The following is a 57,671-nucleotide window of genomic DNA, read 5'->3' on the forward strand; positions in this document are numbered from 1 at the left end:
TTTACGTCACCCCGTCGCATCAGTTTCCGCTGGGCATGGCCATGAGTCAGGCGCGCCGCGAGGCCCTGCTCGCCCGTGCCCACGAGCTCGGCGCGATCATCATCGAAGACGATTACGACAGTGAATTCCGCTACGAAGGCCGGCCTACGGATTCGCTGTACAACCTCGATCAGCGCGGCATCGTCGCCTACGTCGGCACCTTCTCGAAAACCTTGCTGCCGGAGTTGCGCCTTGGCTACGCGATCCTGCCGCCGTCGATCATCGAGGCGGTGATTCGCGCCAAACAGCTGACCGATCTGCACGCCTCGACTCTGCCGCAATGGGCGCTGGCCAAGTTCATCGCCGAGGGTTGCCTGCTCAAGCACATCCGCCGCTGCCACACGATCTACGCGCAACGCCGCGAGCGGATCCTGGCGCGGATGGCGACTGACCTTGCACCGTGGCTGCAAGCCGTGCCGGCCAGCGCCGGGTTTCACATGGCGGTGTTCTGCAAGGTGCCTATCAATTTGCCGTTGGTCATCGAGCTGGCAAAAAAGGTCGAGGTCGGCCTGTATGCGATCAGTGGTTTCTACTACCAGCAGCCGGCGAAAGAAGGCCTTTACTTCGGTTTCGGCGCCATCGAAACCCTCGACATCGACATTGCCCTCGATCGCCTGCGCGACATCCTCGAACAGCTGTCATGAGCCGTTGGTATAAGGCTTTTACCGCCGATTGGTTATTGGTGATTCACGGCGGCAGGCCTATTCTGCACAGGCGTTATCCCTCAGTGAGCAGGATTCGTCCGGCCTGATTCAGGAGTGTGAGCAATGTCCAACGAAGTGATCAACACGGTTGAAGTGAAGGCTGTTGCGGGCCGCTCGGAAGAGCTTGGCAAGCAATTGCAGAAGATCGTCGACACCCTGCGCGAAACTCCGGGCTGCGATTCCTACCTGGTCGACCGCTGCCCCGAGGACAGCCACCGCTGGACGGTCAGCGCGCGCTGGCAGTCGGAAGCGGCAATGCAGGCGCATTTCAACCGGCCCGAGGCGCAGGGGTTTATCGACCTGATCGATAGCCGCCTGGCCAATAGCGTCGATTTCAACAGCTTTCCTATCGTCTAAAAGCAAGATCAAAAGATCGCAGCCTTCGGCAGCTCCTACTCTGGAATGCGTTCCCCTGTAGGAGCTGCCGAAGGCTGCGATCTTTGCTTTTGAACCAGAATTGGTCACCTGATCTTCGCGAATATTGGCCGTTTGAACCGGCCACATTGCGGCCTACTGTGAGCACACCCCCACCATCACAGGTAACCCGCCATGAAAGCCCTGCACCTCGTCGCCGCAGCCCTCGTCTTCAGCCTTTCCGCATCGGCGATGGCTCACGACCCATCCGAAAAAATCACCGTCCTGCAGGAACAACTGCTGAAAAACGCCCCCGGCAAGAAAGCCATGATGATCGAAGTCGACTACCAGCCCGGGCAATCCTCGATCGCCCATAAGCACGAAGGCACGGCGATGGCTTACGTGCTCGACGGCGAAGTGATTTCCCAAGTCAAAGGCGAACAGGCGATCACTTACAAAAAGGGCCAGTTCTGGTACGAGCCGGCCGGTTCCGAGCATCTGGTGTCGAAAAACGCCAGCTCGACCAAGCCTGCCAGGTTGCTGGTGTTCATGGTGCTGGCCCCGGATGAGCAGGTGCTGATCCCGCTGGAAAACTGATGGCTGCGTGACCAGCCATAAACGAAAGGCGCGAATCGAGCATTTGCGCCTTTTTTATTGCCTTGGGGCATTACCTGCAAACGCTTAAAGCCAATAAAACTAACCCCGCATAGGTTATTCAGGCAACGGTCAGGCCGGCAGGTTTAACCTGAATACCCGCCGAACCATCGGCCCGTGCACACTCATCGACAGACCTTGTTTCACGGGAGAAACACCATGAAACCTGCGCTTCCCGCCCTGCTGGCGATCTCCGTTTTGCTGCTCTCTGCCTGCTCTGTTCCCACTGCTCCGCAAGCCGTGTCATCCCTCGACACGCTGCTGCCGCACCCGACCGGTCGCAGCAGTGCTACTCAGGTCAAGAGCGGTCCCGGCGTCTCGCTGGGGGTGATTTACAGCCCCGGCACCCTGGCCAATCGCCAATACCTGCGCGAGTATCAGGCCAAGGCCGGTACCGGTTTTGGTCAGAGCCTGCTGGTGCAGCCGATCCACGATGCCTACGTCGCCAGCTCCAGCCCGGATCGCGCGGTGCAGTGGGTCAACGCTTCGCTGCAACGCCAGTTCGGCTCGGTGACGGTGTACCCAGACATGCAAAGCCTGCGCGCGGTCAGGCCGGATGTGGTGGCGATCGTCGATACCCACAGCCAGTTGATCACCTCGCGCAGCTCGGATATCCGCGCGGATGTCAGTGCCGATTTTTACGATGCGCAATTGAACTACATCGGCACAGCGAAGGGCTCGCAGGCGCGGGAACTGACGCCGGTGTGGGCGGACTTCAAGCGCTCGGAAGAGATCGTCGCGGATATCAATCAGCAGGAGGAATTGCAGCTGGCGGCGTTGCGCGAGTTTGACCGTTCGCTGAGTAATCTGGTTGTGCGGCCGGGGGAGAAAGTGTCGATGCTTGAGGGTAAACCAGCTCAAAAGTTGTATTGAATGTAAGTGCCTCTTCGCGAGCAGGCTCGCTCCCACATTTGGAATGCGATCAACTGTGGGAGCGAGCCTGCTCGCGAAGGCGCCAGACCAGTCACCACAAAACCCTCAGGCATAAAAAAGCCCCGGCATCTCTCGACATCGGGGCTTCTTCATTCAGCCACTACTTACGCCAGTTCAAGCTCGGCATTCGCAGTCACCGCAGGCACGATTGCTTGCCCGCTCAACGCCAGATCCAGCAGTTCACGGTTGGCCACCGCGTACATGGCGTAGTCCGTACCGCTCGCAGCACGGATTTCCACCAGCATGGCGCGCCAGCGTTCGATCATGCTTTCGTGCTGGGCCATCCACAGCGCCAGGCGTGCTTCCACGTCCTGAGAGCCGTCGCCCTGTTGCAGGACGGAGATGGTAATGGCCCGCTGCTGCCAGTCGACATCATCACGGAACGCTTCACGGGCCAGAGCCTGCCAGTTGTTTTCAACCGGCAGAGCGCTGATCTGTTGCAGGTACCAGGTGATGTCCAGTGCAGAGCCGACGGCGAAGTAAGCCTTGGCCACTTCGGCCGGGTTCTGCCCGGTGACGTCGGCGGCTTCGATGATCGGCAGCAGCGTGTACAGGTGCGAAGTACCCGCCACCATACGCGCCAGCAATTCCGGCACACCGGCTTCGACGTACGCCTGATAGCGCGACTGCCAGTTCTCGCGGATTTCGCCGCTGAGCAGTTCGTCGAGTTTCAGGCCCAGTTCTTTCAGGTGCGGACCGAAATGCGCGACGTCACGGGCAGCGTTCTGCTCGTTGCGGCGGGCACGCAGGAACCAGCGCGTGGCACGACGGCCCAGACGCATCAGCTCGTCCATCAGTTCCAGTTGCACGTCAGCGGAAACCTGATAGTCCAGCGCTTCGATCTGACGGAACCAGTGCGGGAGGTGGAAGATGTCGCGCACGATCACGTAAGCGCCAGCCACGTTTGCCGGGCTCATGCCGGTCGACTCTTTGAGTCGCTGCACGAAAGTGATGCCCATGTGGTTGACCAGATCGTTGGCGATCTGGGTGCTGACGATCTCGCGCTTCAGACGGTGGCGACGCATGGCTTCGGAGAACTTGCTGACCAGGGTCGGCGGGAACGCCGTTTCCATGTCGCGGGTCAGGTAGTCGTCGTCCGGCACCAGCGAACCGAGCAGCTGTTCTTTGAGGTCGATCTTGCTGTAGGAAATCAGCACCGACAGCTCAGGACGGGTCAGGCCGTGGCCCTCAGCGACGCGCTCGGTCAGTTGCTCTTCGGTCGGCAGGAACTCGATGGCACGGTCCAGCTTGCCACGGCCTTCCAGATCGCTCATCAGACGCTTGTACTCAGCGATGCGCGCGTAGGCACGGCGCGCCGCCAGGGACAGGGCCTGAGTCTGCTTGTAGTTGTTGCCCAGCACCAGATTGCCGACTTCGTCGGTCATGCTCGCGAGCAACTGGTTGCGTTGCTTGTCGGTCATGTCACCGGCCTGAACCACTTCGTTCAGCAGGATCTTGATGTTCACTTCGTGGTCGGAGCAGTCCACGCCACCGGCGTTGTCGATGAAGTCGGTGTTGGAACCGCCGCCATTGAGACCGAATTCCACACGACCCAGTTGGGTCATGCCGAGGTTACCGCCCTCGCCCACGACTTTGCAGCGCAGCTCGTTGCCGTTGACGCGCAGTGCATCGTTGGCCTTGTCGCCGACATCGGCGTGGCTTTCGGTGCTGGCCTTGACGTAGGTGCCGATACCGCCGTTCCACAACAGATCCACCGGCGCCTTGAGCAAGGCATTGAGCAGTTCGGTCGGGGTCAGCTTGTCAGCCTGGATGTCAAAGCGTTCTTTCATCTGCGGCGAGATCGCGATGCTCTTCGCGCTGCGCGAGAAGATACCGCCACCTTCGGACATGATGCTGGTGTCGTAGTCGGTCCAGGCCGAACGCGGCAGGTCAAACAGACGCTGACGCTCGACGAAACTGGTCGCCGGGTTCGGATTCGGGTCGATGAAGATGTGCATGTGGTTGAACGCAGCGACCAGTTGCAGCTTGTCGGACATCAACAGGCCGTTACCGAACACGTCGCCGGCCATGTCGCCGACACCAACCACGGTGATGCTGTCTTCCTGAACATTGATGCCGCGTTCGCGGAAGTGGCGCTGTACGCCGACCCACGCGCCCTTGGCGGTGATGCCCATTTTCTTGTGGTCGTAACCGGCCGAACCACCGGAGGCGAACGCGTCACCCAGCCAGAAGCCGTAGTCGATGGCGATGCCGTTGGCGATGTCGGAGAAGGTCGCAGTGCCCTTGTCCGCAGCGACCACCAGGTACGGGTCATCGTCGTCATGACGCACGACATTGACCGGCGGCACCAAGGCGCCGTCCTTCAGGTTGTCGGTGATGTCCAACAGACCGGAAATGAAGATGCGGTAGCAGGCGATGCCCTCGGCCGCGATCTCGTCACGGCTGCCGCCCAGTGGCAGGCGACGCGGCAGGAAGCCGCCCTTCGCACCCACCGGCACGATGACCGAGTTTTTCACTTGCTGGGCTTTTACCAGGCCGAGCACTTCGGTACGGAAGTCTTCTTCACGGTCAGACCAGCGCAGGCCACCACGAGCAACGTTGCCGAAGCGCAGGTGCACGCCTTCGACGCGTGGCGAGTAGACGAAAATTTCAAACTTCGGCACTGGCTTGGGCAGCTCAGGGATCGCATGCGGGTTGAACTTGAAGCTGAAGTACGACTTGTTCTGGCCGTTGGCGTCAGTCTGATAGAAGTTGGTGCGCAGGGTGGCTTTGATCAGGTCGAGGTAACGACGCAGGATGCGGTCTTCGTTGAGCACCTGAACATCGTCCAGTGCAGTCAGAATCGCTTGTTCCAGACGCAGTTGCTTGTCTTCCAGATCGTCGCTGCCGAGCTTGCGCGCCAGGTAGAAACGGGTCTTGAACAACCGGGTCAGCTCGCGAGCGATGTCGGTGTGGTTGTTCAGGGTGCTGGCGATGTAACCCAGGTCGAAGCCCAGACGAATCTGCTTCAGGTAACGGGCGTAGGCACGCAGCAGCGCGACGTCGCGCCATGGCAGACCGGCGGTCAGCACCAGACGGTTGAACGCATCGTTCTCGGCATCGCCACGCACGATGTGCACGAACGCGTCCTGCAGGGTGTCGTTGAGTTGCTGGATGTCGAGGTCCAGACCTTCAGCGGCGGTGAAGGCGAAATCGTGAATCCAGAATTCGCGGCCGTTGGTGTGGCGCAGACGGTACGGGAATTCACCCAGTACGCGCAGACCGAGGTTTTCCAGAATCGGCAAGACGTCGGACAGCGCCAGCGGCGTGTCGGCGTGATACAGCTTGCAATGCAGCTCGCGCTGGCCGGAGACCTGACCGAGCGGCTGATAGAAGCTCATCACCAGCGGATTTTTTTCGTTGAGGCTCAGCAGGTGCTGCATGTCGACCACGGCCGAATGCGCAGCGAAACGCTCGCGGTAGCCGGCCGGGAAGCCTTTCGGGAAGTCGGCCAGCACGTTGGTGCCGTGGGCTTCGCCGAAGCTCTCGACGGTCAGTGCGGCGTAATCGTCCTGCCAGCTGCGGCACGCTTGTACGACTTCTTTTTCCAGCAGCAGCGGGTCGATGTCGAGGCGGTTCTTCGGATCGACGCGCAGAATCAGCTGCACACGGGCCAGCACGGATTCCGAGAAGAAGGTCCAGAACTCGCAGTCGGACGCCTTCAGGCGCTCCATCAGCACTTGCTGGATCTTCTGGCGGACTTCGGTGGAATAAATGTCGCGCGGCACGTAGGCCAGGCAGTAGCAGAAACGCCCGTACGGGTCTTTGCGCAGGAACACGCGGATCTTGTTGCGTTCCTGGATCTGCACGATCGACATCACGGTGGTGAACAGTTCGTCGACCGGGGTCTGGAACAGGTCATCACGCGGCAGCACTTCGAGGACCTGTGCCAGTTCCTTGCCCAGGTGAGCCTTGGACTGGAAGCCGGAGCGGCGCTCGATTTCTTCGACCTTGCGGCGGATGAACGGGATGACCCGCACGCTCTCGCCGTACACCGAGGAGGTGTACAGGCCCATGAAGCGGTGTTCCTTGATGACTTTGCCGTCGGCGTCGATTTCGCGGATCGACACGTAGTCCGGGTAAGCCGGACGGTGCACACGGCTCGGGTGCGCAGCCTTGGCGAACGACAGCAGGGTCGGTTCGCGCAGATAGGACACGGCGTAGTCTTCGATGCGCAGGTCTTCGTAGGTCAGGCCGGTGCGCAGCAGTTTGGTCAGGCCGAGGAAGGAGTTCCGGTCGTACTCGATGTGGCCGCCATCGGCCTGATCGGTGACCACGAACTCTTCGTAGCCAAGGAAGGTGAAGTGGTTGCCCACCAGCCATTCCAGGAAACTCTTGATTTCGTTCTTTTCGTCGGCATCGACCGGATAGGCGCTGTTGTCGAGCTGGGTGAGGATGTCCTGCACCTTGGCTTTCATCGGCTCGAAGTCAGCAACGGCGACGCGCACTTCACCGAGCACCTGCTCAAGCTCTTTGCTCAGCACGTTCAGCTCGGCCGCGTTGGCGCAACGGTCGATTTCCAGGTACATCAGCGATTCGTGCAGGACGCCTTCGCCGGTGCTGCCTTTTGGCAGGATTTCCAGCAATTCGCCCTTGCTGCCACGACGCACGCTGAGCACGGTGGTCTGCAGGGTATGAATGCTGTAGCCGCGACGGTTCAGCTCGGTACGCACCGAGTCGACCAGAAATGGCAGGTCGTGGTGCAGCACTTCGACCGCGGTATGGGTCGACTGCCAGCCGTGGCGTTCGTAATCGGGGTTGTAGACACGCACTTGCGGTTGCGCGTGATCGAAGCGCTCAAGCAGGCGCCACGCAGAGAGAGTACAGCCAGCGAGGTCGGAGAGACGACGTTGAGTCAGCTCGTCCAGGGAAATGATGCCGAAGAATTGTTCAGCGAACAGCGCCACTTGTGGCAGTGCCTGTTCACTGATGTGCTGCGCCAGTGCCGCTTGCAGTTGGTGCTGGAAGTCGGCTTTGCTGGCTGCGGTGAAGAACGCCATCTGTGGTACTCCGCTTAAGCTTGTTATTGATGGAAAGCGTCGCGTGCAACACCCCTTTCGGGGCTGGTGTCGCCCTGTTCCTGATTCTCGGGCAGAGGAAACAGGGAGACAGGTGGGTGAAGCTGGACGGGACACTCAGGTCACATTCACCTTCCATGAATGAGCATCTGCAAAAGCGACTGCCAGCGCTGCCGGCAATGCCTTTACGGGTGCTCATCCGTTGCGCAGCTTAATGGGTGCGACAATGTGTCTGCTTGCGGTGCTGCGACATATTCGGTCATTGGCACGTAAATGCAGGGTTTCGCCTGCTTCAACACTAGCAGGCGTGCGCCGAGATGCAGGTTCGAAACCCCGGTTTCACGGGACTTTCGTGCCAGGTCGGTCGCCGAGGACATTACATATCCGGAAACGAAAACGCCCAAGGCCCTTTAATCGACCCTGAGCGTGGCATCCGGTTCAGCGCCAGCGGTTGACGCGGATCAGTCCGGTAACTCTTCGAAGGCTCTGAATTTACTCACTGTGGCGCAGTCGTAGCACATCGTCTGCAGGATCTGCTTGTCCATGCTGGCGTCAATGTTGCTCGAATCGCATTCGCGGCAGAACAGGCGCAGATTGCCCAGCAAGTCGCTGTCGAACGCTACGGCGCTGAAGAATTGCGGAACCAGTTCGTCGCGCCAGTACATGCCCGGCGACTTTGAGAATCCGGCGCCGCTGTCCTTCAGCACTACGTCGTAAAGCAGTCGCTGCAAGGCTGTCTGCGGCACCCGCGCATCACGATGGCCGTTCTTGCGCCAGTTACGGACGAGCGCGTCCTGCGCCGTGCCCAGCATGTTGCGCGGAATGGTGTTGGAGGCGTGACTGCGCCCTTTGGAATTGCCGGTGGCATAAAAGTGCGCGGCGTTTCGTACCGCCAAGCGGGCGAAGTAATACAACTGACTCACCGAGAAGTCCTGCAACAACTGCCCGACCACCTCATCGGCACGGGCTTCGGCCGTGAAGGCGAAATCCACCTCACTGGCCAGCACACGAATGTATTGAAGCGACTCTTCGCGGGCGAGACTGAAGACCAGGGAATAGATTTCGCTCTTCCAGGCAGCCTTCACGCTGCCCGACAATTCCTGATACAGCGCCAGATACAGATTCTCTCGGGTACAGCGCGCCGCGCCATCCAGCGTGGCGTTGGGCAGCCAGCGCACGGCGCTGTACTCGCGAATACTGCAGCCCTCGCTGCGATCGAAGGCGTTGATATCGGATTCGGTGGAAACCGCCAGCACCCCGGCTTCGTGCAGGCTTTTGAGCAACTCTTCACGGGCCTCGAACGTCAGGGCAAGCAGCTCCTCTCGGGATGGCGCGTTCAACGGCGCAATCCATTCAACGTTTGCGCCGTAGCCATCATCGAGCAAGGCGAGCAACGTCAACTTCTGCACAAAGCCCAGATTGGCGTAAGGCACTGCAGGGAGTTGCGCGCCATATCTGGCCTGCAACTCCAGACGGTCCCGCGCTGCCCGGGCGGCCAGTTGCTGCTGGCGAACCTTGAAACATTCTGTGCAGTTGCACGCTGTGTGGCGGCCATTGGCGCCGGGGACACTGTGCTGGTGCTCACAGCGGACGCATTTGAATGCACTGCGCAACGAAAGCGGAGTTCCCCTGGCGTAGCGGCGCATCCACATCGGCAGTTCACAGTAAGGACAGGCGAGGTCTGTGCTGACGATCGGTGGCAGAACCTTGAGCAGACTGCGCACCGTGGAAGGAATCTGGAATTGCGCCATCAGCTGCGAAGTTTTCTCACCTTCCAGATAGCGCTTGTAGATCTCCTCGATCTGTTCATCAGACAGGTGGCGAATTTCTTCGGCGCGTTCGAAATATTGGGTCATGGCAAAGGTCCTTTTTTGGGGTTTTGGTAACGCACTCCGTTGCGCAAGAGCGGCGAAACTAACGGCAAAAAGGTGGACATCACAAGCGAAAAATCGCAATTTCGGGTGGATTTTGTGAATCCGGTAATTGCCTTACGCTGGCGTCGGATTTTCCCTTCTTGCTACTCGGAACCGAGCGACGGAAATGTCCTGCTTTGCCACTTTTTACCGATGCAGGCAGCGCGAACGAGCAGAGACTGGCAAAATCGCGCCTTCGAACAGATTCACCGCCGCCACTGCCCAGGATTTCCCCCATGCAAATGACCACCGCCCTACTGATCGTCAACCCGTGCGACGACGAAGAAGACAACATGGCCATGCTCTGCTGCCACAGCGACAAGGGCGAGATGTTCCTGATGAGCCGTTATCCGGATGAGGATGAGCTGGAGATCACGCTGGATGGCGAGCCTTCAACGCTGGAGGGGGTGAAGGTCACGCTGACGTCGAAACTGCTGAAGATCGAGATTGCTGCGGCGGATGCCGATGCGTTGAATGGGGATGATGTGCTGGAGATCAGTTTCAATCCGGACATGGTGGATATGGATGAGGTTGTTGAGACTTTGAAGAATATTCTCGATGGGACAGGAACTTTTGTAATTAATCTGGAATAACCAGTTCGGCTCGCATGACAAGATAAATGACGACGGCATTTGATCGCCCCTTATGCCATCGTCATTAATTCCACGCTGATCGATACCTCTACAAGCTCTAAACACCTGAAAACCATAATTCGCGCTAATTTTCCGCATAGAACGCCGCTGTGTTTAACAGCACGAAGCTCGATCCTACTACTCCTCAAGAAGTGCCCTACGCAATCATCGGAAGCCGTCTGATTGCGGGCCCACCCCTCCCTTGTTATTACTCGTTGCGCTTGCAAAAAAACATGCAAGCTCGGCGCACAAAAAAGTGCCGACAACGTGATATTCAATGGAGTCATATGTAATGGGTAGAAAACGTTCTGAAATAAACACCTTCGAGGATTTGCCTTATGGCTCGGGCCACTTTGAAGGTTTCCTGGCGACGGAACTGGACTTCTTCGCCTCACTGACCCGCTGACTCGGCCTCCCGATCAGCCAATCCTGAAAATGCCGAAAGTCGATCTTTCGGCATTCAAGCCTACGAGGCTCACCATGTCAGAGCGTGAGATTTCATCCAGCGAAGCGTTTGTCCGAATAAACAATGTTATCCAGACACTGGGTTTGAAAGCGCGAGTGCGCTATGTCGATGACGGTAATCTGGTCGCTACTGCCGAACTCTATAACGAATACGACACGCTGATTGAATCAGGCGCAGGCAAAGGTCCCGACGCGCTTGTAGGTGCACTTGCTGAAAGCCTTGAGCACTACGCGATGTTTCACGCCGAGCCGCCATTTTGCACAACGCTTGGTTGCAGTGACATCGCTTCGCAGAACGGGGTCGAGTCGGACGGCATTTTCACAAGTCTGCGAAAAAACATCGAGCCTCTACAGTGTCTGCAGCTTGCAGCACTCGACGGCTGCGCCGGGCTTTTTGTGCCATACGCCCTGCTGTATCCGGTCAAAGATGAACGTAAAACAACGAGTCAACCGACGCGCTTTTTAAATCGCTACGCCTCTAACTCAGGAACTGCTTTCGGCTGCACGAAATCAGAAGCACTGCTGCACGGTACCCTGGAACTGATTGAGCGACACCTGTTGTCCCGGTTTTTCATGGCCGTCTGCAGACTGATACCTGCGATCGATCTCTACTCACCGTCGGCGCCCCTGCTTGCGCAAGCCCTGTTCAACAACTCATACGCGCTACGGGCTGCCGAAGCTTTGCAGATCATCATTATCAAAGACGAGTCAGAAGTTTATCTGGCGGTTGCATTCCCACGAACCGGCCCCGGCGACCGACATATATCCGCAATCGGCTCCGGCTGTTCTTTGGACATATTTATCGCCATCCAAAGAGCGGTAACGGAGCAATTCCAATCAAACGCCTTATACGACGCCAACGATGAAATCGCGGACCGAAAGGTACTTGATGTGCTTTGTCAATCCGAGAAACTGAAACAGCTGATAGACTTTGCACCCGTTAAAAACTTGAAACTCAATACCCTGGCGCCGCCAAAAAGCCTGCTTGCACTCTCTGTTCATGAACAACTTGCCTTGCTCCGAAAAAACCTGAGCGGTATGAACAAAGTCCTATTTTTCAGAACAGTCATGGAGTACCCGGGGACCAACGTAGTTACCCAGACTTATATCCCGGGTCTCGACCGATTCAACATAATCAGAAATGGCCAACCCGTAGCTCCTCAGCACATTTTGCTCGGCACCAGGAGCACGCCAACGGCGTGATCCAAAACGACCACAGGCCCATACTCATGCAGACATTTATAAGAACAGCCTGCGAGAAACATCGACTCCTGCTGGTGATGACAATAGGCGCGACCATCACCCTGAAAATCCTGGCCCTGGCCCCTCCTTTGTTATTGGGCAAGATCGTCGATTCACTAAACGATGCCGATCACACAACGCTGCGTACGCTGCTTTTTTTCACCGCAGCTTTTACGCTGGCCGGTTGCATTCAGTCGATGACCACCCCCTGCAAACGCTGCTGCTCTCAAAGCTCGTCCAGCGAATTGTCATGGATGCTTCCATCAATTGGATGGCGCGGTTGACGGGCAAGGATTTTTCCCAGTTTGGCACGTGGCGAGTAGGACACTTCATCAAGTCGGTCGAGCGCGGAATCACTGCCCACGAACAGTTGCTGATGTTCTTCGTCACTACGGGTTTTCCCCTGTGCCTGGAATTTCTTATTGTGGCCGGCGCATTCTGGTATATGGGCGGAGCCTGGGTTTTCTGCGCGCTAGCTGGCCTCGGTGGCTGTTATCTCTATGCAACTCACCGGATCATTCGATGGCGCAGAAAACACATCGATGCTGTTAATGACCAGGAGGATGAGCTGAGTGCAACCTTGGTCAATACTTTGAGGGCTGGTAAATCGATAAAACTGGAACGCGCCGAACGCACGGCCCTGCAACCCTTGAACCGAGCGTTTGAGCGCTACGCCAATGCTGCGGTGACCGTAGCAGGCTCGGGCGGACTGTTGAGTGCGGCGAAGATTTTGTTTATCAGCCTGTCCACCGGCGGTTTGTTGGCTTGGGGAGTCATGGATCAGACGTCCGGACAAGCAAGTATCAGCGTCGGTCAGTTGGTGGCCATTTCCTCTATTGCTGGTACGTTCCTGTTGAATGTATCGGCGCTGACCGAAGGCTATCGGGTGCTGGATCAATTTTCGGCTGATCAACGGCGACTCAAAGAATTACTTGCAACTGCTGACTTCGATAACGATCGCCGCAATGACTCTGATGCGTTGCATAACCTATCAACATTACGGCTCGAGCCCTGCGAGATCACCCATAACGGTGTTGCGCAGCTATCGATTGCCAGCCAGATCAGCTTCCGACAGGGCCAATCCGTTGCGATCATCGGGCCCAGCGGCGCTGGCAAATCGACGTTACTCGAAGCGCTGGCAGGACTGGATTTTTCGGTGCGGCCCCGGCTGTTCATCGACGAGCTGTGCATAGATCGCTTAAATGCTCGCGTTCATCTGGAAACGGTGCGTTACAGCCCCCAGTCTCCGCAGTTCCTGGAAGGAAGTTTTGAACAGTCCGTACTTTTCGGTGTTGAGCAGTCGAAAACATTGAACGAGGCAATTCAATGCCTCCAGCTTGATGAAATCATTGGCCGAGGTCACATCGCTGAAAACGCCACCAATATCTCCGGAGGTGAAGCGAAGCGGCTTTCGTTGCTGCGACTTCTGAATCGACCGGGCAAATTCAATCTGTTTGATGAGCCGAGTGCTTCGATTGAACCGAAACTCGCTACACCAGTGTGGGATTTGCTATTCAAGACATTCGCTGGACAGGGCCTTATATGTGTCACCCATGATGTTGAACATCTCCATCGTTTTGACCGCGTGCTCGTCATGCAGCAAGGCGCCATCGTTGATGAAGGCAAATGGTTCGAACTGCTTGAGCGCCCCGCCATCAAGGTCATATTGCATAGCTTGCACACGCAGACCTGAATCGCAAAAACGTCCAGAAACGGCCCCACGCAGTGCAAACGAGGGCCGATACTGACAAATCGCGCAAATGCCGTTAGTCGCCGCCCCCCACGATGGATTAAAGTAACGCCCCCAGCCCCGGCGTTATCCGAACGCCCCGGCCACCCCCTTTCCAGGAACAGTCACCGATGGAACATCGTGAAGCGCTGCTGGCGCTGCGAACCTTTCTTTCAACGCAGATTCTCGGCCAGGAAAAACTCATCGAGCGCTTGCTCATCGCCCTGCTCGCCGACGGCCATATGCTGGTCGAGGGCGCTCCCGGTCTGGCCAAGACCAAAGCGATCAAAGAACTCGCCGAGGGCATCGAAGCCCAGTTCCATCGTATTCAGTTCACCCCCGACCTGCTGCCGGCTGACATCACCGGCACCGAAATCTACCGTCCGGAAACCGGCAGTTTCGTCTTCCAGCAAGGGCCGATCTTTCACAACCTTGTGCTGGCGGACGAAATCAACCGCGCGCCGGCCAAGGTACAATCGGCCTTGCTCGAAGCGATGGCCGAGCGTCAGGTCAGCGTGGGGCGCAGCACTTATGAGCTGTCGCCGCTGTTTCTGGTGATGGCCACGCAGAACCCGATCGAACAGGAAGGCACCTATCCGTTGCCGGAAGCCCAGCTCGACCGTTTCCTCATGCACGTCAAGATCGGCTTCCCCGACGCCGCTGTCGAACGGCGCATCCTGCAACAGGCCCGTGGCGAGGCGCTGAACGGCGAGACCAAACCCGAGCGCCGGGTCAGCCAGCAGGCGATCTTCGCCGCGCGCAAGGAAATCCTCGGTTTGTACATGGCCGACGCCGTGGAGGAATATCTGGTGCAACTGGTCATGGCCACGCGCAACCCGGCCAAGTTCGATCCGGAAATGGCCGAATGGATCGCTTACGGTGCCAGTCCGCGCGGTTCGATTGCCCTCGATCGCTGCGCCCGCGCCCACGCCTGGCTGGCCGGTCGCGACTTCGTCAGCCCGGAAGACATTCAGGCCGTGCTGTTCGACGTGTTGCGCCATCGCATCATTCTGTCGTTCGAAGCCGAAGCCGCTGGCATCGATCAGGACCGCGTGGTGCAGCGGATTCTCGACGTCGTCGCCGTCGCTTGACCCCCATGAACGCCGCCCTGCCCTCCGAACCCGGTATCCGCATCAGCCTCGCCGAGCTGATCGAGATGCGTCACCGCGTGCGCGAGGTACAGTTGTTTTCCACGCCGAGCCAGCGCAGCCCGCTGATCGGCCTGCATCACTCGAAATTCCGTGGCCGTGGCGTCGACTTCGATCAGGTGCGGGTCTATCAGGCTGGCGACGACGTGCGCACCATCGACTGGCGCGTCACCGCGCGCACGCAGGAACCGCACACCAAGCTATTCCACGAAGAGCGCGAGCGACCGATTTTCATCATGGTCGAGCAAAGCACGCGGCTGTTTTTCGGCTCGGGGCTGATGTTCAAGTCAGTGCTGGCGGCGCAGGTTGCAGCGTTGATCGGCTGGGCCGCGCTGGGGCACAACGATCGCGTCGGCGGGCTGGTGTTCGGCGACAACGAGCACTACGAAATCAAGCCGCGGCGCAGCAAGCAGAGCCTGCTGCAATTGCTCAACCGTCTGGTCAAGGTCAATCAGTCGCTGCACAGCGAGCGCGAGCCGGATCGCGATGCCTTCGGCGTGGCCCTGCGCCGCGCGCGGGAAGTGCTGCGTCCGGGCAGTCTGGCCATCGTCATTTGCGACGAACGCGCGTTGTCCGACAGCGCCGAGCAGCAGTTGAGTTTGCTGGCGCGGCATTGCGATCTGCTGATGTTGCCGCTGTCCGATCCGCTGGATCATGCCCTGCCCGCCGCCGGCCTGCTGCGCTTCGCCGAACGTGGCGCACAACTGGAGATCGACACGCTGAACTTCGACCTGCGCCAAACCTACCGCGCTCAGGCCGAAGCGCGCATCGCTCGCTGGGAGCTGCTCGCGCAAAAGCTGCGGGTGTTGCTGATGCCGCTGAGCACGCAGAGCGAAATGGTCGAGCAGATGCGCGAGTTCCTGAACCCGCAGCGTCCGGGGAAAGGTCGATGAACGGCCTCGAACAACTGCAACCGCTGATCTCGCCGCCGCCGATTGCCTTCTGGCCGCCGGCGCCGGGCTGGTGGCTGCTGCTTCTGCTGTTGCCGCTGCTGGGTTTTGCCGTGTGGAAGTTGCGACGTTTCATTCCGATCAAGAAACGCCCGCTGGTGCGCGCCGAGCAACCGCTGGACCCGGTGCGCATCGCCGCGCTCGCCGAACTGGCGCAAATGCCCAAACCCTACGACGGTGCACCCGCCGGCGCCTGGCTGCAACAACTCAACGGCCTGCTCAAACGCCTGTGCCGCAACCACTATCCGTACAGCCAGAGCCACACCCTCAACGGGCGCAAATGGCTGGCCTTCCTCGATAACCGCTGCCCCGCTGCCGGCCTGACGCGCTGGATGGTGCTGGTTGAAGGCGCGTACAAACCGGAATGCAAACTCGACGACAAAGCCATCGCCGGCCTGACCCAAGCGGTCGACACGTGGATTCGCAAACATGTTTGAGTTCGCCTGGCCGTGGATCTTCGTGCTGTTGCCGCTGCCGTGGCTGATGCGTCTGGTCCTGCCGGTGGCCGACAGCGGCGAGCCGGCGCTGAAAGTCAGTTTCCTCGCCGACCTCGAAGGCCTCGCCCGCCGCCGCGCGCGTGCGAACTTGCCGGCGTGGCGGCAGCAGGCGCCGTTTATCTTGCTGTGGCTGATCCTGCTGATCGCCGCCGCCCGCCCGCAATGGCTCGGCGAGCCGCTGCCAATTGCCGCCAGTGGCCGTGATCTGCTGGTGGCGGTGGACGTGTCCGGTTCGATGGATTTTCCCGACATGCAGTGGCAGGACGAAGAAGTCAGTCGCCTGTCGCTGGTGCAGCACTTGCTCGGCGATTTCCTTGAAAGCCGCGACGGCGACCGCGTCGGTTTGATCCTGTTTGGCAGTCAGGCCTACCTGCAAGCACCACTGACCTTTGACCGGCGCACCGTTCGCATCTGGCTCGACGAAGCGCGGATCGGTATCGCTGGCAAAAACACCGCGATCGGCGATGCCATCGGTCTGGCCCTGAAACGCCTGCGTCTGCGCCCGGCGCAAAGTCGCGTGCTGATTCTGGTCACCGACGGCGCCAACAACGGCGGCGAAATCAATCCGCTGACCGCCGCAAAACTGGCCGCCAGCGAAGGCGTCAGAATCTATCCGATCGGCATCGGCGCCAATCCCGAGGACAGCGGCTCGACCGGCCTGCTCGGGGTCAATCCGAGCCTCGATCTGGATGAGCCGGCACTCAAGGCCATCGCCGAAATCACCGGCGGCCAGTACTTCCGCGCCCATGACGGCAAAGAGCTGCAAGCGATCAAGGACACCCTCGATCAGCTCGAACCGGTGACTCAGCAACCGACTCAGGCACGCCCAGCGCAAGCCTTGTATCACTGGCCGCTGGCGTTGGCGCTGTGGTTGAGCCTGTTGCTGGTCGTCCGCGAACTGTGGCCGGACAATCCGCTGCAACGCCTGTTTACCAAACACCTGTATTTACAAAGTCCGCTGCCGGACTGGCGTGAGCGCTTGCAGCGTTTGCGCCTGCGGAGGCGCCGATGATCGCGCTCTGGCCGCACTGGTTCCGCCCTTGGTGGCTGTTGCTGTTGCCGCTGCTCGGCTGGCTGCTCTGGCAACTCTGGCACCGACAGAAACGCGCCGGTCGCTGGCAGATGATTCTGCCGCCGGCATTTCACGCTGCGCTGCTCAGTGGCGGCAGCGGTCGCCAGAGCAAACTGCCGTGGATCGCCCTTGGTGTGGCGTGGTTGCTGACCATCCTGGCCTTGCTCGGGCCGAGCTGGGAGCGCGTCGAACAGACCAGCCAGAAACCCGCTGACCCGCTGGTGGTGGTGCTCGAACTGACCCCGGAGATGCTCGCCACCGACTCTCCACCGACGCGTCTCGAACAGGCGCGGCGCAAGCTGTTCGACCTGTTGCAGGCGCGCAGCGATGCGCAGACGGCCATCGTCGTTTATGCCGGCAGCGCGCACACGCTGGTGCCGCTGTCGGATGATCTGGCCACCAGTCGCAACCTGCTCGACGCGCTCAAGCCATCGCTGATGCCGGAAGCCGGCCACCGCGCCGATCTGGCCGTGGACAAGGCGCTGGCGTTGCTCAAGCAAGGTGCGCTGGGACAGGGACGGATTCTGCTGATCGGTTCGTCGCTCAATGAAGAGGAACGGCGCGGCATTCGCCGTGCTCTGAATGGCGAATCGACGCAGCTACTGATGCTCGGCATCGGCACCGCCGAAGGTGCGCCGATTGCCCAGGAGGACGGCAGTTTCCTCAAGGACGAGCAAGGCGCGATCCGCGTGCCGCAACTCGACAGTCCCGGCCTGGCGACTTTCCTCAACAGCGTGGGCGGTGAGTATCACCCTGCGCGTCTCGACGAGGCCGATCTTGGCGCACTTGGCCTGCTCAACGGCCCGCGCAGCCTGCGCGACGACGGCCAGACCGTGCGCCTCGACACGTGGGCCGATCAGGGTTACTGGCTGCTGCTGCCGCTGCTGTTGCTCGCCGCCTGTGCCGGGCGCCGTGGCTGGCTGTTCTGCCTGCCGCTGCTGTGGTGCCTGCCGCAACCGAGCTACGCTTTCGACTTCGAAGACTTGTGGCTGCGCCCCGACCAGCAGGGTTTGCACCTGCTCAAGCAGAAGCGCCCGGCCGAAGCCGCGCAGCATTTTGACGATCATCAATGGCAAGGGGTGGCGTTGTACGAGGCCGGCGACTACAGTGGCGCCGCTCAGCGCTTCGCCGAGGGCAGCGATGCCCGCGCCCACTACAATCGTGGCAACGCTTTGGCGAAAAGCGGTGAGCTGGAAGCAGCAATCGACGCCTACGAACAGGCGCTGGAACTGCAACCGGATCTGCGTCCGGCGCAGACCAACAAGGCGCTGGTGGAAAACCTGCTGAAGCAGAAAAACGCCCCGCCGCCGCCCGAACCGGACAACCAGCCCAACGAACAAAGTCTGCCCGGCGATGAGCCTTCGCCCACCACCGCGCCCCCTCCGGCGGTGAGCAGCGAAACCCAGAGCGAGGCGCAACCAGCCGAGTCGGCCAGCGAACCGCCGCCGACCGCCCCGCCACTGCCAGGCCCCAATGAAATCCCCGGCAGCAACGAGGAAGAGGAAACCGACACGGTGCCGACCCTGCGCCCGAGCGAGAACAACATCGAAGGCGAGCAGCGTCAGGCGCTCGAACAATGGCTGGGCAAGATCCCGGACGACCCGGGCGAACTACTCAGGCGCAAATTCTGGTACGAACAGCAACAACATCAGGATCAGGAAAACAACCGATGACCCGCTTCACCGCTCTCTTGCTGCCCCTGCTGATCTGCACGGCAACCGCTCAGGCGGCCGAGCTGACCGCCAGCGTGGATCGCAGTCGCCTGAACTCCGGCGAGACGGTCGAGCTCACCCTCGAAACTGACGACGTCACCCAGTTCGGCAAGCCCGATCTGTCGGCGCTGGAAGCGCTGTTCGAAGTGCGCGGCACGCGCCAGGTCAACCAGCTCAACACCCTTAACGGCGACAATCGCGCGACCACACGCTGGATCATCACCCTGCTGCCAAAAGAAAATGGCAGCGTAGTGATTCCGCCGCTGCAACTGGGCGAAGCACAGAGCCAGCCGATCACCGTGCAGGTGATCGCCAGCGACAACCGCGAAGACAACAACAGCCTCGATCCGGTGTTCATCGAAGCCAGCCTCGACCAGACCAGCGTCTACGTGCAGGCCCAGGCCATCCTGACTTTGCGCATTTATCACTCAGTTTCGCTGTACGACGACAGCAGCCTGAGCCCGCTGCAAATCGCCGATGCGCGCATCGAACAACTTGGCGACACGCGCACCTACGAGAAAGACATCAACGGTCTGCGCCACGGCGTGATCGAGATGCGCTACGCGATCTATCCGCAACACAGCGGTCTGCTGACGATCGCCCCGCAGACGTTCAGCGCCACGCTGGTCGATACCGCGCCATCGGCAGATGCCTCGGGGCCGAAGCCCGGCAAACTGATGCGCGTCAGCTCGGCGTCGATTCCGCTGACGGTCAAACCGAAACCGCTGACCTACCCGGTCGATGCACCATGGCTGCCGGCGCGCAACCTCAGCCTCAGCGAAAGCTGGAGCCCGGAACCGGATCACACTCAGGTCGGCGATTCCCTCACCCGCAGCCTGACCCTGAAAGTCGAAGGCCTCGCCAGCTCGCAACTGCCGGCCCTGCCCGCCACCGACGTCAACGGCCTGCGCCGCTACCCCGACCAACCGGTGCTGAGCAACCAGAGCAGCGACCGCGGCATCATCGGCAGCCGCGAAGAACGCGAAGCACTGGTGCCAAGCCGCAGCGGCGCGATCGACCTGCCAACCGTCGACGTGGTCTGGTGGAACACCTTCGAAGACCACCTCGAACACACCAGCCTGCCCGCGCGCACCCTGCAAGTGGCGAACAACCCCAGCCTGCAAATCGACACCCCGGCCGGCACCCTGCAACCGAGCACGCCCGACAACGACACCCTGTGGTGGTGGAAACTCAGCACCCTGATCCTCGCCTGCACCACCCTGCTCGGCTTCGGCCTCTGGTGGCGCGCCCGCTGGCAACCGGCAATCCACCGCGCCGCCCAGACCGGCCCGAGCCCACGCACCCTGCTCGACGACATCAAACGCGCCAGCCAAGCCAACGACCCCCACGCCACCCGCCAGGCACTGGACGCCTGGGCGCGGCAGCAGCCGGAGACACTGGCAGACATGGCCGCGCGGTTTGTGCCGTTGTCGGACGCGTTGGATGGGCTGAACGGCGCGCTGTACAGCGAGACCGGGCAGCATTGGCAGGGTGAGGATTTGTGGCGGGCGATTCGAACGATTCCAGCCGCCGAGCGTGTGCAGGATCCGGTGGGTGAGAGTGGGTTGCCGCCGCTTTATCCGAAGTAAAAGCAAAAGATCGCAGCGTTCGGCAGGCCCTACGGATTGTGTAGGGGGCTGCCGAAGGCTGCGATCTTTTGGTCTGAAAAGTCTGGAATCAATATGCGAATTTCGTTGTGACTTGTTCGCCTTCTCGATAGGAGAGGACAAATGACTTCCATGGCTCGCCACGCTTGACTGCGTTTTCCTGAAGCTGGTCGACCAAACGAAGGATAATCGCCCCGTTAATATCAGTTTCAGCGTTCCAGTCCTCGACGCCATCTTTCTCAACGCACAGCTCCGTCTCGATGTAGCCCTCCCCCAACTCCACGCCATAACGGAACGCGTCATAGCCATGGACGATGCCGGCTTCGACCACCTGAAAGATCTCTTGGACGATCTTTATGTCTTCGGTAATCACTGTAAAACCTCCAGATTGCGACTGAAGCTGAGTTCCTCTGAGATGTCCAATCCATAAGCTATTTGTTTCCCGCGCCTCTCCTCATGCGCCACCAACTTCTACATAGACAGCCTCAACGATGGCGTCGTTTCCCCCGAAATCAGGCACATAAAACCTTAAACCCACGCCAGTGACACTGAAGCCTGAATTATTGAAAACCAGAACCTCTCCTCGCTTGGCCAAAAACTGTCGAACCACAAGCGCATTCTCACCGACCAGTTTCTGGTTGTCCCAAACAAGCTCACTCCATTTCAAAAACTCAACGCCAAAGACCCGGTAGCGCTCATCAAAGTAAACGTGCACGCCTAAATCATCGTAAGCGTCGGTCGGTACTGTCGAATCTTCGGCTTTGTAAAACGCCTCAAACCGACCACCAAGCGCCTTCCTTGATTCTTCTCGGGACATGCCAGCGTGAATCAACCCGAGATCACCGCGACTTAAAAAACTAAATACCATTGTCATTTTTTCCGGGATCTCCTGAACCAAGAAAGATGCGCGAGTCCTTCCAAGATGGTCAGGCTTGACGCCCGCGCCCCTTACTAAAGACCCGATGTCGTCGCATTCTGCACCTATGGATAACTCACTGGTGGTAGCCCTGATAATCAAATCCTTCTGGAATATCCGGCCAGACTGGCTTGCGCAGCAGTGCATCCAAATCGTCGAAAATATCCCTGAAAAAATTGGCGAGATCCATGAAGTCCACACGTGAATTCATCAGCGCAACTTTCAACATGACATCGTCTGCATTTTCCTTGGCGGATGCCGCTCTGGACATATTGTAGAAAGCGTTTGCTAGCCTTTCCGCTAACTCGTCTTCCCAGTTCAGCTTGTAATCAGCTTCCCAACTGTCACCATCAAAATCACCGGCTTTATCTTTAACCAACTGGATGATCAGTTTCTTTACTGACTCGAAATCATTCATCTTTCAACTTTCTCTTGATCGGATAACTTTTAGCTGCGCTAGACAAATGGAACGCTTCTACTTATCAGATATAGCTCCTACTTAAGAGAACATCTACTTCAGCGTTACTTTCAGGATGGCGCTGTAGGTATTTATCACAAACTAGCCGAAGGTATTCCATGCAAACCTCTTCACTGACAACAATTGTGTCTGCATCGCTAGAGGGATACCCATAAGAAAACTCCACTCCTTCGAAATGACCCTCTTCAAATGAGCTATTTACATCAGGGAAGTTACAGTATGCTCCATCAACACTGAACCCCCAACGCTTAACAATATAGCCGGCTGCCTCGATGAAACGGCCATCATCATAAATCCTGTCAAAATACCCTTTGACAATCCAATAAGGGTCTGACTGGCGGTATGGCTGACCGAACAACTCCTTCATAACAACCTCACTTCATTGCCGGATCAGACACTGTCATTTCTTGAGTCTTCTGAACCGGAAACAATGTCCAACTCGTCCCACAGCATCGACAAGCCTATGCTTTCCATATAAGTCCCAAAGTCCAGAAAAGGCGCAACGCCGATCGCCTCAACTGAAAACCAGGTAGCGTCGCACTCTGGGCACATGAATAACTCTTTCCCAGTGGCCTTGACATGGGCACAGACAATGTAATCCTGCTGACATCTTGGGCAGATGATCATCTCTGGCTCCTGTTAGAGCACGATGCCGTTGAATGAATTTTCGCGGCGCAGATTGATATATAAAGTGGTGATCAAGTCGTCGTCATCGTCAACGTAAAACCCCATCCCCAACTCACCGACTTCAAATCCGTCATCGTCAATGACGGGGTCAATACCATGGCGACGAAACAAAGCCAACACGTCCGTGGATGTTTCGCCTACCAGCTTGTGCCCGCTCCAGGACACCGTGCTTCTTTCGAAAAACTCTACCCCTTTAACTATATCTCGCTCGTCGTAGTAGACATGAAGATCGAGCTGAATATAAGCATCGGTAGCATTCAAGGAGTCAGTTGTTTTCCAGAACACTTCGAAACCGGGCCCAAGAATCTCGCGCACTTGACCCCTGGACAACTTTCCATTCAAAGGGCCGACCGCTCCGTACTCCGCAATTGAAAAGTCCATTTGAAGCCTCTTGCTGGTGAACAATCCAGCTCCCACTCTTTCCCCGAAAGCATGTGGGCGCGCCCTATCATACTTCCTTGATATAGGAAGAAAAGTTTCCGCCACCTTGATCAATATGTAGTCGTTCGCATTTATTGCAGCGATAAACAGCAGTAGCACTCGCACCTATCTGCTGATAGAACTCTTCCTCAGACAACCAACGATCTGCCAAGGCAGCACCCAGCTCATCTATCTTTCGCTCGGCAACCATTGAAAACTCTAACTCGGACGTACCATGAGACAAATTGATTATCTGACCGCACACACAAGAAAATTTAGGCATTGTATTGGTGGCTCAACTCAAGAAATGTAAAAAGCTCGCCCACGGTCTTGAGGTGGGTACATTAAGAAAAAATCTTTTATCAGCGAGCGTTGGGAAGGGGTCAATCATTGTTTCACCTGATAAAACGTAACCACCGGGCCGTAATTCTCATCCGAGTTCGACACCTCGACAGTGAATAACGTGTCCGGGAATTTTTCCTTCAACACCATTCGCCAGGCAAACCCGATCATCTCGCACAGCTGAAGAAATATTCTGGGCGATACACCATTTCCGTATTGGCCAAAAACTTCATAAATCTTCACATAATTCATAAGCCGCTCAACCTCCGCCATGTCGCCAGCGACCAGGTTCACGCAGCGCGCGAACGTCTCGTTTGAAAAATTTCGCTCCAGGAACACGCCTCCCTCAGACACGATGAACGTCGGGAAGAGCAACGTGGAAAACATCAATATCTGTTCCGGGTGGCATTGGTCGTTGATATACGAATGAATATCCAGGCCTTCCTGATTTGCCCATTGCTGCTTCCACGCGTCATAGGGTTCAGTGTCGATGACGAAGGGTAAAGAGTTGATCAGATGCATTGCATGGGCTCCAGACACGATTTTCCGCCGCGGGGGACCTTGGGGGGACAGACCTCTGTTTATCAGAACTTGTTTTGTCCCTGGTTCTGCTCCATTACCCGCACGATCCAGCGAGATACTGGGATTGGCAACGACGATGCCATCGGACTGCGCTCATAGTGGCTGCAAGACCATGATGTTTGCCAGCAGGAACGTCTGTCCGCGCTTGGGCATGCCAATGAACTGATGAGTTCGCCCACAGGGGCAGGAGACTGGTGCGCGAGAAATACGTACGACGAACGTCCATGTAGAAGATCCTGTAACGGGCAATAATCGATCTGATCAGGTGCCATGCTCGGCCGGACAGCGGCGCGGATAAGCGCAAAGAGTCGCTGGCGTCTCTACAATGGCGCATCAGCCGGCATGATATTAGGTGGCCACTATTTTGGCGTCAATCAATGGATGGGTTGAACAATCGGTTTCGATGAGCGGTACAGCCCGTATCCTCGGGCAATGCGCCTGTTAAAGGCTCTGTTTGCCCTGCGTCGGTTGGCGACCGCGGATACGCATTTCGAGCTACTCACGATTCATCCGAAGTAACCTCTGTAAGATTTCAGACGATCCCTTGTAGGTTTCATCCCGAGTGTTCGATTCCTACGCAAAACACAGAAAGATCTGACTGCTGTCGTTTTCCAGATACACGCACATTTCTCTGTCACAAACAGACACAGGGAAATGTGCTCAATGATGCACCCCGCCAACCTCGCGGCAGCTGCCGCCTCGAAAGCGCCCATTGGTGCGCCAGCCGCCTGCCCCTTGCGCAACACTCACGTGCAACTGCTGCCCCTCGCGTACGGCTTGGTGGAAAAATCCTTCGACCCCAGCACCGAACTCACGCTGCCGTACACCCTGACCACGCGCCCCATGGGCATCCGCCGCCTGCGCGACGGTTGGCTGTACATCGTCGACAGTCTCAACGGTGAGCTGTACGAATATCGCGTGCTGGAAGGTGTCATCAGCGCATTGCTGCATCGCGGCAAAAGCGTCAGCGAGGATCAGCGCAGCGCCATCGAAGAACGTCCGGCGTTGATCTTCTCGCGCAAAAGCACCCTCTACGTGACCTTCGCCGACGTGCAGTTGAGCGCGGCGAAATGCCGACAGGTGCTGGACAGCGCGGAGGAGCGCGAGCACTTCATGCAGGCGGTCGATCTTGGCCCGGTGCATTGTCTGATCGGCGGCGAGCATCTGCTCACCGTGGCCCAGGCGAAACAGTGGCTGGCGGAAGTGGCCTGCACAGCGAAACCGCTGGCCGAGGCCGACGCCACGCGGATGCCGACGGTGCAGGTCAGCGATGCGCCGGAGCATGAGCGTGAACCCTATCTGTGGGAAAACCCACGACGTTTTCGCGAGGCGCATATCGGCGAATTTCTTGGTCGGGTGCGCGGACCTTATCAGGACGACACGCTGTTTCTGCTGGTCAACGACGACCTTGGGGTGATGCGCGATCTGGCCGATTATCAGGACCTGGTAGTCGGCTGGATCGAGCAGTGGAGCAACACCGACAACAACGAGCGCGACTATCTGCTGGCCAGTTACATCGAGTCGCTGAGCCAGCTCGGCGCTCAGGATTTCGACACCCTGGCCAAGGCCAGCGACGATCCGCGCGCCCAGGCATTGTTTGCTGAACTGGAGCAATTGCCCGAGCCGGATCGGGAAAATACCCGGCAGGCGCTGCTCGAGTATTTGAACAAGGGGGGTGAGGTCCAGCCAGTTGCAGTCGAAGCCACGCCTGAGTTGCAACAGCTTCGCGAAAAGGCACTGGACGAGTCATTGGCGCTGAACCGCTTCGACGGCGTTGCCCCGGATTTCACCGCGCACGCTCGCGTCACCGCCGAGGCGGATCGACGCTTTTATACCCGCGAATATTTTCTCGAAGTAGCCCCCGCCGAATTCGTCGAGCGTCATCTGAGCACACTGGTCGAGCTCGGCAAGGACCAGAGCCGGCGCATGAAAGACGTGCTCGACGGCCCGTTGCTCAGCGGCAAACGCGGCATCAATGACCTGATCGACCGCCCGGCCATGGACGAGGTGCTCAACAGTCATCGCGACAACCTCGGACGCTGGAATCGCCTGCTCGAACGCATCACCGCCGACCGCGCGCAATTGCTGTGCGCCGGGCGTTTCCATCGCTCGGCGTGGTATTTCGACGGCCAACTGCAGATCGATCAGGCGCTCGCCAGCGAATACGCCTGCCTCAAGGACATCGGCCGTAGCGATGCGGCCAACGAACAAATGCTCGATTACCTCGAACAACACCCGCAACTGACCCGCCCGTTGTTCTACACCTTGCCGCTGCGCTTGCAGACTGAACAGGCCGGGCAATATTCAACGCTGTTCAACGCCGGCATGGCGATGTTCAACAACCTGCCGGACTGGTTGGCCAAATTGCAGAGCATCGAGCAGCCGCAGCTGCCGGCCCTCGACGATCTGCCCGCGCACAGCCGCGTTCTTGCCGATGCGGTGCAAGACACCTACAGCCCGGCGCTGAACCTGGGCCTGAGCCGGGCACTGGAAGGTTTTGATCTTGCCGACGAGAAAATCCCCGACCTCGACGAACTGTTCCAGCGCCTGCCCAAAGCCCTGCGCCTGCGCGTCTTCGACGCCGCGCGAACCAGCGGCGTGACCTTCACCGTATCCACCCCGGCGGAACAAGCGGCGCTGCAAGCCACGATCAAGGAAGTGCTGCGCGAACGGGACTACCTGAAAACCCTCAACCGCGAACGCAACCAGCTCACCCACAACAAAAACCGCCAGGGCCACAAAACTGCCCGGGCGGTGGAATTGCAGCAGGAAATCGTCCGCGTGCGCACGCAACTGGCCTTGTTCGAAGGCCGCCTCGCGGCGGCGTTGAGCCCGATTGATGAACTGCCGGATCGCTCGGCACGGCTGTACGGCGCCACCCCGGCGAAAGCGGGATTGACGGTGGTGTTTCCGCCGGCGCAGCAGGGGGAATTGCGTGGGTTGTTGGAGAACATTCGCGCGGGAGTGGCGGGGGTTTCGAAGGCGAGTCTGGTGCGGACGGAGGGGATGGGGTTGTTGGTGGTGTTGGTGCAGGTGGTGAATTTGGTGGGGGTTTATCGGGAGCTGCGCAGGCAGGCTGTAAATGAAAGAGTGTGGACCTCGTTGATGAATTCAGTCGTTGCAACGGGAGCGGCGGGATTTAGTGCCGCACAAAGTCTTGCTGATACGGCGTTAAAAGTTCGCTGCGCTTCTCTAGTGGCAAGCGTTCAGCTCCATGCCTTACAGACCGTGCACGTGCAGATGGGGAAATTGCATGTGGGATTGGGTTTTTTTACATATTTGTCAGGGTTGGCTTCTTCTACGAACAGTATTGTCACGCAGCGCAAAAACTGGGAACAGGCGGTTCGCAGTGGAAATCATTCGGCGCAAAGCGCAGCTGCATTGGCGACGATGGGAGCTGGTGGCATGACATCAGTTAGTGGCTATGGTTTGACCAACACTGTCCACTCCACATTCAAGGTATTGAAGGCGTCAAGTAATGCCGCTCGTAGAGCTGCTTGGGCCGCTGCTGGCACACGTTTATCCACCGTCTTTTTCCGCTTCAATCTCGCTGGAGCACTTTTTACTGTTCTAGAGCTGGGGGGTAGCTTGCTGTACAGCCGCTACAACATCAGTGCTCACGATAAATGGTTGAAAATCACACCGTGGAGTAGGGATAGCGAGATGCGTGGCGACCACTTACTTGATGACTATCAAAGTTATCTGGCTTTTTTAATTCACGCACCTTACGCGCAGCTTGGCCCAAATCTGTACGACTCTTGGCTGAAGGATCTGTTATTCAAAGCCAAACCCAGCGATATTCACTTAGCATTGCCGACCCTAACGCTGAATGATCTGCTGCGTCCGTTTGGCGGCAACCCAACCTCCCGTTTAGGTATCGGCGCGCACCGCATTTCAATTCCGCTGCACAGTCGAGGAGCACCACGAGAGCAGCGAGATGTCATTAGTGACGAGATTTTAAGCAGCCTGCGCATCGTGAAGTCCAGCCCAGAAGGACTGATACTTTGTCTCCAGTATCCAGCGGGCCTCGGGTCGGAATTTGTTCCCGCGAAAGAAACGCTGGAATTGGCTGTGTGCGTTCAGACATTGAATAAAAAAGGTGAATGGGCATCTCGAACTCGCGTCATTCACCTCGACCCGCGTGGTGAGGGTCATTTTGGGGTTGTTACTCCCCAACAGGTCAAAGAAAAACCTCCAGTTTTGCTGGTTGAGGCTCACCTGTTAGAAAGAGCTGACCATGCTGAATAATCACGATGATCCATTAGCAACTCGCCCGCTTCGACAGCCTAGAAAGACCGGTGACATTGAGGCGTTTCCGAGCGGAAAAATTACCTATCTCGCGCCCTTGCCATTACCAACATCAATGCCAGCTTACGGTCCGCATATTGGTGAACTGAATGACGTTTATATGGATTTCGGTTTAGGGCCACTGGAGGTTTTTTCTTGGCAAGTCATTTTAGGCGGACCATTCAGCGGCACATTAATGATCGCGTTTCTATATCCACTGATGGGAGGGTTTATAGGACTTCTGTTAGGTGATAGCTGGGAGTTCATTAAAGAAGTCATTGAGGGTATTTTTTTTGCCATTTACAAATTGGCTTTCTCAACGGGTTTAATTGCCTTGTTTATTGGCCTAGGCGTCTGGCACCACGTCCACAAAACCCGCGCCACCCTCATCCCAACCCGCTTCAACCGTCAACGCCGCGAAGTCTGTTTCATGCCCCAAGGCGCCACCGAGCCGGTCTTTGTCCCGTGGGAGTCGCTCAGCGCCTGGATCATCGAAGCCAAAGGCGCCACCCAGTTTGGCATCCACCGCCAATACGGCATGGGCATCGGGTTTCACCACGGCGAATCCCCCACCAGCCTCGAATTCCAATGCGCCGGCCTGCAGCTCGCGATCAGCCATTGGGAGGCGATTCGCGGTTACATGGAGTACGAGGTCAACGACCTCAAATCGATTCAGGACCTGCAAGACCTTCAAGGCCCGGACGACCCACCCCACGAAGGCCTGCACACTTTTCGTAACGCCCGCGCTCGGATGCATCAGCAGATCCGTGAAGGCCGGCGCTCGCGGCTTTCGGGGTTCTTCTGGTACCTGTATCACGTCATGACCTTATGGACGATTCCCAATCGCCTGGTTGAATGGGAAGTGCGTCGGCTGGAAAGAATCGGCAAGCAGGCGCTGCCGGAAGTCATGCGTGCCTGGTCCGAGCCGCTGCCGAAAGAGCAATGGGCCAAGCCCAGTGAAGAGTTGTTGCGGCTGAGCGAACAAGTGCGGCGGATGCACAAGCGCCAGCCGCATCGACCGATTACGCAGATTTTCGCTGAGGTTTGCAGGCGAGCTGAGTGCTGATGTTGAGCAGTTTTGTGGCCAGAGGGTGGGAGGTTTTTTGCCTGTTTGAGCGCCTTCGCGAGCAGGCTCGCTCCCACAGAGGACCGCGTTGGACGCGGATGTTTCGGTTGATCTTGGACAAAGTGGGAGACCCTCGGGGTGGCGGCCATTTCTCAGTGGTTGCTACCGGGTCGGCCAAGGAAAACCCGATGGTTCTGCTGGTTGAAAATCAATACCTCGGAAGGGCTGACCATGCTGAATAATCACAATGAGCCTCTTGTTGATGCGCAATGTGAGGTGATCAGAAAAGCGGGCGATGTAGAGCCGTTTCCAAGCGGAAAGATCACCTATCTCGCACCGTTGCCACTGCCCACACCGATGCCCCCTTATGGCCCACATATCGGTGAGTTCAATGATGTTTACATGGAATTCGGGATAGGACCGCCGCAAGTGTTCATGTGGCAGGTAACAGTAGGGTTGCCCTTTAGTGCAACCTTCATGATCACGTGCCTTTTTCCCGCAATTGCTGGTTTTATGTTTTTTCTGGCAGGTTCGGGGTGGAATGACATATGCGGCGCCATCGAAGGAGTTTTCGATGCTTTGATTGGTACGGGCTCTTTGACCATTTTTTGTTCTTTGTGTATTAACCTGGGCGTCTGGCAGCACGTCCACAAAAAACGCCTCTCCCTCATCCCAACCCGCTTCAACCGTCAACGCCGCGAAGTCTGCTTCATGCCCCGGGGCGCGACCGAACCGGTCTTCGTCCCGTGGGAATCGCTCAGCGCCTGGATTATCGAAGCCCAAGGTGCCAGCCAGTTCGGCGTCCATCACCAATACGGCATGGGCATCGGTTTTGATCACGGCGAAACCCTAACCAGCCTCGAATTCCAATGCGCCGGCCTGGAGCTCGCGATCAGCCACTGGGAAGCGATTCGCGGTTACATGGAGTACGAAGTCAACGACCTCAAATCGATCCAGGAACTGCAAGACCTGCAAGGCCCGGACGACCCGCCCCACGAAGGCCTGCACACTTTCCGCAATGCCCGCGCGCGGATGCATCAACAGATACGTGAAGGCTGCCGCTCACGGCTTTCGGGATTCTTCTGGTACCTGTATCACGTCATGACCCTATGGACGATTCCCAACCGTCTGCTCGAATGGGAAATTCGTCGGCTGGAAAGAATCGGCAAGCAGGCGGTGCCGGAAGTCATGCGCGAATGGTCCGAGCCATTGCCGAAAGAGCAATGGGCCAAGCCGAGCGAAGAGTTGTTGCGGATGAGCGAGCTGGTGCGGCAGATGCACAAGCGCCACCCGCATCGGCCGATTACCGAAATATTCGCCGCTGTCGGTGCAAGCAGACACACGACAAGGCAAGGGGCGTGATTTGCCAGTAAACTCCCCTCCTCTCGCCGCCCTTTGTTCCTCGCGGCCACCCTCTTGATCAAAATGCGGAGTCCACCTTGCGTCTGTTCCACACCTCCGACTGGCACCTTGGGCAAAACCTGCACGGCCAGGAGCGCGATTTCGAGCACGCGTGTTTTCTCGAATGGCTGCTGCGCCAGTTGCACTTGGCGCAGCCGGATGTGCTGCTGATTGCCGGCGATATCTTCGATACGGTCAATCCGCCGGTCAAAGCTCAGGAACGCCTTTACGACTTCATCGTCAGCGCTCACGAACAGCAGCCGTTGCTGACCATCGTGATGATCGCCGGCAACCATGATTCCGGCTCGCGGATCGAACTGCCGGCGCCGTTGATGCGGCGTTTGCGTACTCACGCGTTGGGTCGGGTGCTGTGGCTGGATGACGGGCAGCTCGACGCCGAACGTTTGTTGCTGCCGCTGCCGAATGCGCAGGGAGAAATCGCCGCGTGGTGTCTGGCGCTGCCGTTCTTGCGCCCGGCGGAAGTCACTGGCGCGCATCTGGGTGACAACTATCTGCGCGGCATCGGTCAGGTGCATGAATGGCTGATCGCGGCGGCGAATGCCAAGCGTCAGGCCGGGCAGGCGTTGATCGCTATCAGCCACGCGCACATGGCCGGGGGCTCGGTGTCGGAGGATTCCGAGCGTAGCCTGATCATCGGCAATGCCGAAGCGCTGCCCGCCAGCCTGTTCGGCGAAAGCATCAGTTACGTCGCCCTCGGCCATTTGCACAAGCCGCAGAAGGTCAACGGCGAGGAGCGCATCCGCTACAGCGGCTCGCCGATTCCGCTGTCGTTCTCCGAAATCGGTTATCAGCATCAGATTCTCGATGTGGTCCTCGACGGTGAAACTCTGGTCAGCGTCGAGCCGAAACTGATCCCGCGCTCGGTCAATCTGCAGCGCATCGGCCCGGCGCCGCTGGCCGAGATTCTGCTGCAACTGGCCGACCTGCCGAACATCGATCTGCTCGCCGAAACCCAGCGCCAGCCCTGGCTCGAAGTGCGCGTGCGCCTGGATGAGCCGCAGCCGGATCTGCGCCATCAAGTGGAAACCGCACTGCAAGGCAAAGCCGTGCGTCTGGTGCGCATCGCTGCTGAATACGCCGGCAATCGCGGCGTCGATGGCAGCGATGACGGCAGCACGTTGATCGAACTCGACCAGCTCACCCCGCAGGAATTGTTCAGCCGCGCCTGGCTCGACAATTACGGCAGCGAGGTCGACGACCAGACGCTCAAGGACTTCGCCGAACTGCTGCAGGACGTGCAACTGGAGGGCGAGCAGCCATGAAAATTCTCGCCATTCGTTTGAAGAACCTGGCCTCGCTGGCCGGTCCGTTCGAGATCGATTTCACCGCCGAACCGCTGGCCAGCGCCGGGCTGTTTGCGATCACCGGCCCCACAGGCGCCGGCAAAAGCACGCTGCTTGATGCGTTGTGTCTGGCGCTGTTCGGCGCCGTGCCGCGCCTGAACAACACCGGTCGCGATGCGAAAGTCCCCGACGCTGACGGTGAAATCGCCACTGGTGACCCGCGCACCTTGCTGCGGCGTGGCACGGGTGAAGGCTATGCCGAAGTGGATTTTGTCGGCGTCGATGGCCGCCGCTATCGCGCGCGCTGGGAAGCCAATCGTGCTCGCGAGAAGGCTGGCGGCAAACTCCAGGCCAGTCGGCAGAGCCTGCGCGACATCGATCAGGATCAACTGCTCGCCAGCCAGAAAGGCGAATACAAAACCCAGCTGGAAGCCGCGCTGGGCCTTAACTTTGAACAGTTCACCCGCGCGGTGCTGCTGGCGCAGAGCGAGTTCAGCGCGTTCCTCAAGGCTGACGACAACGACCGCAGTGAACTGCTGGAAAAACTCACCGACACCGCGCTGTACACCCGTCTCGGCCGCCGCGCCTTCGACAAGACCAAAGAAGCCCGCGAAGCGCACAAGCTGCTGCAGGATCAGGCTACCGGTGTGACGCCTTTGGCGCCGGAAGCTCGCGCCGAACTCGACGAGCGTTTCAACACCGCGCAGCAACAGATGAAGGCGCAACAGGCGCAGCTCAAACAGCTTGAGCAACAACACGGTTGGCTGAAGGACTTGCGTCTGTTGCAAGAGGCGCAAAAGGCCGCCAGCGAACAACTGCAAGCCGCGCAACAGCAATGGCAGGCACTGGCCGGCGAGCGGGTAAAACTAACGCGTCTGGAACAGCTTGGCCCGCAACGCCATCTGTTCGCGCGCAAGGCCGAGCTTGATGCGCTGCTGACGCCACTGGCGACGCAGATTGCCGCGCACACCCAACAACACGCCGCGTTGGGCGAACGCCAGACGCAACTGGCGCAAAACCTCGACGCAGCAAAAGTCGCCCTGAGCGAAGCGCAACAGCGCCAGAGCGAAAACGCACCGTTGCTGCGTCAGGCATTCGAAGAGCAAAGCACCCTCGCCCGTCTGATCAAGGACACTGCCAGCAGCGCCGAAGCCCGACAAACCGCCGAGCAAGCGTTCAAGGATGGCCAGAGCGCGATTCAGGCCTTGCAGGAAAAACAGGCTGAGGTCGCCGAGCGTTTGCAACGCATCGCCACCGAGCTTGAGCAGAGTGCGCATCTGGCGCCGTTGAGCGATGCCTGGAGCGCCTATCGCGACCGTCTGCAACAGCTGATGCTGATCGGCAACCGCTTGAACAAAGGCCAGAGCGAACTGGCGTCCCTCGAACAGAACGCCGCGCGCAGTGCTGAGCAACTGGCCTCGCACAAGCAACAACTGGAAGTGCTGTTCAAAGAGGCTGGCGCCGAGCCCGATGCGGTGGCCGAACAGATCGGCCTGCTCGGCACCTTGCTGCAGGACAACCGCAAACAGCTGCGCGCAATCGAAGACCTGTCGCGCTTGTGGGCGACTCAGCAGGATCTCGACAAGCGCAGCGGCGAGTTGCAACAACGTCAGCTCGACGCGCAGCAGCAACGTGAACGTCTGACCCAGGACGGTGTGAAAACCAAGGCCGAACTGACCGTCGCCGAGCAGACCCTCAGCGTCACTCGCGAGCTGCTTGAACGTCAGAGGCTGGCGCGCAGTGCCAGTGTCGAAGAGTTGCGCGCGCAGTTGCAGGACGATCAGCCCTGCCCGGTCTGCGGCAGCAACGAGCATCCCTATCACCAGCCCGAAGCGCTGTTGCAAAGCCTTGGCCGTCACGATGAAAGCGAACAGGCCAACGCCCAGCAAGTGGTCGATCAGCTCAAGGAAAAACTGATCGAACTGCGCGGCGAAGTCGGTGGCGTGATCGCACAACAGAAAGAATTGCTCCAGCAACAGGAACAACTGGCGGCGCAGCAACAAGCCCTGGCGCCGAGCCTCGACGCGCATCCGCTGGCCGCGCAACTGTTCAATCAGGGCGCCGACAAACGCGACGCCTGGCTCAGCCGCCAGACCGAGCAGTTGAACCAGAGCATCACTCAGGACGAACAACGCCAAAGTGCGCTGCTCACCTTGCAACAGGACGCTGCGCGCTTATCGCAGCAATTGCGTCAGGCTGAAGTGGCGCATCAGCAAGCGGCGCAACAGCTGAGCCATCAGCAGCATGAACTCAACAGTGATCGTCAGCGCCTTGAGGATGAACTCAGCGCGTTCGGCCCGCTGCTGCCCGCCGACACACTTGAGGCCTTGCGCCTGGAGCCGGCGGCAACGTTCATGCAGCTGGACCGGCAGATCGCCGAGCGTTTGACCCAGCTCGAACAGCAAAAGGAAGAGCTGAGCGAACAGCAGCAACGCCAGCAGACGTTGGAGAAAGAACAGGATCGCCAACAGCTGCGCACTCAGCAGCTGCACAGTGCCGAACAGCAATTCACGGCGTTGACCGAGCAGCAGCAAAGCTGTCAGGAAAAACTCGCGCAGTTACTTGGCGAGCACAGCAGCGCCGAGCATTGGCAGCAGCAGTTGGAACACGCCGTGGAACAGGCGCGCAGCGCCGAAACCAGCACCGCTGAAGAGCTGCAAAGCGTGCGCACGCAACTGGTGCAGATCGCCGCTGAGCTCAAGGCCCAACAGGAACGCCTGCAAGCACTGCAAGCTGAAGACCTGGCACTCACCGGCAAGATCGCTGATTGGCGCGCCAGCCATCCGGAACTGGATGACGGCGGCCTCGAAGACTTGCTGCGCTTCGACGACGCGCAAGTCGCCGAACTGCGCCAGACCCTTCAGCACAACGAAAAAGCCATCGAACAGGCCCAGGTCTTGTTGCAAGAGCGCGATCAGCGCCTGCTCGATCACCAGGCCCGGCAGGACGGCAATCTTGACGCGGAACAGCTGGACAGCGCCCTCGCCGAGCTGCAAAACCAGTTCGCCGTCAGCGAGCAGCAGTGCGCCGAACTGCGCGCCGAACAGGCGGAAGACCAGCGCCGACAGAACGCCAATCAGACGTTGGCCCTGCAGATCGCTGACGCCTACGCCGAGTATCAACGCTGGGCGCGACTCAGTGCCTTGATCGGCTCGGCCACCGGCGACACCTTCCGCAAGATCGCCCAGGCCTACAACCTCGACCTGCTGGTGCATCACGCCAACGCGCAGCTGCGCCAACTGGTCAAACGCTATCGCCTCAAACGTGGCGGCAGCATGCTCGGCCTGCTGGTGATGGACACGGAAATGGGCGACGAACTGCGCTCGGTGCATTCGTTGTCGGGCGGCGAGACGTTCCTCGTCTCGCTCGCCCTTGCGCTGGGTCTGGCTTCGATGGCGTCGAGCACGCTGAAAATCGAATCGCTGTTTATCGATGAAGGCTTTGGCAGCCTAGATCCGGAATCCTTGCAACTGGCCATGGACGCGCTCGATGGCTTGCAGGCGCAGGGACGCAAGGTGGCGGTGATTTCCCATGTGCAGGAAATGCACGAACGGATCCCGGTGCAGATTCAGGTGCGGCGTCAGGGCAATGGTTTGAGTACGCTGGAGGTGAAATGAACACGCTGTATTCCTTCCGCCGCTGCCCTTACGCCATGCGTGCGCGAATGGCGCTGCGTTATGCGGGTGTGCCGGTGGAGATCGTTGAGGTCAGCCTGAAGGACAAGCCGGCGGAAATGCTCGCGCTCTCGCCCAAGGGCACCGTGCCGGTGCTGAATGCCGATGGTGTGGTGATTGATGAAAGTCTGCAGATCATGCGCTGGGCGTTGGCGCAGAATGATCCGGATGATTGGTTGCTCGCCGGCGACTCGTTCGCAGCGCTGTGGATGGAAAAACTGATTGAGGGTAATGATCAGATTTTCAAATCGGCATTGAATCGCTACAAGTACGCCGAGCGTTACCCCGAGCAGCCGATGGAAGCTTATCGAGCTGAAGGTGCGTTGTTTCTGCAGAAACTGGATGAGCTGCTTGAAGGACGTGACTACTTGTTGGCCGATCATCCGAGCCTCGCCGACATCGCCCTGCTGCCTTTCATTCGCCAGTTCGCTCATGTTGATCGGAAGTGGTTCGCGCACACGCCTTATGTTCGCTTGCAGGCCTGGTTGCAGCGCTTGCTCGAATCCGAGCTGTTCATCTCGATCATGAAAAAATAACCCTTTGTCCCTTTGATCGTTCCCACGCTCCGCGTGGGAATGCAGCCGGGGACGCTCTGCGTCCCAGTGGAACGCGGAGCGTCCCTTGAGGCACTCCCACGCAGAGCGTGGGAACGATCTTCGTCAGGCCAGGGCGTTGCACATGCCCAGCGCCATGCAATCCACTTCAAACGGCCCGAGAAAATCCACCGCGACCTTGACCGGTGGATTGCCGGCCATCAGCCCCAGCGTGTTGGCGCGTTCAATGTTGTGCGCGATGTTGTGGTTGGCCTCTATGGCTCGGGCCAAGCCGCCCACCGAGCCCTGGCCAAATCCCAACAGTGAGGCGCCGTTGGTCATCAGCGCGAGGCTGGCGATGACCCAGAGTCTGTAGCCTTTCATGCGCCGCCGACTCCTGCGAGTTCGGCCCTGTCGACCATCGCGCTTTGCGAGCGCAGTTCGAACTGGATGCCGGGGTGGGCGACGTCGATCGGGACGTCGAAGCTGTGTTCCATCTGTGCGCCGATGCTGACGAACAGCACCACGGCCAGGTACAGACCGATGGCCAGGTAGGCGCCGCGTTTGGCGGAAGTGAGGATTGCGCTGGCCATGGTGTTCTCCGTGGGCAAAGGTTTCGATGGCCACAGAATCAATCAAAAAATCCGAAGCAACCACTCAGGGTTTGCAATGGTGAATATCAGCTTCGTTGATTATTTAGCGGCTCTATTTGCCCGCGAGAGAAAAACTATGGGAGTAAAACGAGCGCACGCGTAGGAGCTGCCGAAGGCTGCGATCTCTTGTTTGATCGTTCCCACGCAGAGCATGGGAACGATCAAGATCGCAGCCTTCGGCAGCTCCTACAAGGAGACGGGAATTTCAGGCTTGGGTTTTGTGATCCAGCGCGGCGTAGAAGTTGGCGCTTTGTTGCAGGTATTTCTGGGTGTAGCTCTGGGTGTGGGATTTTTTGCTGGCGATTTCGACGTTGGCACCGGCTGGCAATACCACGGTGGCAGAAATGGCGGAAGCGGCGATGACGGAGAAGAGATTGAAATTCATGGCGGTAACCCTCGTGTTCGTTTGCTTGGTTTGCCCGGTCGGGCTGTGAAACAAACGTAACGCTCGAGGGTTGCTCGCTTGAAATCTTTTGTAGCATTAGCCGATATCAGTGCAATTAATACAACGATGCAGGCCCCGCAGACCGGGGCCTGTGGCTTATTGTCGCACTAGAAACTTCAGATCGCTTGGCGCGTCGATCGGCAGTTTTTGCACGGTTTTACCCAGCAGACCGGTCTTGGCATCGCGTTCGACGACGACAATCTGGTTGCTCTTCTGGTTGGCAATCAAGACGAATTTACCGCTCGGATCGAGGGCAAACTCGCGCGGGTGATCACCCTCGACCGAGCGCTTTTGCAGCTCTTTGAGCTGACCGGTCGCAGGATCAATGCCGAACACTACGAGCTGATTGGCCGTGCCGCGATTGCTCACGTAGAGAAACTTGCCGTCAGCCGAGGCATGCAGCGCCGCGCCGGCCTTGTCCGAGGTTGGCTGGCCCGCTGCGAGATCGACCAGTTGCGTCTGGGTCAGCACGCCGTCGTTGTAGTCGAACACCGCAACCTGCGCGCTCATCTCCATGGTCAGCCAAGCGTGTTTGCCATCAGCGCTGAACAGCAGATGACGCGGGCCACTGCCGGCCGGCAAGGCAACCGAGGCGGTTTTCGCCGGGGTTAGCGGCAGGTGCGGGTTGGCCTTCGGGTCGTACTGATAGATGAAAACCTTGTCCGCGCCCAAATCATTGGAGAACACATAGCGACCGTCCGGCGAAGACACCGTCGAGTGCACGTGATTCGAGGCCTGGCGCTCAGGGTTGACCCGACTGGCCGGGTGGCCGCTCATCTGCACCACCGGTTTCAGCTGGCCGTCGGCATCGACCGGCAATACCGCCAGGGTGCCGCCCGGGTCTTCCATCACCGAGTAGTTGCTGACGAACAGGTGTCTGGCATCAGCGCTGAGGCTGGAATGGGTCGGCTCGTTGCCCAGGCTCTGCACCTGATTGATCAGGCTCAGCGCGTGGGTCTTCGGGTCGATGGCGAAGCTGCTGACGCGGCCGACCGGGTCAGTCTGGCCCGGGCCGTTTTCGTTGACCACGAACAAGCGCTTCTGGTCTTTCGAGAGGGTCAGCCAGGACGGGTTTTCGGTCTTGACCACTTGCAGCGGCTTGGCGTCGATCTGGCCGGTGGCACTGTCGAACTGCATGCGGTAGATGCCCTGGCTGGAACCGGCGGTGTACGAGCCGACCAGCAACTGCAAGGTGTCGGCGCTGGCGCTGGAAAGCCCCATCGCGCCGACGCTGCCGGCCATCAGCAAAGGCCAGAAATTACGCATCTTCATTATTGTCATCCTCATCGTCGCTGCTGCTGACTACGTCGCCGAGGGACACCAGACGATGCTCGCCCGTGGTCTTGGTGTCGCTGGCGTAACCGACGATCAGCCAGCTCTGCAGCGTCTCATCGAACGTCGCTTGCGCGACCTGCGCCGGGGTGAATTCCCAGTGCTTGGCTGCACGGCCATCAATGCATTCGATGTGCAGGTTATCGTCCTCGTCGAGGGCGAAGTCGAAGGCGTGCAGGCCATCGATTTCGACCATACCGCAATGTTCGAGGGCGTTGAGAAGGGTTTGGGCAGTCATGGCAAACAGTCTTTCTAGGGGGGAAAGGGCCAATGATAGCCCAATGTGATCCAGAGGCCCCTGCTGGAATCTCTGTCTGATCGTTCCCACGCTCCGCGTGGGAATGCCTCAAGGGACGCTCCGCGTTCCAGTGGGACGCAGAGCGTCCCGGGCTGCATTCCCACGCAGAGCGTGGGAACGATCAACACAAAAAATCGCGGTGTTGGCTAGATCGCCTCACGCGATGGCTTGCCATCCACCAGGCGCTGAATCCGCAGCGGGTTGGCGTTTTTCAGTGGTTCGGGCAGCAAGCTGTCCGGGTAGTTCTGGAAGCACACCGGGCGCAGGAAGCGATCGATCGCCAGCGTGCCCACTGACGTGCCGCGCGCATCGGACGTTGCCGGGTACGGGCCGCCATGAACCATCGAATCGCACACTTCGACACCAGTCGGATAACCATTGAGCAGGATGCGCCCGACTTTCTGTTCCAGCAGCGGCGTCAGTTCGGCGAATTGCTCGAAGTCAGACGGCTCACCAATGATCGTCGCGGTCAGTTGACCGTGCAGGCCATGCAGCGCCGCGCTGAGCTGTGCCTGATCGGCCACTTCGACGATTACTGTGGTCGGGCCGAACACTTCTTCCTGCAGCACTTCGTCACCGTTGATCAACAGGCTGACATCAGCCTTGAACAACTGCGGCTGCGCCTGATTGCCCTGCTGCGGATTACCGGCCAGATGCTCAATGCCGCTGTGCGCCAGAAGCTTTTCCAGGCCTTTGCCATAGCTGCCGAGGGTGCCGGCGTTGAGCATGGTTTGCGCCGGTTGATCACCGATCGCAGCGGCGACTTGCTCTACAAACGCGCTGAACTGCGCAGAGCGAATACCGATGACCAGACCTGGATTGGTGCAGAACTGACCGCAACCCTGCACCACCGAAGCGGTGAGGTCGCGCGCGACGGTTTCCGCACGCGTGGCCAGTGCCTGCGGCAAGACAATCACCGGGTTGATGCTCGACATCTCGGCGAACACCGGGATCGGTTGCGGACGTGCAGCGGCCATGTCGCACAAAGCGCGACCGCCCTTCAGTGAGCCAGTGAAACCAACGGCCTGAATTGCCGGATGCTTGACCAGCCATTCGCCGACGCCGCCACCGTAAATCATGTTGAACACGCCAGCGGGCATACCGGTTTTTTCTGCGGCACGAATGATCGCGTCGGCGACCAGTTCAGCGGTGGCCATGTGGCCGCTGTGGGCCTTGAATACCACCGGGCAACCGGCGGCCAGCGCTGCTGCGGTATCGCCACCGGCAGTGGAGAAAGCCAGCGGGAAGTTGCTCGCACCAAACACCGCGACCGGGCCGAGGCCGATGCGATACTGGCGCAGGTCCGGACGAGGCAGTGGCTGGCGATCAGGCAGTGCCAGATCGATCCGTGCGCCGTAGAAATCACCGCGACGCAGGACTTTGGCGAACAGACGCATCTGCCCGCTGGTGCGACCGCGCTCGCCCTGAATGCGCCCGGCTGGCAGCGCGGTTTCGCGGCAGACTACGGCAACGAAATCGTCGCCAAGCGCATCCAGCTCATCCGCGACTGCGTCGAGGAACTGCGCGCGACGTTCGGCGCTGAGGCTGCGATAGGTCGGATAAGCCGCAGCGGCGGCCTTGGCGGCGGCATCGACCTCTTCGGCCGTGGCCTGGATGAACTCATGCGGCAAGGCCTCGCCAGTGCTGGCGTCGACCGAGTGCAGTTTGACGCTGCCGGCGGCGCTGCGCTGACCGCCGATGTAGTTGTGACCGAGAATCTGAGTCATGGGATCTCCTTAAAGGGTGCCGATGCTGTCCGGTTCAAAAGCCGCTTTGACCGGTGCGATACCGTTTACCAGCGGTGCGCCGAAGTCGGCCTGGCTGATCTCGAACGTGTCGCCCGGCTGGGTGCGGATGCCGTCGGCAAACGACAGGGTCGCAGTGCCGAAAAAGTGAATATGCACGTCGCCCGGACGCAGGAACTGACTGTATTTGAAGTGGTGGTACTCGAGGTTCGCCAGGCTGTGGCACATGTTGGCCTCGCCACTGAGGAACTCGTTCTGCCAGAGCACTTCGCCGTCACGCAGGATTCGGCTGGTGCCGGCAAGGTGTTGAGGCAATTCACCGGTGCGAAGTTCCGGGCCATAACTGCAACTGCGCAATTTCGAGTGCGCCAGGTACAGGTAATTCTTGCGCTCCATGACGTGGTCGGAGAACTCGTTGCCCACCGCGAAACCGAGGCGATACGGCTTGCCATCGTTGCCGATGACGTACAGGCCGGCCATCTCCGGCTCTTCGCCAGCGTCTTCGGCGAACGGCGGCAGCGGGAACGCCTGCCCCGGACGCACGACAATGCTGCCGTCGCCCTTGTAGAACCACTCTGGTTGCACACCGGCCTGCCCCGCCGCCGGTTTGCCACCCTCCACGCCCCATTTGAAAATGCGCATGGTGTCGGTCATTGCCGCTTCATCGCCGGCCTGCTGGTGCATCTTGTCCCGGGCCGAAGCGCTGCCCAGATGGGTCAGGCCGGTACCGCTGACCAGCATGTGCGCCGGGTCCGGGTGATCGAGTGGCGGCAGGATGCGCAGGTCTTTGAGCAATTGCGCGTAGTCGTGGCTCGCGCCGAGGCCGAGGCTTTGTACTTGCTGCTCAAGGGAGCTGCCAGCCTCGATTGCCGCCAGGGCCAGATCACGGACACTGCGGGCGTCCTCGACTTCGCGGACCTGACCGTTGTCGACCACGCCGACCCGGCGCTCGCCGTTGGGTAATTCGAATTGAACCAGATGCATATGTCCTCTCCTTTATCCAAAATTCCGAAACACCGCAAAACCCTGTGGGAGCTGGCTTGCCAGCGATAGCAACCTGTCTGACACGTCAATGTTGGATGTGCCGCCATCATCGCTGGCAAGCCAGCTCCCACAGGGGTGGTAATTGAGCCATAGGTGTCAGGTTCGGGTCGCGCCACGGGCACTTGCTGCGAACTGGTCGACGGGCAGCACATGCTTGCGTTCCAGCACGCGGTAGACGATGCCGGTCAGAATCAGCCCGAACACCATCACGCCCGAGAGGAAGTACAACCCCGAAGCCAGATTGCCGGTGTATTCCTTCAACGCGCCGATCACGAACGGCCCGATATACCCGCCCAGATTGCCCACCGAGTTGATCAAGGCAATCCCCGCCGCCGCACTCGCGCCAGCAAAGAAACGCCCCGGCAAGGTCCAGAACACTGCGGTGCATGAGAACAGCGCGAACGCCACCAGACACAGCGCCGCCAGTTGCGCCACCGGCAGCGACAGCCAGGCACTGAGGAACAGGCCCAGCGCACCGAGCACATAGAGCACCGCCAAGTGGCCGTAGCGATCATTCAAACGGTCGGAACTGCGCGGAATGATCAGCAGGCCGATGATCCCGAAAATGTATGGCACCGAAGAGACGAAACCGGTGACCAGATCGCTGCCGCCGAACTGTTTGATCAACGTCGGCAGCCACAGGCCCAGACCATAAATGCTCAGGGTCACCGGCAGATAGAACAGCGCCAGCAACAACACACGTTTGTCTTTCAGCGCATGCAGCGGATTGCCGTGACGGGTCTGGCCGTACTCCTGCAAATCCTTTTTCAGTTCGCCGGTCAGCCAGTCTTTTTCCGCCTGATCCATCCACTTCACTTGCTGCGGGCCGTCCGGCAGCCAGCGCAGGACCGGCCAGGTCAGCAGGATCGCCGGGGTGCCGATGACGATGAACAGCCACTGCCAGCCGTGCAGGCCGAGGATGCCGTCCATGCCCAGCAAACCGCCGGACACGGGACCGGTGATCATCATCGCGATGGGTTGCGAGAGGATGAACAGGCCGAGGATCTTGCCGCGATGGCGCACCGGGAACCATTGGGTGATGTAGTACAGCACGCCGGGGAAGAAGCCCGCCTCGGCCGCGCCGAGCAGAAAGCGCATCACGTAGAAGCTGTGCGGCCCTTGCACGAAGGCCATGCCGATGGTGATCGCGCCCCAGGTGATCATGATCCGCGCGAACCAGCGTCGTGCGCCGAAGCGTTCGAGCATCAGGTTGCTGGGAATCTCTAGAAGAAAGTAACCAATGAAGAACAGCCCGGCACCGAGGCCATAGGCGGCGTCGCCGATGCCGATGTCGGCGCCCATGTGCAGCTTGGCGAAGCCGACGGCGGAGCGATCCACATAGGCGATCAGGTACAGCAGGATCAGGAAGGGAATCAGTTTCAGTGTGATGCGCCGGACAAGCCGCAATTCCTGGCTCATGAGATCGGTCTCCGATTGTTGTTTTTATAGAACCTCGGGGGACGCCTCTCGCCAAAACAGCCAGGGCCATCCCTCCGTTGAAAACGACTATATAGTAATACTAATTACCCAACAACACTTCCAAAGCGCGGATTTTGAGCTTAGATTAAGCGTCAGCTCGCAAACAATAGTCTTACAATAAGAGAATCGATCATGTCTGATAAGAAACCCACCCTGCGCTCCGCCCAATGGTTTGGCACGGCCGACAAGAACGGCTTCATGTACCGCAGCTGGATGAAGAATCAGGGCATCGCCGACCATCAGTTCCACGGCAAGCCGATCATCGGCATCTGCAATACCTGGTCGGAACTGACCCCGTGCAACGCGCACTTCCGCCAGATCGCGGAGCACGTCAAACGCGGGGTGATCGAGGCCGGGGGTTTTCCGGTGGAATTCCCGGTGTTCTCCAATGGCGAATCGAACCTGCGCCCGACTGCCATGCTCACCCGCAACCTAGCGAGCATGGACGTTGAAGAAGCGATTCGCGGCAACCCGATCGACGGCGTCGTGCTGCTCACCGGTTGCGACAAAACCACTCCAGCACTGCTGATGGGTGCGGCCAGTTGCGACGTGCCGGCCATCGTCGTCACCGGCGGGCCGATGCTCAACGGCAAGCACAAAGGCAAGGACATCGGCTCCGGCACCGTGGTCTGGCAGCTCAGCGAACAGGTCAAGGCCGGCACCATCACCATCGACGACTTCCTCGCAGCCGAGGGCGGCATGTCGCGTTCGGCGGGCACCTGCAACACCATGGGCACCGCGTCGACCATGGCCTGCATGGCTGAAGCGCTGGGCACTTCGCTGCCGCACAACGCCGCGATTCCGGCAGTGGATGCACGGCGTTATGTGCTGGCGCACATGTCCGGCATGCGTGCGGTGGAGATGGTTCGCGAAGATTTGAAACTGTCGAAGATCCTCACCAAGGAAGCCTTTGAAAACGCCATTCGCGTCAACGCCGCCATCGGTGGTTCGACCAATGCCGTGATCCACTTGAAAGCCATCGCCGGGCGCATCGGCGTCGAGCTCGATCTGGACGACTGGACGCGCATCGGTCGCGGCATGCCGACCATCGTCGACCTGCAACCGTCCGGGCGTTTCCTGATGGAAGAGTTCTACTACGCCGGTGGCCTGCCAGCGGTACTGCGTCGCCTCGGTGAAGCCAATCTGATCCCCAACCCGAACGCACTGACCGTCAACGGCAAGTCCATCGGCGAGAACACCAAGGACGCGCCGATCTATGGCGAAGACCAAGTGATCCGCACCCTCGACAATCCGATTCGCGCTGACGGTGGCATCTGCGTGTTGCGCGGCAATCTGGCGCCGCTGGGCGCGGTACTCAAGCCGTCCGCCGCTAGCGCTGAACTGATGCAGCATCGCGGTCGCGCGGTGGTGTTCGAGAACTTCGACATGTACAAGGCGCGGATCAACGATCCGGAGCTGGACGTCGATAAGGATTCGATTCTGGTAATGAAGAACTGCGGGCCGAAGGGTTATCCGGGCATGGCTGAAGTCGGCAACATGGGCCTGCCGGCCAAGCTGTTGGCGCAAGGCGTGACGGACATGGTGCGCATTTCCGATGCACGGATGAGCGGCACCGCTTACGGCACGGTGGTTCTGCACGTCGCGCCGGAAGCGGCAGCGGGCGGGCCTTTGGCGGCAGTAAAGGAAGGCGACTGGATCGAACTCGATTGCGCCAGCGGCCGTCTGCATCTGGACATTCCGGATGCTGAACTGGCCGCACGCATGGCCGATCTGCAAGCACCGCAGCAGTTGCTGGTGGGCGGTTATCGTCAACTGTACATCGATCACGTCCTGCAGGCGGATCAGGGTTGCGACTTTGACTTCCTGGTTGGTTGCCGAGGTGCCGAGGTTCCGCGCCACTCCCACTGACAGCGCAATTCCCCTGTGGGAGCGAGCCTGCTCGCGAAGACGGAGTGTCAGTCGACATCTATTTGACTGGAATACCGCCTTCGCGAGCAGGCTCGCTCCCACATTTGGTTTTGTGTCTGCCTCAAGATTGTCTGGTGCCTGCTATGATGCGCGGCATCTCCATCGCTCAGGATCGCGCCACTCCCCATGGATTACCGCAAACCTTCCGACCGTAAAAGCATGCACTCGCGCATCGTCCAGGAACTGGGCATGCAGATCGTCTCCGGACGCTTTTTGCCCGACGACAAACTGCCCGCCGAAGCCCTGCTTTGCGAGGAGTACGCGGTCAGTCGCCCGGTGTTGCGCGAAGCCACCCGGGTGCTGGTGGCCAAGGGTCTGGTGTATTCCAAACCGCGCGTCGGCACCGTGGTCAAGGCTCGCCGCGAATGGCACATGCTCGACCCGGACGTGCTGCACTGGCTGATGCAGAGCAGTCCGCAGAATGAATTCTTCAACGTGCTGACCAGCGTGCGCAGCATCATCGAACCGGCAGCCGCCGCCCTCGCCGCCCAGCATGCAACCGATGCCGACATCGCCGCGATCAACGAAGCCTACCAACGCATGGAAGCCGCGCCGACCCCGGAAGCGCTGTTGCAGCCGGACCTGGACTTCCACAGCCGCATCGCCGATGCGACGCACAACGACCTGCTGGCGAACCTGTGCAACATGTTGGCGGTAGCGATTGCCGAGGCGTTGAAGCATTCCAATCAGCGGCCGAATCTGCATGAACTGGCGTTGCCGCGGCACAAGGCGATTCTGACCGCGATCGAGAATCGTGATGCCCTGGGTGCCCGGCATGCGACGCTGGTGCAGCTGGATGATGCGCGCAGTGCGTTGAGTGTGGTGCTTGGCGCTGAGCTCACTTAGAGCAAAGTCAAAAGATCGCAGCCTTCGGCAGCTCCTACCTTGGAATGCGTTCCCCTGTAGGAGCTGCCGAAGGCTGCGATCTTTTGATCTTGATTCACAAAAAAAGCCGCAACCCCTCAAGGTTGCGGCTTTGTCGTTTCAGCCCTTCAGATCAGTGGGCAAACAGCGAATTGCCCTTCTGCCCCGCCAGCTTCTCCGGCTTGATCAGGAACTTGGCCAGCGCCGGCAGCAGCCACAGCGCGCCGAACATGTTCCACAGCAGCATGAAGGTCAGCATCAGGCCCATGTCGGCCTGGAACTTGATCGCCGAGAAGATCCAGGTGCACACGCCGATCGCCAGGCACAGGCCGGTGAACAGCACCGCTTTACCGGTCGACTTCAGCGTCTGGTAATAGGCTTCCTGCAACGGCAGCCCGGCACGCAGGAAACTTTCCAGGCGGCTGTAGATGTAGATGCCGTAGTCCACGCCAATCCCCACGCCCAACGCCACCACCGGCAGCGTCGCGACTTTCACGCCGATGCCCATGAACGCCATCAGCGCGTTGCCGAGCACCGAGGTGAGCACCAGCGGCAGGACGATGCACAGGGTCGCTGCCCATGAGCGGAAGGTGATCATGCACATCACCGCCACGCAGATGTACACCAGAATCAGAATGGTCAGCTCAGCCTGTTTGATGACTTCGTTGGTGGCCGCTTCGATCCCGGCGTTACCGGCAGCAAGGATGAATTCCAGACCGTCCTTGTTGTTTTCCTTGGCGAACTCCTGCACCGCGTTGACCGCACGATCGAGGGTCTCAGCTTTGTGATCGTTGAGGAACACCAGCACTGGCGCCAGCGAGCAGCTGTTGTTGTACAGGCCATCGGCGCGGGCGATCGAGTTGTTCAGCACGTCCGGATTGCGCGACAGGGTTTCCCATTTCAGGTTGCCCTCGTTCATGCCCTTGATCATCTGCTTGGACACGGTCACCAGCGAGATCGCCGACTGCACGCCCTCGGTGTTCTGCATCTTCCACATCAGCTGATCGATCGGCGCCATGGCTTCGTAGCGCGAGCAGCCTTCGGCCTTGGTCTTGACCATCACCACCAGCACGTCGGAGCTGGTCGAGTAGTTGCTGATGATGAAGTTGTTGTCCTTGTTATAGCGCGAGTCCGGACGCAGTTCCGGCGCGCCTTGGTCGAGGTCGCCGATCTTCAGGTTCTGGCTGTACCAGAGGCCGCCACCGAAGGCGATCAGCGCCAAGGCTACCGAAATCGGTGCGACTTTCGGGCTGGCGAAGTTCGACAGCAGGCGCCAGAACGGATGTTCACGGTTCGCATCTTTCTTGCTCTTGGCAATCGCGCGCTTGCTGATGCCGACATAGGAAATCGCCACCGGCAGCAGGATCAGGTTGGTGAACACGATCACCGCAACGCCGATGGACGCGCCGATCGCCAGTTCACGGATCACCCCGATGTCGATGATCAGCAGGGTGATGAAGCCCACCGCATCGGCGAGAATCGCGATCATCCCCGGCAGGAACAACTGCCGGAAGGTGCGCCGTGCAGCGGTCAGGGCGTTATCGGCCTCGCTGGATTGCAGGGCGATACCGTTGATCTTCTGCACGCCGTGGGAGATGCCAATGGCGAAAATCAGGAACGGCACCAGCATCGAATACGGGTCGAGCCCGAAGCCGAAGAAGTGCATCAACCCGAGTTGCCAGACCACCGCCACCAGCGTCGTGCTCAACACCGCGATGGTGCTGCGCAGGCAGTTGGTGAACCACAGCAGCAGAATCAGGGTGATGACGAAGGCGACACCGAAGAACAGCACCACCATCACCAGACCGTCGATCAGGTCGCCGACCTTCTTGGCGAAACCGACAATATGGATCTTGATGTTGGGGTTCTGCGCTTCGAACTTGTTGCGGATCTTGTCTTCGAGCTCATGGGAGAACTGGCGATAGTCCAGCGCCAGCAACTTGCCCTGGTCCTGCGGGTCCGGGTAGGCCTCCAGCAGCGGGATGTCGACGATGCTCGACTTGAAGTCGTTGGCCACCAGACGCCCGACCTGGCCAGACTTGAGCACGTTGTTGCGCAGCAGATCGAGGCTGTCCTGGGAACCGTTGTAGCTCTGCGGAATCACTTCACCGCCGGCGAAACCCTCTTCGGTCACTTCGGTCCAGCGTACGCTCGGGCTCCACAGCGATTTGAGGCCGGAACGGTCGACGCCGGAAATGTAGAACACTTCGTCGTTGATCTGGCGCAGGGTCTCCATGTACTCCTTGGAGAAAATGTCGCCGTCGGTGGCTTCCACCGAAATACGCACGGTGTTGCCGAGGTTCGCCAGATCGTTGCGGTGCTCCATCATCTTTTCGATGAAGGGATGCTGCAGCGGGATCATTTTTTCAAAACTGGTCGACGGCCGGATCAGCGTGGCCTGCCAGAACAGGAAAATGCTCACCACCAGGCAGATCAGGATCACGGCCGGACGGTTGTTGAAGATCAGGCGCTCGAGAACCGTCGCCTTTTCCTGCTGAGGAGTGATCAAGGAAGTCATAGCCCCGCCTTCTTGTTATTGGTCTCGGCACCGTTTGGCAGGGTGATGTGCAAACCACCCTGCCCGGTCAGAATCAGGTTGCCGTTGCCGGCGGCGGTGACCGACGACAGCGAAATGCGATCCGGGCGGTTGAACACGCTGAAGGTTTCGCCGTTGTCGCTGCTGCTGATCACCGAACCGCCGTTACCGACGATCACGATCGAGCCGTCTTCGAGCAGCGTGCCGCCAGACAGACCGAACTCCAGCGCACCGCGAGCGGCTTTGAGTTCGACCTGCTCCCAGTTGCTGCCGAAATCAGTGGAGCGATAGAGGTTGCCGCGCAAGCCGTAAGCAAGGAGGGTCTGCGGTTGCGCTGTGCCGATCACGCCGAACAGTGAACCTTCGTACGGGCCTTCAAGTTTTTCCCAGGTCTGGCCGTCATCGGCGGAGCGGAACATGCTGCCGGACTCGCCGACGATGAACAGCCCGGCGTCTTTCACGGCGGCGATGGCGTTGAGGTGGAACTGGTCTTCGTTGTCGAGGCGATCGCTGACGTCTTCCCAGTTTTTGCCGCCGTCGGTGGTTTCCAGCAGCGTGCCGTAGGCGCCCACGGCAAAGCCGCTGCTGGCGTCCTTGAACCAGACGTCGAGCAGCGGCGATTCGCGTGCGAGATCTTCGAATTGCTTGGTCCAGGTCAGACCGCCGTCTGCACTGGCGAGAATCTGTGCGTCGTGGCCCACGGCCCAGCCGTTTTTGTCATCGACGAAATACACGGCGGTGAGCAGTTGCCGGGTTGGCACCTTGGCCTGGGTCCAGGTTTTGCCCTGGTCATCGGAATAGACGATGTGCCCGCGATCGCCGACCGCGACCAGACGCGCGCCAGCGTGGACGACATCAAGAATCAGGCTTTTTGCGGCCTTGGCCGATTCGGTGGCATAGACCACTTCAGCCGGGGCCTCGGCGGCAATCACAGGTGCCGATAACGTGGCAAAGCCCAGCAGCGAGAGTGCTGTGGCCAGCAACGCGGTGTTGCGTAACGCCGGCGGGCGGCAACGACTCATAGACCTTCCCCTATTTATTATTGTTGGGCCATCGGGCCTTCAAGGGCGCCGCAAGGGTGCTCGGCTAGTGGCAGATCAGAAGCATAGTCCTGAAACCCGCAATCCAGAGCCCCTTCGGAAGCTGGCTCATCCTATCGGGCTTTGCAAATGTCTGACAATCGGCGCCGCGTTATCTTTTGTTAACCGAAAGCGGCTCTCTGTAACCCATCATTTTCCCTGTGGGAGCGAGCCTGCTCGCGAATGCGGTGTATCAGTCACCCTGTTTATTGGCTGACCCATCGCTTTCGCGAGCAGGCTCGCTCCCACAGGGTTTGTAGTGATGGTTGGTTTTGCGACAAAGGGTGAATGCGCAGCCATTCGTAGGATGGATGACGCAATTGTTGTGGAGGGGACTTGCAGGATTGGTATTATGGTATACCATCAGACGCACAGACACTCTCAATCCCTCAACGGAGCAGCTCATGAGTTTCGAAATTCGCAAGATCGTCAGCTATGTCGAAGAAACCTTCATCGAAGGCGGCAAGGCTACTGACAAGCCGGTGACCATGGTCGGCCTCGCCGTGGTGATGAAGAACCCGTGGGTGGGCAACGGTTTTGTCGAAGACCTCAAGCCGCAGATCCGCGCCAACTGCTCCGACCTCGGCGCAATGATGGTCGAGCGCCTGGTGGGCATCATTGGTGGCGCCGAGAAGATCGAGGCTTACGGCAAAGCGGCGGTGGTCGGCGCTGACGGCGAGATCGAGCACGCGTCGGCGGTGATCCACACCCTGCGCTTCGGCAACCACTATCGCGAAGCGGTGAAAGCCAAGAGCTACCTGAGCTTCACCAACAAGCGCGGCGGTCCGGGCACGTCGATTCAGATCCCGATGATGCACAAGGACGACGAAGGCCTGCGTTCGCACTACATCACCCTGGAAATGCAGATTGAAGACGCGCCGCGTGCCGACGAAATCGTCGTCGTGCTGGGTTGCGCCGACGGTGGCCGCCTGCACCCGCGTATCGGCAACCGCTACATCGATCTGGAAGAACTGGCCGCCGAAAAAGCCCAGTAATCACAACAAGAAAGGCATTGCAGGAGCGCTCCATGATTCGGCTCACCGCTGAACTCACCCCGGCTGGCACCAGTTACCTGGCGACCGGCCAAGGCCAGCCCGTGGTCTTGATCCACGGCGTGGGCCTGAACAAAGAAATGTGGGGCGGGCAGATTGTCGGCCTCGCCAGCCAGTACCAGGTGATCGCCTACGACATGCTCGGCCACGGCGCCAGTCCGCGCCCGGCCAGCGGCACCGACCTGCTTGGTTACGCCGATCAGTTGCTCGAGCTGCTCGATCATCTGAATCTGCTCCAGGCAGCGGTGATCGGTTTCTCCATGGGCGGTCTGGTCGCGAGGGCCTTCGCCCTGCACTACCCGGAGCGCCTGCAAAGCCTGGTGGTGTTGAACAGCGTCTTCAACCGCAGCGAAGAACAGCGTGCCGGTGTCATTGCCCGCACTGCGCAGGCTGCCGAACATGGCCCGGACGCCAACGCCGAAGCCGCCCTGTCACGCTGGTTCAGCCGTGAATATCAGGCGGCCAACCCGGCGCAGATCGCCGCGTTGCGCCAGACTCTGGCCAACAACGATCCGCAGGGTTACCTGACCACTTATGAATTGTTTGCCACCCAGGACATGTATCGCGCCGACGACCTGAGCAGCATTCAGGCGCCGACACTGATCGCCACTGGCGAGCTCGACCCTGGCTCGACGCCGGAAATGGCCGAGCAACTGGCCCGGCGCATCCCCGGCGCGAAGGTTGCCGTGCTGCCCGAGCAACGGCATATGATGCCGGTAGAGTCGCCGCGTCTGGTCAACCAGACGCTGCTGGAATTTCTCCAATTCGCACACGCCCGACAAAACCATATAAAGGGGATCGTTGCATGACACTCGCACGCTTCCAGATGTGCATCGGCGGAGACTGGGTCGACGCCCTCTCCGGCAAGACCTTCGAAAGCCTCAACCCGGCCTCTGCGCAGGCCTGGGCGGAACTGCCCGACGCCGATGAAGCGGACGTCGAACGCGCCGTGCAAGCAGCGCAAACTGCTTTTGACAGCCCGGCGTGGCGCGGTCTGACCGCCACTGCGCGGGGCAAATTGTTGCGCCGCCTCGGCGATCTGATCGCAGAAAACAAGGAACACCTGGCGCAGCTTGAAAGCCGCGACAACGGCAAGCTGATCCGCGAAACCCGTGGCCAGGTCAGCTACCTGCCGGAGTTCTTCCACTACACCGCAGGCCTGGCTGACAAACTGGAAGGCGGCACCCTGCCGCTGGACAAGCCTGACCTGTTTGCCTACACCGTGCACGAAGCCATGGGTGTGGTCGCCGCGATCATTCCATGGAACAGCCCGCTGTACCTGACCGCGATCAAACTTGCCCCGGCCCTCGCCGCCGGCAACACGATTGTGATCAAGCCGTCCGAGCACGCCTCGGCGACCATTCTCGAGCTGGCGCGTCTGGCCCTTGAAGCCGGGATTCCGCCGGGCGTGGTCAACGTCGTCACCGGTTACGGCCCGAGCACTGGCGCCGCCCTCACCCGCCATCCACTGATCCGCAAGATCGCCTTCACCGGCGGCGCCGCGACGGCACGGCATGTGGTGCGCAGCAGCGCCGAAAACTTCGCCAAGCTGTCGCTGGAGCTCGGCGGCAAGTCGCCGAACATCATTTTCGCCGACGCCGATCTGGACAGCGCGATCAACGGCGCGATTGCCGGGATCTACGCGGCGTCCGGGCAGAGTTGCGTGTCCGGTTCGCGCTTGCTGGTGCAGGACGAAATCTACGACGAATTCGTCAATCGTCTGGTCGAGCGCGCCCAGCGCATCCGCATCGGCAACCCACAGGAAGACAACAGTGAAATGGGCCCGATGGCCACCGCGCAGCAACTGGCGGTGGTCGAAGGTCTGGTCGCCGATGCGATCGCTGAAGGCGCGCGTTTGCGCACCGGTGGCAAGCGTCCGGCGGGTCTCGGCGAAGGCTGGTTCTACGAGCCGACGCTGTTCGAGTGCGACCGCAATTCGATGAAGATCATGCAGGAAGAAGTCTTCGGCCCGGTGGCTTCGGTGATTCGCTTCAAAGACGAAGCCGAAGCACTGGCGATCGCCAACGACTCGCAGTTCGGCCTCGCTGCCGGCATCTGGACCCGCGATCTCGGTCGCGCCCATCGCCTCGCCCGCGATGTGCGCTCGGGGATTATCTGGGTCAACACTTACCGCGCAGTGTCGGCGATGGCGCCGATCGGCGGCTTCAAGAACAGTGGCTATGGACGCGAAAGCGGCATCGACTCGGTGCTGGCCTACACCGAACTGAAAACGGTGTGGATCAACCTCTCCCAGGCGCCAATGCCTGATCCGTTTGTGATGCGCTAGGAGTCCTGCGAAATGATTGAACCCGGCATTTACAAAGACGTCATGAGCTCGTTCCCGTCCGGCGTCACGGTGGTCACCACCCTCGACCCGGACGGCGGCATCGTCGGTATCACCGCCAGCGCGTTCAGCGCGCTGTCGATCGACCCGGCGCTGGTGCTGTTCTGCCCTAACTACGCCTCCGACACTTATCCGGTGCTGCGCGACAGCAAGAAGTTCGCGATCCACTTGCTGTCGGCTGACCAGACGGCTGAGGCCTATGCGTTCGCCAGTAAAGGCAAGGACAAGGCCAAGGACATCGAGTGGCATTTGAGCGATCTGGGCAACCCGATTCTGGCCAAGGCGACGGCGATCATCGAGTGCGAGTTGTGGCGTGAGTACGATGGTGGTGATCACGCGATCATTGTCGGCGCAGTGAAGAACCTGATCCTGCCCGAGCAACCGGTGACGCCGATGATTTATCACAAAGGCAAGCTCGGCCCGTTGCCGACTCTGGCCTGACGAATTCACACAAATCCCTGTAGGAGCTGCCGAAGGCTGCGATCTTTTGATCTTGTTTTCAAAAGTCAAAGTCAAAAGATCGCAGCCTTCGGCAGCTCCTACACGAGGGATCTGTGGTGACTGGAGGAATGATGAGTAACGAGAAATATGAAAAGGGTCTGAAAATCCGCACTCAGGTGCTCGGCGAAGCCTACGTGCAGCGCTCGATAGACAACGCCGACGACTTCACCCGTCCGCTGCAGGAAATGGTCACTGAATACTGCTGGGGCCATGTCTGGGGGCGTGAGGGTCTGTCGCTCAAGGAGCGCAGCATGATCAACCTGGCGATGATCTCGGCGCTCAACCGCCCGCATGAACTCAAGCTGCATGTGCGTGGCGCCTTGCGTAACGGCCTGAGTCGTGAGCAAATACGCGAAATTCTGCTTCAGGTCGGCATTTATTGCGGCGTTCCGGCGGCCGTGGACAGTTTCCGGCTGGCCCGTGAAGCCTTTGCCGAAGCCGACGCCGAGGCCTCCAGTTAACCCTCGGCTGTTTTGATGCCCGTCTGGCATGGACAGCCAAGCTCAAGAGCGGACCCCATGAAACGCCAGCCACTCGACGACAGCTTCAAGGTCAATCGCAACCCCGTTACCCTGCGCGAAATCGTGCTGGACAAACTGCGTAGCGCGATCATGAATTTCCAGCTCATGCCAGGCGATCGCCTGGTCGAACGCGACCTCTGTGATCGCCTCGGCGTCAGCCGCACTTCGGTGCGCGAAGCCTTGCGTCACCTTGAATCCGAAGGTCTCGTCGAATTCGCCGATGCCAAAGGCCCGCGCGTGGCCATCATCACCCTCGACGACGCCGTCGATATCTACGAATTGCGTTGCGTGCTCGAAGGCTTGATCGTGCAGTTGTTCACCCTGCGTGCCAAAGCCAAGGACATCAAGGCCCTGGAAAAAGCCCTCGATGACAACCGCAAGGCGTTGAAGGACGGCGAGCTGCAACAGGTGATCGACTCGGTGCAGGGCTTCTACGACGTGCTGCTCGAAGGCTCGGGCAACCATGTCGCCGCCACGCAATTGCGTCAGTTGCAGGCGCGCATCAGCTATCTGCGCGCGACCTCGGTCTCCCAGGAAAACCGACGCGGCGCGAGTAATCACGAGATGGAAAAAATGGTCGAGGCGATCAAGAGCGGCGATCCGCTGGCGGCGCATCAGGCGTGTGTCGATCACGTCCGCGCGGCGGCCGCCGTGGCCCTCGATTACCTCAAGCGCAAACAGGAAGAGACCGGCGTCGCCGTCAAAGGCACCCCGGCGATCACCCTGCCGATCGCGCTGAAAGAACCCCGCATAGGTCAATGACATGTTCAGCCCGAGCTTTTGCCCGAAATGCGGTGGCCCTGACCTTGGTCAGCAGACGCCGCCGGGCGATACGCACGAGCGCCTGATGTGCCGCGGCTGCGGCTATATCCACTACGTCAATCCGAAGATCATTGCCGGCTGCATTATTGAGCAGGACGGCAAATACCTCTTGTGCCAACGGGCGATCCCCCCGCGCCCGGGCACCTGGACGCTGCCGGCCGGTTTCATGGAAAGCGGCGAAACCACCGAGCAGGCGGCGCTGCGCGAAGTCTGGGAAGAAAGCGGCGTGCGCGCGGAAATCGTCTCGCCGTATTCGATTTTCAGCGTGCCGAAGATCAGCGAGGTGTACATCATCTTCCGCGCCATCGCCCTGGAGATCACCGGGCAGTTTGGGCCGGAAACCATGGATTACAAGTTCTTCGCCCCTGAAGAGATTCCGTGGGAGCAGATCTATTACCCAGCGATCCGGCAGATTCTCGAGCGCTATATCGAAGAGCGCCAGGCTGGGGTTTACGGGATTTACGTGGGCAATGATGACAGCGGCAAAATCCATTTCATGCGCTGATCACCACCTATACCCCTGTGGGAGCGAGCCTGCTCGCGAAGGCGTCGTGTCAGTCGATACAAATGTTGAATGATCGAACGCATTCGCGAGCAGGCTCGCTCCCACATAGTTTGGTGGTGTGGCTCAGTTCGGGGCGATGCCTTCTACGATGATGATCTCCGCCCTCGCCCATTCTTCGCGGTAGCTCTTCGCCTCCTGATACGCCGCCGAGCGGTAGCACGCCACGGCTGTTTCGTAGCTTTCAAACTCGATGATCACGGTGCGCTGTGGCGTCTGCCGCCCTTCCAGCGCTTCGCTGCGCCCGCCTCTGGCGAGAAACTTGCCGCCAAATGCAGCAATCGCCTGCGGGGTGCGCTGGGTGTATTGGCTGTAGTGCTCGGCATCGGCTATATCCACATGTGCAATCCAGTACGCCTTCATAGTGACCTCTTTGTTGATTTTGTATTATGGTATACCAATATATTTCCAACGAACCCTGAGAGTCCAGCATGGCCTTCAACAGCATCGAAGAAATCATCGAAGATTATCGCCTCGGCAAAATGGTCCTGCTGGTCGATGACGAAGACCGCGAGAACGAAGGCGACCTGCTGCTGGCCGCCGACCGTTGCACGCCGGAGGCTATCAGCTTCATGGCCCGCGAAGCACGCGGGCTGATCTGCCTGACCCTCACCGACGAACATTGCCAGCGTCTGGGCCTGGAGCAAATGGTACCCGCCAACGGCAGTGTGTTCAGCACTGCATTTACCGTGTCGATCGAAGCGGCGGTCGGCGTGACCACCGGCATTTCCGCCGCAGATCGCGCCTGCACAGTCGCCGCCGCCGTGGCGCCAAATGCCCGCGCCGAAGACCTGGTGCAGCCCGGCCACATCTTCCCGTTGCGCGCCAAGGAAGGTGGCGTGCTGACCCGCGCCGGGCACACCGAGGCCGGTTGCGATCTGGCGCGTCTGGCCGGTTTCACCCCCGCCTCGGTGATCGTCGAAGTGATGAACGACGACGGCACCATGGCCCGCCGCCCGGATCTGGAGCAGTTCGCGCGCAAGCACGGGATCAGGATCGGCACCATCGCCGACCTGATCCACTATCGCCTGAGCACCGAGCACACCGTCGAACGCATCGGTGAACGTGAGCTGCCGACGGTGCATGGCACGTTCCGTTTGATCACCTTCGAGGATCGCATCGAAGGCGGTGTGCACATGGCGATGGTCATGGGCGATCTGCGCCGTGAAGAACCGACGCTGGTGCGCGTGCATGTGATCGATCCGCTGCGCGATCTGGTCGGCGCCGAGTACAGCGGGCCGACGAACTGGACCCTCTGGGCAGCGTTGCAACGGGTCGCGGCGGAAGGTCATGGAGTTGTGGTGGTGCTGGCCAACCATGAATCGTCGCAGGCGTTGCTCGAGCGCGTGCCGCAGTTGACCCAACCGCCACGGCAGTTCAGCCGTTCGCAATCGCGGATTTATTCCGAGGTCGGGACTGGGGCGCAGATTCTGCAGAACCTCGGGGTGGGCAAGCTGCGCCACCTCGGGCCACCGCTCAAGTATGCAGGGTTGACCGGGTATGACCTTGAGGTGGTTGAGAGCATCCCTTTCACCGAATAACCCGAGCCCAGCACAAACCCCATGTGGGAGCGAGCCTGCTCGCGAAAGCGATGTGTCAGTCGACTTGAATGTTGAATGATCCACCGCTTCGCGAGCAGGCTCGCTCCCACAAGGGTTTTGCATTTCAAATCCATTGTCCTGAACTCATCAAAAAAACAGATCCGCCAGATAACCGGTAAGGCAAAGTGCTTGCACAAAGTTTGGAATACCATAATATGATATTCCATAGACCGGACGTTCAACGAAGCATCCGGCTACTGCTCCCGACAGGCGGGCAACAACGCAAGGCCCGCTCAAAAACACAACAATGAGGGCGTGAACATGGTGTTGAACAAAGCTGCAACCGCGATCTTTTTCGCGGGACTGCTCAGCGTTACCGGCCAGGCTGCAATGGCTGCCGAAAGCGTGAATTTTGTCAGCTGGGGCGGTAGCACCCAGGATGCGCAGAAACAGGCCTGGGCCGATCCGTTCAGCAAGGCCAGCGGCATCACCGTCGTCCAGGACGGCCCCACCGACTACGGTAAACTCAAAGCCATGGTCGAAAGCGGCAACGTGCAGTGGGACG

Annotated in this window: 52 protein-coding genes (2 of these 52 cut by a window edge); 31 read left to right on the forward strand and 21 right to left on the reverse strand. The window is 59.5% G+C overall.

What is annotated here, in order from left to right; all coding sequences use genetic code 11:
* From pdxR to FEE99_RS19725, 4 genes are all read left to right on the forward strand, one after another.
* A protein-coding gene (gene pdxR, locus FEE99_RS19710; protein ID WP_041480098.1) for a MocR-like pyridoxine biosynthesis transcription factor PdxR crosses the window boundary here: on the forward strand, positions 1–683 show its 3' end. Its footprint begins 751 nt before the window's first position; the window shows 683 of its 1,434 coding nt (coding positions 752–1,434); its start codon lies beyond the left edge, outside the window; the stop codon is at positions 681–683.
* Between the two features lie 123 nt (positions 684–806).
* The gene (locus FEE99_RS19715) at positions 807–1,100 is read left to right on the forward strand and encodes a putative quinol monooxygenase (protein ID WP_016774982.1); all 294 of its coding nucleotides are present in this window, start codon (positions 807–809) and stop codon (positions 1,098–1,100) included.
* A gap of 192 nt (positions 1,101–1,292) precedes the next feature.
* Complete coding sequence (locus FEE99_RS19720; RefSeq protein ID WP_041480096.1) at positions 1,293–1,694, forward strand: cupin domain-containing protein; 402 nt, start codon at positions 1,293–1,295, stop codon at positions 1,692–1,694.
* Positions 1,695–1,910: 216 nt separating this feature from the next.
* Entirely contained in the window at positions 1,911–2,624 is a 714-nt protein-coding gene (locus FEE99_RS19725) for a hypothetical protein (RefSeq protein WP_041480095.1), read from the forward strand.
* Between the two features lie 164 nt (positions 2,625–2,788).
* Here FEE99_RS19725 and FEE99_RS19730 read toward each other — a convergent pair whose 3' ends face one another.
* Positions 2,789–7,684 (reverse strand): NAD-glutamate dehydrogenase, encoded by a 4,896-nt coding sequence (locus FEE99_RS19730; protein ID WP_041480093.1) that lies wholly within the window; start codon positions 7,682–7,684, stop codon positions 2,789–2,791.
* Between the two features lie 479 nt (positions 7,685–8,163).
* Positions 8,164–9,558: a hypothetical protein gene (locus FEE99_RS19735; protein ID WP_041480091.1), complete on the reverse strand. Its 1,395-nt coding sequence runs from the start codon at positions 9,556–9,558 to the stop codon at positions 8,164–8,166.
* Between the two features lie 293 nt (positions 9,559–9,851).
* Here FEE99_RS19735 and FEE99_RS19740 point away from each other — a divergent pair, with 293 nt between their 5' ends.
* From FEE99_RS19740 to FEE99_RS19785, 10 genes are all read left to right on the forward strand, one after another.
* Positions 9,852–10,208, forward strand: a complete 357-nt coding sequence (locus FEE99_RS19740; protein WP_041480090.1) for a hypothetical protein — start codon at positions 9,852–9,854, stop codon at positions 10,206–10,208.
* Positions 10,209–10,727: 519 nt separating this feature from the next.
* A complete protein-coding gene (locus FEE99_RS19745; protein WP_081932611.1) occupies positions 10,728–11,915 on the forward strand; it encodes a YcaO-like family protein in 1,188 nt (395 codons plus the stop codon).
* Between the two features lie 26 nt (positions 11,916–11,941).
* Positions 11,942–12,238: a hypothetical protein gene (locus tag FEE99_RS19750; RefSeq protein ID WP_447121723.1), complete on the forward strand. Its 297-nt coding sequence runs from the start codon at positions 11,942–11,944 to the stop codon at positions 12,236–12,238.
* Complete coding sequence (locus FEE99_RS19755; RefSeq protein ID WP_447121724.1) at positions 12,205–13,647, forward strand: ATP-binding cassette domain-containing protein; 1,443 nt, start codon at positions 12,205–12,207, stop codon at positions 13,645–13,647. Before FEE99_RS19750 ends, FEE99_RS19755 begins: the two co-directional genes overlap by 34 nt.
* Before the next feature lie 167 nt (positions 13,648–13,814).
* Entirely contained in the window at positions 13,815–14,774 is a 960-nt protein-coding gene (locus tag FEE99_RS19760; protein ID WP_007913915.1) for an AAA family ATPase, read from the forward strand.
* Between the two features lie 5 nt (positions 14,775–14,779).
* Positions 14,780–15,724: a DUF58 domain-containing protein gene (locus FEE99_RS19765; protein ID WP_016774988.1), complete on the forward strand. Its 945-nt coding sequence runs from the start codon at positions 14,780–14,782 to the stop codon at positions 15,722–15,724.
* On the forward strand, positions 15,721–16,218 hold the full coding sequence (locus FEE99_RS19770) for a DUF4381 domain-containing protein (protein ID WP_041480088.1): 498 nt from the start codon (positions 15,721–15,723) through the stop codon (positions 16,216–16,218). The genes FEE99_RS19765 and FEE99_RS19770 overlap by 4 nt, the downstream gene beginning before the upstream one ends.
* Entirely contained in the window at positions 16,211–17,290 is a 1,080-nt protein-coding gene (locus tag FEE99_RS19775; RefSeq protein ID WP_041480087.1) for a vWA domain-containing protein, read from the forward strand. The genes FEE99_RS19770 and FEE99_RS19775 overlap by 8 nt, the downstream gene beginning before the upstream one ends.
* The gene (locus FEE99_RS19780) at positions 17,287–19,023 is read left to right on the forward strand and encodes a vWA domain-containing protein (protein ID WP_041480086.1); all 1,737 of its coding nucleotides are present in this window, start codon (positions 17,287–17,289) and stop codon (positions 19,021–19,023) included. The genes FEE99_RS19775 and FEE99_RS19780 overlap by 4 nt, the downstream gene beginning before the upstream one ends.
* Complete coding sequence (locus FEE99_RS19785) at positions 19,020–20,651, forward strand: BatD family protein (RefSeq protein WP_041480085.1); 1,632 nt, start codon at positions 19,020–19,022, stop codon at positions 20,649–20,651. Before FEE99_RS19780 ends, FEE99_RS19785 begins: the two co-directional genes overlap by 4 nt.
* A gap of 88 nt (positions 20,652–20,739) precedes the next feature.
* Here the strand turns inward: FEE99_RS19785 and FEE99_RS19790 are convergent, their stop codons facing one another.
* From FEE99_RS19790 to FEE99_RS19825, 8 genes are all read right to left on the reverse strand, one after another.
* Complete coding sequence (locus FEE99_RS19790; RefSeq protein WP_041480083.1) at positions 20,740–21,042, reverse strand: hypothetical protein; 303 nt, start codon at positions 21,040–21,042, stop codon at positions 20,740–20,742.
* An 81-nt stretch (positions 21,043–21,123) separates the two neighbouring features.
* Positions 21,124–21,543 (reverse strand): hypothetical protein, encoded by a 420-nt coding sequence (locus FEE99_RS19795; RefSeq protein ID WP_041480082.1) that lies wholly within the window; start codon positions 21,541–21,543, stop codon positions 21,124–21,126.
* A gap of 118 nt (positions 21,544–21,661) precedes the next feature.
* Entirely contained in the window at positions 21,662–22,003 is a 342-nt protein-coding gene (locus tag FEE99_RS19800; protein WP_039763943.1) for a hypothetical protein, read from the reverse strand.
* A 64-nt stretch (positions 22,004–22,067) separates the two neighbouring features.
* Positions 22,068–22,430: a ribonuclease toxin immunity protein CdiI gene (cdiI, locus tag FEE99_RS19805; RefSeq protein WP_041480080.1), complete on the reverse strand. Its 363-nt coding sequence runs from the start codon at positions 22,428–22,430 to the stop codon at positions 22,068–22,070.
* A gap of 23 nt (positions 22,431–22,453) precedes the next feature.
* Positions 22,454–22,690, reverse strand: coding sequence for a hypothetical protein (locus tag FEE99_RS19810; RefSeq protein ID WP_221264762.1), 237 nt, complete (start codon positions 22,688–22,690; stop codon positions 22,454–22,456).
* A gap of 12 nt (positions 22,691–22,702) precedes the next feature.
* On the reverse strand, positions 22,703–23,131 hold the full coding sequence (locus FEE99_RS19815) for a hypothetical protein (RefSeq protein WP_081932609.1): 429 nt from the start codon (positions 23,129–23,131) through the stop codon (positions 22,703–22,705).
* Between the two features lie 67 nt (positions 23,132–23,198).
* Positions 23,199–23,381 (reverse strand): hypothetical protein, encoded by a 183-nt coding sequence (locus FEE99_RS19820; protein ID WP_081932607.1) that lies wholly within the window; start codon positions 23,379–23,381, stop codon positions 23,199–23,201.
* A gap of 176 nt (positions 23,382–23,557) precedes the next feature.
* Positions 23,558–24,034 (reverse strand): hypothetical protein, encoded by a 477-nt coding sequence (locus FEE99_RS19825; protein ID WP_041480078.1) that lies wholly within the window; start codon positions 24,032–24,034, stop codon positions 23,558–23,560.
* A gap of 726 nt (positions 24,035–24,760) precedes the next feature.
* Between FEE99_RS19825 and FEE99_RS19830 the strand changes: the two genes are divergently transcribed.
* The 6 genes from FEE99_RS19830 (at position 24,761) to FEE99_RS19855 (ending at position 36,362) form a co-directional block, all read left to right on the forward strand.
* On the forward strand, positions 24,761–28,342 hold the full coding sequence (locus FEE99_RS19830; protein WP_335340682.1) for a toxin VasX: 3,582 nt from the start codon (positions 24,761–24,763) through the stop codon (positions 28,340–28,342).
* The gene (locus FEE99_RS19835) at positions 28,332–29,447 is read left to right on the forward strand and encodes a SoxR reducing system RseC family protein (protein ID WP_221264763.1); all 1,116 of its coding nucleotides are present in this window, start codon (positions 28,332–28,334) and stop codon (positions 29,445–29,447) included. Before FEE99_RS19830 ends, FEE99_RS19835 begins: the two co-directional genes overlap by 11 nt.
* Positions 29,448–29,648: 201 nt before the next feature.
* Complete coding sequence (locus FEE99_RS19840) at positions 29,649–30,809, forward strand: hypothetical protein (protein WP_237143778.1); 1,161 nt, start codon at positions 29,649–29,651, stop codon at positions 30,807–30,809.
* Positions 30,810–30,886: 77 nt separating this feature from the next.
* Positions 30,887–32,131 carry an exonuclease SbcCD subunit D C-terminal domain-containing protein gene (locus tag FEE99_RS19845; RefSeq protein ID WP_041480076.1) on the forward strand — a complete coding sequence of 415 codons (1,245 nt, stop codon included), beginning with the start codon at positions 30,887–30,889 and terminating at the stop codon, positions 32,129–32,131.
* Positions 32,128–35,769, forward strand: a complete 3,642-nt coding sequence (locus tag FEE99_RS19850; protein ID WP_041480075.1) for an AAA family ATPase — start codon at positions 32,128–32,130, stop codon at positions 35,767–35,769. The genes FEE99_RS19845 and FEE99_RS19850 overlap by 4 nt, the downstream gene beginning before the upstream one ends.
* Complete coding sequence (locus FEE99_RS19855) at positions 35,766–36,362, forward strand: glutathione S-transferase (protein WP_041480074.1); 597 nt, start codon at positions 35,766–35,768, stop codon at positions 36,360–36,362. The genes FEE99_RS19850 and FEE99_RS19855 overlap by 4 nt, the downstream gene beginning before the upstream one ends.
* 123 nt (positions 36,363–36,485) lie before the next feature.
* On the opposite strand, the gene FEE99_RS19860 is transcribed toward FEE99_RS19855, so the two are convergent.
* From FEE99_RS19860 to FEE99_RS19895, 8 genes are all read right to left on the reverse strand, one after another.
* Positions 36,486–36,743 carry a hypothetical protein gene (locus FEE99_RS19860; RefSeq protein ID WP_039763921.1) on the reverse strand — a complete coding sequence of 86 codons (258 nt, stop codon included), beginning with the start codon at positions 36,741–36,743 and terminating at the stop codon, positions 36,486–36,488.
* Positions 36,740–36,952 (reverse strand): hypothetical protein, encoded by a 213-nt coding sequence (locus FEE99_RS19865; protein ID WP_041480073.1) that lies wholly within the window; start codon positions 36,950–36,952, stop codon positions 36,740–36,742. The genes FEE99_RS19860 and FEE99_RS19865 overlap by 4 nt, the downstream gene beginning before the upstream one ends.
* A gap of 265 nt (positions 36,953–37,217) precedes the next feature.
* Positions 37,218–37,397, reverse strand: a complete 180-nt coding sequence (locus tag FEE99_RS19870; RefSeq protein ID WP_016775003.1) for a hypothetical protein — start codon at positions 37,395–37,397, stop codon at positions 37,218–37,220.
* Positions 37,398–37,553: 156 nt separating this feature from the next.
* The gene (locus tag FEE99_RS19875) at positions 37,554–38,729 is read right to left on the reverse strand and encodes a lactonase family protein (protein WP_041480072.1); all 1,176 of its coding nucleotides are present in this window, start codon (positions 38,727–38,729) and stop codon (positions 37,554–37,556) included.
* Complete coding sequence (locus tag FEE99_RS19880; protein WP_041480071.1) at positions 38,716–39,027, reverse strand: DUF5629 family protein; 312 nt, start codon at positions 39,025–39,027, stop codon at positions 38,716–38,718. Before FEE99_RS19880 ends, FEE99_RS19875 begins: the two co-directional genes overlap by 14 nt.
* Positions 39,028–39,233: 206 nt before the next feature.
* The gene (locus FEE99_RS19885; protein ID WP_041480070.1) at positions 39,234–40,814 is read right to left on the reverse strand and encodes an aldehyde dehydrogenase (NADP(+)); all 1,581 of its coding nucleotides are present in this window, start codon (positions 40,812–40,814) and stop codon (positions 39,234–39,236) included.
* A 9-nt stretch (positions 40,815–40,823) separates the two neighbouring features.
* Complete coding sequence (araD1, locus tag FEE99_RS19890) at positions 40,824–41,816, reverse strand: AraD1 family protein (RefSeq protein ID WP_041480069.1); 993 nt, start codon at positions 41,814–41,816, stop codon at positions 40,824–40,826.
* Positions 41,817–41,972: 156 nt separating this feature from the next.
* Positions 41,973–43,295, reverse strand: a complete 1,323-nt coding sequence (locus FEE99_RS19895; RefSeq protein ID WP_024013183.1) for an MFS transporter — start codon at positions 43,293–43,295, stop codon at positions 41,973–41,975.
* Between the two features lie 192 nt (positions 43,296–43,487).
* On the opposite strand from FEE99_RS19895, the gene FEE99_RS19900 reads away from it, so the two are divergent.
* Both FEE99_RS19900 and FEE99_RS19905 read left to right on the forward strand, forming a co-directional pair.
* Entirely contained in the window at positions 43,488–45,224 is a 1,737-nt protein-coding gene (locus tag FEE99_RS19900; RefSeq protein ID WP_041480068.1) for an IlvD/Edd family dehydratase, read from the forward strand.
* 186 nt (positions 45,225–45,410) lie between these two features.
* Complete coding sequence (locus tag FEE99_RS19905) at positions 45,411–46,130, forward strand: FadR/GntR family transcriptional regulator (RefSeq protein WP_016775009.1); 720 nt, start codon at positions 45,411–45,413, stop codon at positions 46,128–46,130.
* A gap of 151 nt (positions 46,131–46,281) precedes the next feature.
* On the opposite strand, the gene FEE99_RS19910 is transcribed toward FEE99_RS19905, so the two are convergent.
* Positions 46,282–48,666, reverse strand: a complete 2,385-nt coding sequence (locus FEE99_RS19910; RefSeq protein ID WP_024013186.1) for an efflux RND transporter permease subunit — start codon at positions 48,664–48,666, stop codon at positions 46,282–46,284.
* A complete protein-coding gene (locus tag FEE99_RS19915; RefSeq protein WP_041480067.1) occupies positions 48,663–49,706 on the reverse strand; it encodes a WD40/YVTN/BNR-like repeat-containing protein in 1,044 nt (347 codons plus the stop codon). The genes FEE99_RS19910 and FEE99_RS19915 overlap by 4 nt, the downstream gene beginning before the upstream one ends.
* 461 nt (positions 49,707–50,167) lie before the next feature.
* Here FEE99_RS19915 and FEE99_RS19920 point away from each other — a divergent pair, with 461 nt between their 5' ends.
* The 7 genes from FEE99_RS19920 to FEE99_RS19950 all read left to right on the forward strand — a co-directional run bounded on the left by FEE99_RS19920 (position 50,168) and on the right by FEE99_RS19950 (position 55,508).
* Positions 50,168–50,758, forward strand: coding sequence for an amino acid synthesis family protein (locus tag FEE99_RS19920; protein WP_007968626.1), 591 nt, complete (start codon positions 50,168–50,170; stop codon positions 50,756–50,758).
* 32 nt (positions 50,759–50,790) lie between these two features.
* Positions 50,791–51,624, forward strand: coding sequence for an alpha/beta fold hydrolase (locus tag FEE99_RS19925; protein ID WP_041480066.1), 834 nt, complete (start codon positions 50,791–50,793; stop codon positions 51,622–51,624).
* Complete coding sequence (locus FEE99_RS19930) at positions 51,621–53,102, forward strand: aldehyde dehydrogenase (protein ID WP_041480065.1); 1,482 nt, start codon at positions 51,621–51,623, stop codon at positions 53,100–53,102. Before FEE99_RS19925 ends, FEE99_RS19930 begins: the two co-directional genes overlap by 4 nt.
* 12 nt (positions 53,103–53,114) lie before the next feature.
* On the forward strand, positions 53,115–53,600 hold the full coding sequence (locus FEE99_RS19935) for a flavin reductase family protein (RefSeq protein WP_041480064.1): 486 nt from the start codon (positions 53,115–53,117) through the stop codon (positions 53,598–53,600).
* Between the two features lie 131 nt (positions 53,601–53,731).
* The gene (locus FEE99_RS19940) at positions 53,732–54,121 is read left to right on the forward strand and encodes a carboxymuconolactone decarboxylase family protein (protein WP_027613073.1); all 390 of its coding nucleotides are present in this window, start codon (positions 53,732–53,734) and stop codon (positions 54,119–54,121) included.
* 57 nt (positions 54,122–54,178) lie between these two features.
* The gene (locus FEE99_RS19945; protein WP_016775014.1) at positions 54,179–54,943 is read left to right on the forward strand and encodes a GntR family transcriptional regulator; all 765 of its coding nucleotides are present in this window, start codon (positions 54,179–54,181) and stop codon (positions 54,941–54,943) included.
* A 1-nt stretch (position 54,944) separates the two neighbouring features.
* Positions 54,945–55,508, forward strand: a complete 564-nt coding sequence (locus FEE99_RS19950) for an NUDIX hydrolase (RefSeq protein WP_041480063.1) — start codon at positions 54,945–54,947, stop codon at positions 55,506–55,508.
* Between the two features lie 123 nt (positions 55,509–55,631).
* Here the strand turns inward: FEE99_RS19950 and FEE99_RS19955 are convergent, their stop codons facing one another.
* Positions 55,632–55,928, reverse strand: a complete 297-nt coding sequence (locus tag FEE99_RS19955) for a DUF1330 domain-containing protein (protein ID WP_041480062.1) — start codon at positions 55,926–55,928, stop codon at positions 55,632–55,634.
* A gap of 68 nt (positions 55,929–55,996) precedes the next feature.
* On the opposite strand from FEE99_RS19955, the gene ribBA reads away from it, so the two are divergent.
* A complete protein-coding gene (gene ribBA / locus FEE99_RS19960; RefSeq protein WP_041480061.1) occupies positions 55,997–57,106 on the forward strand; it encodes a bifunctional 3,4-dihydroxy-2-butanone-4-phosphate synthase/GTP cyclohydrolase II in 1,110 nt (369 codons plus the stop codon).
* A gap of 321 nt (positions 57,107–57,427) precedes the next feature.
* Positions 57,428–57,671 carry the start of an ABC transporter substrate-binding protein gene (locus FEE99_RS19965; RefSeq protein ID WP_016775018.1) on the forward strand. Its footprint extends 782 nt past the window's final position, so only the first 244 of its 1,026 coding nucleotides appear in the window; the start codon lies at positions 57,428–57,430; the stop codon falls past the right edge of the window.

Origin of the sequence: Pseudomonas sp. ef1, assembly GCF_007293365.2 — a bacterium.
GTDB lineage: Bacteria > Pseudomonadota > Gammaproteobacteria > Pseudomonadales > Pseudomonadaceae > Aquipseudomonas > Aquipseudomonas siliginis.

Coding starts and splice junctions, on each gene's coding strand:
- FEE99_RS19715 (WP_016774982.1), top strand. CDS start 807: ATGTCCAACGAAGTGATCAACACGGTTGAAGTGAAGGCTGTTGCGGGC.
- FEE99_RS19720 (WP_041480096.1), top strand. CDS start 1,293: ATGAAAGCCCTGCACCTCGTCGCCGCAGCCCTCGTCTTCAGCCTTTCC.
- FEE99_RS19725 (WP_041480095.1), top strand. CDS start 1,911: ATGAAACCTGCGCTTCCCGCCCTGCTGGCGATCTCCGTTTTGCTGCTC.
- FEE99_RS19730 (WP_041480093.1), bottom strand. CDS start 7,684: ATGGCGTTCTTCACCGCAGCCAGCAAAGCCGACTTCCAGCACCAACTG.
- FEE99_RS19735 (WP_041480091.1), bottom strand. CDS start 9,558: ATGACCCAATATTTCGAACGCGCCGAAGAAATTCGCCACCTGTCTGAT.
- FEE99_RS19740 (WP_041480090.1), top strand. CDS start 9,852: ATGCAAATGACCACCGCCCTACTGATCGTCAACCCGTGCGACGACGAA.
- FEE99_RS19745 (WP_081932611.1), top strand. CDS start 10,728: ATGTCAGAGCGTGAGATTTCATCCAGCGAAGCGTTTGTCCGAATAAAC.
- FEE99_RS19750 (WP_447121723.1), top strand. CDS start 11,942: ATGCAGACATTTATAAGAACAGCCTGCGAGAAACATCGACTCCTGCTG.
- FEE99_RS19755 (WP_447121724.1), top strand. CDS start 12,205: ATGGATGCTTCCATCAATTGGATGGCGCGGTTGACGGGCAAGGATTTT.
- FEE99_RS19760 (WP_007913915.1), top strand. CDS start 13,815: ATGGAACATCGTGAAGCGCTGCTGGCGCTGCGAACCTTTCTTTCAACG.
- FEE99_RS19765 (WP_016774988.1), top strand. CDS start 14,780: ATGAACGCCGCCCTGCCCTCCGAACCCGGTATCCGCATCAGCCTCGCC.
- FEE99_RS19770 (WP_041480088.1), top strand. CDS start 15,721: ATGAACGGCCTCGAACAACTGCAACCGCTGATCTCGCCGCCGCCGATT.
- FEE99_RS19775 (WP_041480087.1), top strand. CDS start 16,211: ATGTTTGAGTTCGCCTGGCCGTGGATCTTCGTGCTGTTGCCGCTGCCG.
- FEE99_RS19780 (WP_041480086.1), top strand. CDS start 17,287: ATGATCGCGCTCTGGCCGCACTGGTTCCGCCCTTGGTGGCTGTTGCTG.
- FEE99_RS19785 (WP_041480085.1), top strand. CDS start 19,020: ATGACCCGCTTCACCGCTCTCTTGCTGCCCCTGCTGATCTGCACGGCA.
- FEE99_RS19795 (WP_041480082.1), bottom strand. CDS start 21,543: ATGACAATGGTATTTAGTTTTTTAAGTCGCGGTGATCTCGGGTTGATT.
- FEE99_RS19800 (WP_039763943.1), bottom strand. CDS start 22,003: ATGAATGATTTCGAGTCAGTAAAGAAACTGATCATCCAGTTGGTTAAA.
- cdiI (WP_041480080.1), bottom strand. CDS start 22,430: ATGAAGGAGTTGTTCGGTCAGCCATACCGCCAGTCAGACCCTTATTGG.
- FEE99_RS19810 (WP_221264762.1), bottom strand. CDS start 22,690: ATGATCATCTGCCCAAGATGTCAGCAGGATTACATTGTCTGTGCCCAT.
- FEE99_RS19815 (WP_081932609.1), bottom strand. CDS start 23,131: ATGGACTTTTCAATTGCGGAGTACGGAGCGGTCGGCCCTTTGAATGGA.
- FEE99_RS19820 (WP_081932607.1), bottom strand. CDS start 23,381: ATGGTTGCCGAGCGAAAGATAGATGAGCTGGGTGCTGCCTTGGCAGAT.
- FEE99_RS19825 (WP_041480078.1), bottom strand. CDS start 24,034: ATGCATCTGATCAACTCTTTACCCTTCGTCATCGACACTGAACCCTAT.
- FEE99_RS19830 (WP_335340682.1), top strand. CDS start 24,761: ATGCACCCCGCCAACCTCGCGGCAGCTGCCGCCTCGAAAGCGCCCATT.
- FEE99_RS19835 (WP_221264763.1), top strand. CDS start 28,332: ATGCTGAATAATCACGATGATCCATTAGCAACTCGCCCGCTTCGACAG.
- FEE99_RS19850 (WP_041480075.1), top strand. CDS start 32,128: ATGAAAATTCTCGCCATTCGTTTGAAGAACCTGGCCTCGCTGGCCGGT.
- FEE99_RS19855 (WP_041480074.1), top strand. CDS start 35,766: ATGAACACGCTGTATTCCTTCCGCCGCTGCCCTTACGCCATGCGTGCG.
- FEE99_RS19860 (WP_039763921.1), bottom strand. CDS start 36,743: ATGAAAGGCTACAGACTCTGGGTCATCGCCAGCCTCGCGCTGATGACC.
- FEE99_RS19865 (WP_041480073.1), bottom strand. CDS start 36,952: ATGGCCAGCGCAATCCTCACTTCCGCCAAACGCGGCGCCTACCTGGCC.
- FEE99_RS19870 (WP_016775003.1), bottom strand. CDS start 37,397: ATGAATTTCAATCTCTTCTCCGTCATCGCCGCTTCCGCCATTTCTGCC.
- FEE99_RS19875 (WP_041480072.1), bottom strand. CDS start 38,729: ATGAAGATGCGTAATTTCTGGCCTTTGCTGATGGCCGGCAGCGTCGGC.
- FEE99_RS19880 (WP_041480071.1), bottom strand. CDS start 39,027: ATGACTGCCCAAACCCTTCTCAACGCCCTCGAACATTGCGGTATGGTC.
- FEE99_RS19885 (WP_041480070.1), bottom strand. CDS start 40,814: ATGACTCAGATTCTCGGTCACAACTACATCGGCGGTCAGCGCAGCGCC.
- araD1 (WP_041480069.1), bottom strand. CDS start 41,816: ATGCATCTGGTTCAATTCGAATTACCCAACGGCGAGCGCCGGGTCGGC.
- FEE99_RS19895 (WP_024013183.1), bottom strand. CDS start 43,295: ATGAGCCAGGAATTGCGGCTTGTCCGGCGCATCACACTGAAACTGATT.
- FEE99_RS19900 (WP_041480068.1), top strand. CDS start 43,488: ATGTCTGATAAGAAACCCACCCTGCGCTCCGCCCAATGGTTTGGCACG.
- FEE99_RS19905 (WP_016775009.1), top strand. CDS start 45,411: ATGGATTACCGCAAACCTTCCGACCGTAAAAGCATGCACTCGCGCATC.
- FEE99_RS19910 (WP_024013186.1), bottom strand. CDS start 48,666: ATGACTTCCTTGATCACTCCTCAGCAGGAAAAGGCGACGGTTCTCGAG.
- FEE99_RS19915 (WP_041480067.1), bottom strand. CDS start 49,706: ATGAGTCGTTGCCGCCCGCCGGCGTTACGCAACACCGCGTTGCTGGCC.
- FEE99_RS19920 (WP_007968626.1), top strand. CDS start 50,168: ATGAGTTTCGAAATTCGCAAGATCGTCAGCTATGTCGAAGAAACCTTC.
- FEE99_RS19925 (WP_041480066.1), top strand. CDS start 50,791: ATGATTCGGCTCACCGCTGAACTCACCCCGGCTGGCACCAGTTACCTG.
- FEE99_RS19930 (WP_041480065.1), top strand. CDS start 51,621: ATGACACTCGCACGCTTCCAGATGTGCATCGGCGGAGACTGGGTCGAC.
- FEE99_RS19935 (WP_041480064.1), top strand. CDS start 53,115: ATGATTGAACCCGGCATTTACAAAGACGTCATGAGCTCGTTCCCGTCC.
- FEE99_RS19940 (WP_027613073.1), top strand. CDS start 53,732: ATGAGTAACGAGAAATATGAAAAGGGTCTGAAAATCCGCACTCAGGTG.
- FEE99_RS19945 (WP_016775014.1), top strand. CDS start 54,179: ATGAAACGCCAGCCACTCGACGACAGCTTCAAGGTCAATCGCAACCCC.
- FEE99_RS19950 (WP_041480063.1), top strand. CDS start 54,945: ATGTTCAGCCCGAGCTTTTGCCCGAAATGCGGTGGCCCTGACCTTGGT.
- FEE99_RS19955 (WP_041480062.1), bottom strand. CDS start 55,928: ATGAAGGCGTACTGGATTGCACATGTGGATATAGCCGATGCCGAGCAC.
- ribBA (WP_041480061.1), top strand. CDS start 55,997: ATGGCCTTCAACAGCATCGAAGAAATCATCGAAGATTATCGCCTCGGC.